This is a genomic window from Pseudomonas sp. GL-R-19, from assembly GCF_019956375.1.
Lineage (GTDB): Bacteria > Pseudomonadota > Gammaproteobacteria > Pseudomonadales > Pseudomonadaceae > Aquipseudomonas.
Window position 1 is genome coordinate 1 of the sequence record NZ_JAHBDJ010000077.1, and the last position, 54,302, is coordinate 54,302.

Sequence of the window (54,302 nt, forward strand, 5' to 3'; positions counted from 1 at the left end):
GGGTCCAGCATCTCCGCGACCATGCGGATCGTGATCTGGTCGACGGCCTTGCCTTCGAACTGCTTACGAAAGCGCCGGAAGTGCACTGCGTACAGGTTGAGCGTGCCCTTGGCCAGTTCCCGCGGCGGCAGGACGTCGCGCTCGTAGGTATCGAGGAACCCGGCAAACGATTCGGCAGAGTTGTTCAACACAGCACCGACCAGATCGGCACCGCGCATAAACTCCAGGTTCAACTGCTTTGCAGCATCGATGGCCTTGATGCGGTCTGTACCAAACTGGAACCACTTCCCGTCGGTTGGCCGGCGGTAGCGATAAGTCGAGCGCCGCGCATCGAAGTACAGGTTCTGCGGAAGGCTCTTGTTCGCCTTGTTGCGCGGCCGTGGGACCATCATGCAGCTCCTTTCAATACCATCACCACCAGGTCGTTGCCGTCCGAGCGGGTGAATGCGGTCCAGTCAACGTACCAGAGTTTTCCGATCTGCTCGCCGGGGACTATGCCGTTGCGGATATGGTTGCGAATCGCTTGGGGGCATTGCGGAGTTCCGTTCTCGCCCCAGCGCCGGCGTTGAAACTCGCTGATCTTGATCAGTTCTTTTTTCATTGGGTGCTCCATGCCGCGCGCGGCGGCAGGGTGGGTGTGTGGAATTCTGATGAAGGGCGTGAGACACGCTTTGAAGGTGAGCTACGGTTTATTGGTTCATCTCGCCAGTTGCGTACACGCTTTCTCCCCTGAGGTGACTGGCGGGGTGAACCCTTACCTACGCGGCCCCTTGTTGATGAGCCAGAGCATGTAGAGCGGGGCGAAGGTCATGGGGTCACCTGCTTGATGTTTGACTCGACCCAGTTGCGCATCCGCTGCCAGCGGTGCTCAGGTGATTCAGCAATCCAGTTACACCTACCATCGACTTGAGTTTCGTAGCAGCCAGTATGTTCGTCGTTCTCGAATACGATTTCGGCGGCCATTGCTTCAGCGATCCCGAATGCCTGCGAAACGCTTTCTCGGGAATGGGAGTCGATGCTACTCATGTCGATCCCGCGTTTGGCGCCAAGAACACCCAGGGTGCAAAACTGGCCATCGGATTCAAGGGTGTCTGTTACGAGCCGCTTATCAGGCATGGCATCCATCGCGTCTCGCAGCTCAAGTAGGAACGTCTGGCCGCGCTTTCCATTCAGCGCGGACTTCACGGCGCCCCTCCAGCAGATCAGATCCCATCCGCCACAATCATCGCTGTATCCGCTGCGGCTCATGGTGTCACCTCGCGGCGTGCCCACTGCACATACGGGCCGTCTTCTGTATCAAAGATCCCCATCAGGAACCACTCGGGCCCTGGTGACTCGGGATTCCAGGCGGTGCACGCGGCATCCTCTTCAGGAAGGTCGTAAGTCTCGTCTCCCGAGTGCCAGCCTTTCACCTCTAACCCTTGTTCTGCTACCCATGCCCTGTATGGTGCCGGATCTTCGCCGTCATCGAATTCAGGGATGCCCGGGTGCCACCACCAGCCGTCCTTGTCGCGCTTCACTTCGACGGGGCCAAAGGACTTCGGACTGTGGTTCGGGCAAGGCATCACGTAAAGCACGTCGGAGTACTCACCACCGCCGGAGATGAACTCCATCTGGCAGCCGCACTTCGACGGCTCGCCGTTCACGAACGTTATCTTTTCTTCAGGCATGACTTCGTCCTTGCCGCTATAGCGGCTGACTTTGAAAGGGGTTACTTGGCGTTGAGTCGCAAATCGTTGGAGCAGGAGTTCTGTGAACTGACTCGCACAACGACTCTCTTGTTCCCGCTATGCATACATCGCCCAGCGAAGCTTGCTGTAGGCGTGGGCGCGGTAATTCCTGCACAGGTCACGGGATTCGGTTGAGAGGGTTGGAGCGTGCGGAGGGGGGGGCGTCCCATTCAGCCTGGCGGAAATAGCATTTGTGGGCTATCTCTTATGCTGGATGCGAGATTGATAGCATTGCGCCTCTATACCCCCGATTGATGAATGATCGGCAGCTTAATCTCTTCGTATGGTGGGGTTTATGCATCAGAACATTATTTTGATTTTTTCGATTCTAGTTTTAAATGCTTGTTCGTCGGGTGTTCCTAAAACACTTTTGTTGCCAGCAGAAATATCTGCAATAAATGCTACGTCTCCTTCAGATGCGGAGAACAAAACTGCGGAGTTGGGTGTTTTAAAAGCAATAGAAGATGCCAATGCGTTTTGTAGTAAAGTAATAGGAGATAAAGAGGTTTTATCGGGGAAAAGATCTTCGAGGTCGCTATGGATATCGCTCGGGGGACTGGTGTCTGGATCTATTATCGCACCGGTATTGTTAAGCGCAAATGCAGCCGCAAACGCATCTTGGATAGCAGCTTTCAGCAGCGCTGGTGGTGCTGCTAACGTAGCTAATCAGACGATAGGTGATGCTGGCTTTAGCGGAGCCGAAGATGTAAAAATAATAAATGATATTAGCACTAAAGTTAAAACTAAAATGGATATAGCCTTGAATGAGACCAATACTAGCAAGGCTCGTTACGAAGCAGCAATCGAAGCAAAAAATGAGTGTATTTATTATCCGCGTTATGTGTATACCCTTACTAATCCCAAGTAATTGTATGTCTGAGTGGAGACACCTATTTCGGATTCACTCCGATCATGTTGGAGCTGCCCAAAGGTAAACTTGGTTGCAGGACCCTTCTTTGTCGTCGAGCTCTGTTTTATACCCCCAAGGCAATCGACTCGCGGCGCGCGCATTCGTGCCAGAGTCGCCGGCGGGGTTGATCTCGGCCGGGTTCGTGACAGCGTGCCCCCTTGCACGCAGGCTGGTGGTCGTTGCGGCGAAGGCTGGGAAGTTGAGGCTGGGCAGACCGGTCATCGGACCTCTGAGGCAGATGCGCTTCATGCGGCCTCCGCGGCGGGTTGGCGGAAGACGGGAAGGGCACCGGCCTGCTCACGTACAGCCTTCATGCCCGCTTCGTTATAACCCCAGATGTTGCTGTCGTTGAACCGCTCAGGCCCGAGATAGCCAGGGTGAAGCGGCTCGCCGGTGCAGATGTAATCCCGGAATTCGTTGACCAGATCCTTCAACGTGCCGCCGTGGCTGAAGCCGCGCCATTTCCCGCCCCACGCCGTGTCATGCGTGAAGATGCGCTTGCCGCTGTAGTCGTCGATGATCCAGACCTTGCCGCGTTGATCGACTTTCATGCTGGCGTAGCGGTTTGCAGCCTGGCTGTAGAAGAACCGGCGGCCGTGGTCGGCGATGATGTGGATTGACTGATTTACGTGTTCCGTGCGTTGTCGCTTCAAGGCGAGCTTGTTTTCATTGGGCATCGGGATACCTCGCCTGTATATTTCGTCGCTAAATTAGGGGGATGAGTTTGTGATTTCTATGTTTGAACCAGAAGGTAAAGCTGCTGCGACGGCTAACGAGGTTTGGAGGCGGATTAGTTGCGCTGCATTTTTAATGCTATTGGCCGTAGCCGTCCCCATCCTTTCCCACTTTGAAGTTTGGAAGCTTCCTATTGAGTCCGTAGCGGCATGGGTAATGCGTTCGGGCGCACTCGTCACGATGATTGCTTTATTGGCTGATCATCTTCTCGCAGAAGGCCTGCCTCGTCTCACCAATGAATTGAATACTCGCTTCTACAGCGCGATGAGTTTTATGAGAAAGCTCGCATTCTTGGAAATGATTATCGGCACTGCTATTTGGGGTTATGCGGATCGACTTTTTTACTGATTGCGCAGGTTGTTTGGTTGTCTAGCTGCCAAAATCCGCATCCCGATCCAGCGAACGACCGTGACCGCCTTGCTGTTACCGATCGCCTTGTAGCGCGGTCCGTCCGGACATTCGCTTGCAGTCTTGCCGCGCCATGGGATCTGCGTGTAATTGTCGGGAAAGCCTTGGCACCGCTCCCACTCAATCACGCTGGTTCGGCGCAGGCCTCCGGGCTCCAGTACATATGCCTCTCGATCATCGAGAGAGCCCCCGCCTTGTGCCGTGAGAGTAGGGTGAAGTGCATACTCCGCAGGCCGTCCCGGCGGGCTATCCCGGCGCACGCCTTCTCGCTCAAAAAGTACCTCGATGGGATCGAGTCGGTCTCGAGCACTTGCAACAACGAACACACGACGGCGTCGTTGGGCCACGCCGAAATATTGGGCGTCCAGGACCCGCCACGCGATTGTTCTTTTGGGTTGATACACACAACCAGCGTCCGGCCATTTTTTCCCTGAAGGCTGCAGTTCGCAGTCTTCCCCAGCAAGCGCGCCAAGAAAGCATCCGAAGGCGTTCCCTTTGTCGCTGAGAACGCCGGGGACGTTTTCCCAAGTGAGAACGCAGGCGGGCTTTCGTTGGCCGGCGCGAACATAGTCAACTGCATCTGCGAGCTCCACGTATTTGATGGTGAGGGCGCCGTGCGGGTCGAGAAGACCTTGGCGCATGCCGGCGAGGCTGAAGGCTTGGCACAGGGTTCCGCCGACGAGGACGTCAGGCGCGGCGATCTTGCCGGCCAGCACCTGCGCGCCGAGTTTGGTCATGTCGCCGAGGTTCGGCGTATTCGGGTGGTGGTGAGCGAGCACTGCGCTGGGAAAGGCTTCGATCTCGGCGAACCAGGTGGCGCGCATGCCAAGTGGATGCCAAGCCATGGTCGCAGCCTCGATGCCGCTGCAAACGCTTCCATAAGTGATGGGCATGAAAGGGGCCCTCCAAACGGCTGCTATAGTTAAATATGATGGAGAGGTCGATTGACTTCTTCGCTTTTGGAATAAGGGGAATCTCATGAAACATTGGGGAGATGCTGTACATGTAAGCCGTGGCTTTACTGTGTCGCCTTTGCTTGAGGACAAACCAGATGGCACTGTTATTGTGCTTTACTATGCCGTCACGGGCCCTGGCACTGATGATTGGAAGTTTCCGACTCCAGCTGCCGCTATCGCTTTTGCCGAAGAGCGTGCCAATGACCCTCATTTGAGGCGTTTCTAGGTATTTGACATGCGGTGAGAGTCAACTCACTTGAGACGATTATCAGCGCAATAGGTGAGGGCGGGTCAGGCGGCGACTGTCGATTCAGGTGAGTAGTCTATCCACGAAAGTTTAGTGGATGACTTCCTTCTCAAATCGTTCTGCGGCAGCTTGATCTTCGCCCTGATGATAACGTCGCGGCACCGCCCCAGCTTACGAATGCGCTCCGCGTACTCGGCGGCGTACTGGGGGGCATCAAACATGCTGCTGAGTTGGGCGACCCGCTTGCCGTCCATGATCTTGATCACGCGCTCTTCGACAGCCTGGAGCCACTAGCTCATTGAAAGCTCGATCCGTTTACCTTTCTCGATCTTGAAGTCCCGAACCTTGCGCTTCGCCTCTTCGCGGGCGAAGTGCTCATTCATTCCGAACACGGCAAATGTGCTCATGGCTTTACTCCAGGCAGTCGAGCGCTTTTTGCAGCAGCGCATTCAGTGAAAGTTCCCGGTCCTCCGGGTCCATTGCTCGCTTGAGCCAGGTGTAGGCTTCGTCAGCGCCATCTCGTAGGTTGTTCAGTTCGTCGTCGCTGTCCTCGATACGGCTTTCGAGCTGGCGAATATCCTCTCGCAGCTCTTCACGCTCGGCGCTGGGGTCGATGCTCTGTACTGTGAGCCGGCGGGTTAGCTCGGCGGCGATCGCCGCATCAAGTGCGGCGTAGTGCAGGCACTCTTCTTCGCTCAAAGCATTTGCGGGAATGCTCATTGGTTATCTCCAATCAGACGCCTCCCACTGTGTTCGGGGGCGAAATAGTGGCAATTTAACGGTGATTGGGGTATCTATCTCGACTCGATATGGAACCGGTTTAAGGTGGGATAAATGAAGCGGGATTTTTGGGTGGTCGTGATAGTAGGCGTGGTGTTCTTGTTTATTTTTGCGATCTATGCGATTTACTACTGCTTTTTATACTCAGGTTTTAATAATGCAATTGATGGTGCGCTGACTGGGGTTCGGTCTGGTACTTTTGGAGATGCGTTTGGTACGCTGAATGCTTTGTTTTCTGGTATGGCGTTTGCTGGTGTTGTGGTGTCTTTGTACCTTCAACGTAAAGATATAAAGGATAGCCAGCACGAAGTTGCCCGTCAGCAGGCGGAAACTGCTCGTCAGCAAGAAGAATCACAGTTTTATAATATGCTAGGCCTTCAGCAAAGCGTAGTCCGTGGTTTTGATTTGCATAAGATACATTTCGATGCAATTGGAGGATCCACCAGGCCGTCCTCGATACAAGGACGAGATTGCTTCAAAACGTGGTCAAATCAGTTGGAAAACGACTACCTAATAGCCAAAGATGCCAATAGCGTGGACCCAGTCTTAGTTGCTTATGAAAAAGTGTGGAGCAAGCATAGAGGTGATTTAAGTCTTTACTATAGGAGTTTGTATAACTTGTTTAAGTTTGTATCCGCCAGCAGTCATATGAATAAGCGTTGGCTGGGGAACGTGGTTCGTTCCCTGATATCTGATTATGAGTTGGTTATTCTTTTTTATAACTGCCTATCTGCAAAGGGTGCAAAATTTAAGTTGTTTGCAAACGAATTTGCCATATTTGATAATCTTGATCCGAAAATCCTGCTTGATCCGGCTCATGCATTGAAACTTGATAAAGCGGCTTACGGACAGAATCAAGAGATCTTAATATTGTTTCCCAAGACTCCTCCAAATGAATGATGGGGGGGGCGAAGCTTTCGTCACCAGGATCCCTCTTCAATTCCGCCAAACTCTCATCTCGGAATACGCACGACACCTTTTCGGTAATCTCGTAAGGTGTCGTGACATTGCGAAGCATCCAAGCCGCAGTCTCGAAGTCAGCGGCGATCAGGTTTCGCAGCAGTCGCTGGTGAATGTCCTGCTGATTGTCGATGCCGTGTTCTTTCATCACCCGCTTCAGGTCAGGCTTAAACACCCCGGCCACCTCAACCTTGAAGCAACCGATTCCTTTCGCTGCATCGTCCGCCGCTTTCTTCTCGCGTTTCTTGCGCTGTTTGATGGCTTCCGCCGTCGGCCCCTGCTGTTCCTCGGCCATGGTCTGCCTCTTCAATTCCGTGGGCCGGTAGATCCAGCCATGTCTGTCGTCGGCGCTGGCGCACCCGGTTGCTGATCAGTCTCATGCTGCCCTCTGCTGATTCCAGACACCCACGGCGTCGAACACCTGGGCGGCTTGCTCTTCAGTCAGCGATATTTCGGCGGGAATGGCGATTCAGCCCGAAGCGACCCGATGGTTCGGATTGCTCTCGGCGACCAGGTCCTTGTAGGTTTCTTCGATCACGTCTTCGAGGTGCGCTGCCAGATAGTTGCCTTGAGGCGCAACTTCTATCGATTTGGTGTAGCGGTGCCCGCGCTGATCGCGACATTGGACACTGAGATAGATCGTCCAACGGTGAGCAAAGTCGCAGACCGCGTCCGCGAGGCGCCGGCCTGGCGGGATGCTCTTGTACCTCTTCCAGTTGACCATGCCCTGACGCCCGCTGGGATCGATGTTTACCACCGCGACGTGGTTAGTACTGAGCAGAGCCCGGCAGGAACGCTCGATTCGGGCCCGCATGTTGTTGGGTTTGCGTCTGCTCATATTGAGTCCGCCATTTTGCGAAGCGCCTGGCGCTCTACCCAATTCAAGCCTTTGGGTTCCTGCTGCTCACGCTGTTGGCGTTGGCGGCAAGCATGAGTCGGCCACTGTCGAAGTGGTAAGTCGTGAGGCCGAGGCCATCACCAAGAACAGGGCCTTGGTTGATTCGTTCAATGAGAAGGGCTTGCATGGTATGGGTGACGCCGTGGACCGCAAACAAACCCTGAAGCGTTCGACAGCTGTGCTGCCGGCCGCCTGGTACAACGTCGACAACTGGGACAATGACGGCAAGCCGGAATCAACGCGGTATCGGTGGCGCTCGTCGATCCGCAAGGCGCTGGACGACCAGGTGAACGAGGCTCTCACTGCCGCTCAGGAGTTACTGGATTCCGAAGGCTTGATCGAAAGTTGTGCGGCGTAGCAAATAGCCATTGCAATGAGTGAGAGAATGAGAGGATGTTTATCCATCCTGTCGATCTTGCGCGTTAGGGATTGACACCAAAAGAGCCTCGTCACCGTGCGGGGTTTTTTTATGCCCGAAATTCACCGCAGGCAGGGCTGCCTCACGGAGACCTGGACGTCGATAGCCGGATAGTGCGACGTACGGAATCAACACCGGCAGCCCGCGCACCCCCGACCTCAGATGCTTTCGGGGTGGCGCGACTAGGGATCAGTGAGATCGATGCTATTGGGTGTCGACGTCGGCGGACAGCGCGGAAAGACGCATGCACCTATTCGATCAATGCGATGCTTTCTACCGGTTTGCCCGTTACCGGATCCTTCATTGAAGATCGACGGAAGCGACTGGTCGCGACAATCTGGTCAAGGACTGCATCCACTGCCTGCATCGTGCTTGGTTGGCGGGCGTATCGCGTGCGCAGGATGAAGTCCAGTGAGTAGCGCTTGACCTTCGCCAAGCCTTCGCGAGTTTTTCCGATTGGCATTTCAGTCACTCCAGTCTCTTGGAACGCGTCTACTAACCGCTCGATGTACAGGCCGCCATGGGCACCGCCATATGGAAGATCAATCCAGCCTGGCTCGGAAGGGCTCACGCGAATTGATGTTTTAAGCGCGCCGAGTGCGGCTTCCAACTGTTCCATCTTTGACGTATGTAGGAAGTCTACAAGGCGGTCGCCCTGAGCCTGGTGAACGCCAAGTGCACGGCACAGATCTGCTTTACGCATGCCTTGCTTCATCATCTCGTTCCAGAGAGCAATCTTCGCAACGGTAACCGCTGGCAAAGCAACAACGTGCTCTCCATCCTCCGGTGGAGTCGCTTCTGGAATGGCGCGACGCTCGTCGACATAGAGTGAAAGAGTAGATTCGATCGCGTCCAGGGCCTCGCTGATAGCGTGCTCTCGGTCATCGCCATAGCTGTTCAGTTGCGGCAGGTCTCGGCAGAAGACGGCAACACCAGGTCCATCATCTTCTTCAAAGCGGATTGCATAGTCGTACATGGTCACTCCTCGGAGGTGATGGTCCAGCATTCAGATGTGGTGAAGGGGATCTCAGAGCCCCAGTTGTTTAATGATCGCCTTGCGGGTCGGTTCTGGCATTTCCTTACTGCCATGATCCGCGAAGGTGGTCTTGTTGCCGTTTGGGGCGGTGATCTTGAAGTGGCTTCCTTTGCCTGCTTCGAAGGTCACCCCTTGGGCTTTCAGCCAACGTCTGAACTCGCTGAACTTCATCACCTCGCCTCGTTGTTTGGATGAGTCAATTTTACAACACTTATGTTTTAATACAACATTTTTGTGTTATTTGTTTTTGCCCTCTTGAGTCTTTTATCAGCTCGCCCGAAGAGGGCCTCATTCAGGCCTCAGCATTTGTTGGGGCTTTTTCATTTCGGGAGCGCAGCATGAAGAGTAAATATCGTCGGGCTGTCGAATCAGTGATAGCGCAAGAGGCGAAGCTGGCCGAAGTCACTCATCTACACGCCGGAGCCGCTGCTCGTGAGAAAGAGCTTGCGGAGGCTCTGCGGCTCAATCAGCAGACGCTTGCGCGATACGAGGCGTATGTGTCTGAGATTGAGTCGCAGATGACCATAAACGTTCAGGTGTAGTCAGAACCCGAGATATGACTCCAATAGACTCGGGTACTTGAGTGGTCCTTTAGTGGCCTTCTGTTTGTTGGTGACATCGATAACCACCATGATGTCTTTGGTTGAGTTGAAATCGCTGCCAACATACAAAGATGAGCAAAGGTTTTCCGCTGTCGTACCTAGCTCGAAGCAGTAAAAGGATGTTGTTTCATCCCAATTTTTGCGGCCGGTAAGCTCGTTAACTTTTTTCACGAACGAGTCATATCGAGCTTGGCGCGAGTCGTCAGACTTAAACTCAAAAGTCACTATAAAATTTGCCATGGTTCCATCCGTTGTTGCGGCTGTAGGGATCTCGACGATAGCACGGAGCCATATGCCTGCCACTGAGCGGGCTTTTTTATTCCTAACTCCCTGACGGGGAGGAACCGAGATGTCAAACATGCCAGAAAAAGACCCGTCGTTCTGGGTGTTGGTACTGACCGCCCTGAGAGAGAACGGCCTAGCCATGGGACTGACGTTTGCCCTTACCTGGCTCCGTATTCAGTACGACGGCAAAGAGACGAAACCTTTGCGTCAATTGATCGAGGCGGCGCTCGGTGCGCTGATCGTTATGGTGGTTGGCCTGACGGTGAAAGAGTTCGGCTTCAGCATTGCCTGGTCATTCGCAACGGCGGGCTTCATCGGCGTGCTCGGTGTTGAGCAGGCACGACAACCCGGCAAGCGCTGGGCTGAAAGAAAGGCAGACGAGATTTAGTACGCGACACGTTTCGCGAATCAGCAAATTGTGTCGCGACACCGGAGGCAGGAATGACCGACAAGTTGCTGGAATTCAAGGTATCGATTAGACACCGTGAGTTAGGCAGGATCTGAGAGACAGCTGGTGCTTTTCTAATTGGTTCATTGCCTCTTCTCTGCGGGCGCCGCTTAATGCGTTAGACCAAGCTTGGTCTACCGAAAGTTGTTTTTCGAGATCAGCAATAATTCCTTGAATAGATAGGCAAGGGTTAATGTCTTTAATCCGCTGACCTAGCTGAGCGCTGATCACCTTATATTCGTCAAGCACTTTGCGCGACTGGGCCAATTGCTGGTTCGCGTTAGCGAGGTTTGATTCTGAACTGCTGAGCTTCAGCTCAAGTTCGTAAGTTTTTGTTTGCAACTGATCGGCTTTGTCGGACAGGGTTTTCTTCTCGGCCTGGAGGTCAGTGATCAGCTTGGCTTGCATCTCGACAGTCGATTGAATTTTCCCGTAGCCAACAAGCTTTTCCAAGCCTGAGCCAGCGATATCGAAAAGTGGTACAGCGGCTACCAGGCCAGCACCAAACGTGATGAATAGCTTCAGGATCGGCCATTGTTTTGTCTGCGTTGCTGCAGGTTGATGGTTGTCCATTCGGATCTCCTTTGTTGATCCGTTCACGTGGTGTCTTATGGCCATTGTTTCAAGGTTGTTATCAAATTTTTGTGCCAACAGCTGCGCAGGAGTGCCGGTGGGGGCCTAGTGGATGGGGAGCATATTTGCATCATCAAGAATCGATCTTTTAGAGGCAAAATTCGATGCAAAAACCAAAGCCTCCGACTTCGTTTCTTGACCAGCCTGAAAATGGTATTCGCCTTATTCCGGCTCCCGAAGTATGGGAATGGCTCCAAGCCGAGGTCCTTGCCGACACTGGCAGCATTCACAACGAAGACCATGCCCACCTACTGGATGCAGACATCAAGGTCATGTGGGCGTCGTCGAGCTTCGAGAAGCAGGGCCGGACAGTTCTAGGCCAGGCCGAGCAGGTAGCGTTCCGTGCTGGCGGGTGGCAGAAAGCGCGGATGGAACAACAGATGCGCGATTGGTTCGGTGATGTGCCGGCCTTCATCATCACGTTGGCTGCCGATTACTGCGTCCAGTGTTCCGACGTGGACTTCTGTGCTCTGGTCGAGCATGAGCTCTACCATATCGCTCAGGCGACGGATAAGTACGGCCAGCCAGCCTTCACAGATGAAGTCGAAGGTTTCGACAAGCAGGGCAAGCTCTCAGCATCAACGCTTGACGAGCTGAAAGCAGAATTCGCAAACAACACGGCGTTTGCGCCGTTGATCGTGGGTAGCAAAGCATCTGGCGGCGGGGCCGGGGGTGCTGGTCATGGCGGTGGGGCCGCATTGAAACGTTCTGAAATGACGCCAGTGGCCAAGCGTGAATACCTCACAGCTCATGGCCAAGACGCGTACCTGAAATTGCCCAAATAATGGAGTAACCCATGGCGACTACCGTCAACTCGGACATGATCGTTTACAACGACCTTGCCCAAACCGCCTATCTGGAGCGTATCCAGGGTGTGATCGATGTCTTCAACGCATCCTCCAATGGCGCGCTGATCCTGGACAACGAACTGATCGAAGGCGAGCTGTACAACGAGGGCGGCCGGTCGTTCCTCATGACCGGCGCGAATGGCGGCAGCGTCACGCCACTGCGGCGACCTTCGGTCCTGGTCCTTTTCTGTTGCACCACCTGTACGGGCGCCCGAGCGAGATCATCGTTTTCGGCGGCCCCTGGCTGGACCGAACACACCTGATTCTCAGGCACGAAGATGCACAACCAATCACATGATGCGGCAGAGTCGCAGGAGACGGGCATGAGCAGCAATCACGAAGAAATTGCAAAAAAAGTGGAAGACCTGGAGCGCGAAATTCGTGAGTTGAAGACCCGACTCGATCAAGAGTCAGGTCAAAGGGCTTCAGCAGACGAAAGCCTTTCGTCTCGAATTCATATGCTTTCAGCCAATGCTTGTTAGCAGGCGTGCTCCTTCGCCGCTTCTTGTTTCGCTAATTGCTCAATTTCAGCAATGGTCAAACTGTGAATCGGAGAGATAGGAGTCACCCATATCTGAGTTTGAGTACCTGACGCATTGCTCTTAAGAGCGACGAGCAGACGTCCATCTTCCGAGATGCCTACGCTTGTGATGTTGAACGACATTTGACCTCCAGGTCATAAATCGCGCCGAAATTGGCGCAATCCCAGTCCTTGGGCTTGCAGGCAAAGGACTGGGGTAATCCTATTGCGGGCAGAAGGCTACTATTCGGAGACTTGGAGTAGCTACTGGGGATTCGTACAGGCGAAAAAAAGCCCGCACTCGGCGGGCCTCGTCGTCGATGAGAACGTGTTATGCGTGAGCTTCTTCACGTTCAGGTACAAGGCGAACCTCTACCCGCTGGCCCAGCGCCCGAGCTGCGCTGGAGAGAGTTGCCAGAGTCATGCCGGGATCATTTTGGTCGAGCGCACGGTCCACAGCAGTTCGGCTTGTGTGCATGCGCTCGGCCAAGGCCTTCTTTGTTACCTTCTGGGTCTTCATGGCTTCAGCGATCTGCCAAGAGATGACGCGCTTGAGGGCAGCAGCAGACACTTCCTCTGCGAGACCTTGTTCTGCAAGAAAGTCGTCGAAATCGGAGCCGATGTGCTGTTTCATTGCTTGTCCCTCTCTAGTGTTGCTTTGCGCTGTCTGGCGGTTTCCAGGTCGGACGCAGGTGTTTTCTGGCTCTTCTTGATGAAACCGTGAAGCAGAACCATGATGTTGCCGTCTACGGTGAAGAGCACTCGGGCTATGGTATCAACTAGGTTTACCCGGACTTCCCACAGGCCTTTTTCGAGCTTTCTAACAACAGGCATTCCGATTGGCCATCCGATCTGCACCGTTTTTATTTCAGTTCCAATCATTCGCTTGTGATCGCGATGGATTTCGGTCAGCCATTCGCGCACCGGTTCGTTACCCGCTTCCGTGCGAAAAAAACGGACGTTCAATGTTGGTTGCTTTTCACTCATGTGGTGAGTGTACCAAAATTGGTGCGCTATTCAACCTGTAGTTGAATACGGAGAAGAATGCGGTGATCAATGCGGTGAAGAGTTCGGCGGCGAATTCGTAGCTCAATGCGTGGGAAATCCCAGCGGGCCGGACTACTCTTGGGCTGCTGCAGACTGCGGATCAAGAATTCCGAGCAGCATCTGATCGTGCTCCTCGCGCGTTGCTCTGTAGAACATGCACCGATCCAGCAGGATCCTTTTCATGCTTCGGGCCGAGGCAAGGTGCCTGGGCTCGACTGAGACCGTGGCGGTCTTGCCACTCCGGATATCGGTCACTTCTAGGTGGTAGCGCCCAATCAGGCCGTCATCCCGCTTGGTGTGGCCGAGACATTTGAAGGTGAGGGTGGGCATTCCACATTCCTTGTTTGCATCTGAACTAGTGAAGAAAAAGTAAATTGGATCTCAGCCAAAAGCCCAGCCCACCCGCTGGGCTTTTTGGAGGTGGGGCAGTCTTGCGCCGGCACGTGGGTCAATTCGGTGTCGGCGTGAACACACAGTGGCGGCATGCTGAAATACCGCAAGACCACCATTCACCAAGCTTGTGAGCCAACCCACTCTCCAGCGGTGGGCGGCCTGCAGGAGAAAATGGAAGCGTAGCGTCTGCCCGAAGTGTGCTACTGATTTATGTTGGGTCCTTGTGTAGTGGCGCCTCAACCGTCGGTTCTCCACGGGGTGATCTTCCCGAGGGTGATGATGCTCGCTGAGGCTCTGCTTCGCCATGTCGGCTCCTGGGCACCGTCGCTGATGGTGCCCAGGTTCTTGGCTTACTCTGCCTGAAAGTTCCGGCGGGTACGGCTATCAGAAAAGGCTGATGTTATAGCTGAGGATCAGCCGGTTCTCATCAATATCGCTACGGTAGTTGGAGCGCGCAATAGCGTTGCGGATGCGGATACCCACTCCACGCAGCACTCCACTCTGGACAGCGTAGCCAATATCCAGATCGCGCTCCCAGTCCTGACCTTCAAACCCCCGCCCAGTGGTGACGTTGTCTCCAGTCACGTAGCGCAGAGTGGTGGTCAGACCGGGAATTCCGAGGGCGACGAAGTCGTAGTCGTGCCGGACTTGCCAGGAACGTTCATCCGGTGCGGCGAACTCGTAGGTAGGCAGGGTGTTGCCAAGCGGGTTGGTGTTGGCGCCAACCTGGATGAAACCATCATCACCGCCGATCTGCTGGTAGCCCAGGTAGAAGGTATGGCCGCCGCGCTTCGCCGACAACAGGTTGAACAGTGCATGGTTATCGAGCTTGCCGGCGATGCTCCGGCCGTCGTCGCGGGCATCGAAGTAGCCGACACTTATGCCTAGCGTCCAGTCACCTACTGGCTCGGCGTGCTTGAAGCTGTAGTAACGCTGCTGGTAGATATCTTCCAGTTGCGCCTGCCAGAGACCGACGCTGGTGCGATTGGAGTTGAAACTGTAGTCGGCACCCAGATAATTGAAGCGGTCGCTGGTGAAATTGGCGATACGCGCCGGGTTGATCGGGTCATTGATCAGTGCATACATCTCCTGGGTGTTACTCGAGTCGCGCAGGCTGGTGGAGTGCAGTTGGCCAGCGTTTACGGTTAGTCCGGAGAATTCGTTGGAAACCAGCGAAGCGCCCTGGTAGGTCGGCGGCAGCAGGCGCAGATCGCTGTAGACCAGTACCGGCAGGTTGGGCCGCAGCTCACCAACCTTCAGTTCAGTGCCGGAGACCTTGAGTTTCATCGCCGCACCCAGGCGGCCGTACTCATCGGCGGATCTGCCGTCGTCGTGTGTCGGCAGCAGTCCGGTCCTGGCCCGGCTCGGGCTGCTGTCGAGCTTGACACCGTAGAGGCCGAGCACGTCCACGCCGACACCGATACTGCCCTGTGTGTAGCCTGAGCGGGCATCAAGGATAAAGCCCTGAGCCCACTCCTCGGCCCTGGATTGCTTGTTGGGGCCGACGATGTCGGAGAAGTCGCGGCTAAAGTAGTAGTTGCGCAGTTGAAGGTTGGCCGTCGCGCCTTCGATGAAGCCGGCTTCTTCGGCCAGCAGTGGCGGGGCCAGGCCCAGCGTCAGGCAGCCGCCGAGGGTGCCGCTGATTGCATGGGCTTTGCGCAGTGCAGGAGTGTGCATGCTGTTGATCTCTGGAATGAGGACAAAGCGCCTCCCGTCAGACGAGGTCGAGGCCTGTCCGCAGGAGGGGTTTGAACATGAGGTGGCTGATGGCTCGCGGGCCTGGCTTGAGCTGCTCCGCGTTGGTGGGATCAGCCGCAAGGGGGGCTGTATGAGATCCCCTTGCGACTCACACCAGGACACGCAGTCGCCTGGCTGGCGTGTCTCAACGATTGACCAGCTTGGCCGGCAGGGCGATCACCAGGAAGCTGCTGAGAATCAGGCAGCCGGCGAAGAACCACAGTGCGCCGGCGCTGCTGCCGGTGACGTCGATGGCCACGCCCATCAGCGAGTTGCTGACCAGCCCGGCGATGTTCGCCACCGAGCAGGCGAGGGCGAAGCCGGTGGCCGCCGCGGTGCCTTTGAGAAAGGTTGCCGGCAGGCTGAAGAACACCGGCACCGCACCGATGATCGCCGCCGATGCAATAGCGAACAGCGCCACGGTCGCCACCACGTTGTCGACAAAGAAGGGCGCACTGGCCATGGCTGCCGCGCCCACCAGAAAGGGCACGATGATGTGCCAGCGGCGTTCGCGGTGTTTGTCGGAGCTGGCGCCGATCAACAGCATGCCCAGCAACGCGGCGATGCTCGGCAGCGCGGTGAGCACGCCGATGTGAAAGGTATCGACGACGCCTGCGTTGCGGATGAAGGTCGGCATCCAGAACCCCATGGCATAGGCGCTGAGCAGGATCGAGAAGTCGATGCCGCCGAGCATCCACACCTTCAGGTTGAAGAAACCGTCGCGAAAGCTGTGCTTGCTGCCGGTGGAGTCGGCGTCGTCGGCGCGCAGTTCCTGTTCCAGCAGGTTTCTCTCGTCATCATTGAGCCATTTGGCCTTGCGGTAGTTGTTCGGCAAGGCCCAGAAGGTCAGCACACCAAGCAACACGCTGGGTATCGCTTCGAGGAGGAACAACCACTGCCAGCCGCGCAGGCCGCCAGCGTTATCGAAATGCCCCATGATCCAGCCGGACAGCGGGCCGCCGAGCACGCTGGACAACGGCAGGCCGATCATGAACAAGGCGATGATGCGGCCGCGGCGATAGGTCGGGAACCAGGTGGTCAGGTAATACAGCACTCCCGGCAGAAAGCCCGCTTCGGCGGCGCCGAGCAGGAAGCGCAGGATGTAGAACTGTGTGGTGGAAGTGACGAGCATGGTGCAGGCCGAGAGCAGCCCCCAGGTGATCATGATGCGGGCGATCCAGATCTTCGCCCCGACTTTTTCCAGGACCAGATTGCTCGGAACCTCGAAAATGATATAGCCGACGAAAAACAGACCGGCGCCCAGGCCGAAAGCCGTTTCGCTGAAGTGCAGATGCTCGAGCATTTGCAGTTTGGCGAAGCCGACGTTGATCCGGTCCAGATAGGAGGCCAGATAGCAGAAGCAGAGGAAGGGAATAAGCTTCCAGGTGATCTTGCGGTAAAGCGCCTGGACTGGGTCTGCGACGGTGGTCGCAGTGGGTGTACCTACATTTGCAGAGGGCATGGGTGTCTCCTGGCGGTGACTTTGTGATTGTTGTTTAGCCGCGGATCAATGCTTTGGTAGCACCGGTCGGCGGCTTCCAAAGGCAGTGTCAGAAGACTGGGCAGGGTTTGATGTCGACCCTTGCTCAGTATTTGGCGACCAGTGCTCTACGGCCTGGTTCTACGGCAGATATCCATTTCTGCCGGTTATTCGGTAAAGCCGTGAATCTGTGGGGGTTGCAGGCTTGCCCGGGAGGGCACTGTATTAGCCCGGGAAAACCAATGGCCCTCTCATTTTCTGAACTGCGTCATGGCCTCCTGTTTACTCACCACATCGCCATACTTGCTATCAATGTCGAACAGGTTGGCTTCGTGTGGTGCGGGGTGTCGATCGCCGACGCATTCGCGAACAACGATGGTCCGGAATCCATGCTGCACGGCATCTACCGCCGTCGCGCGAATACAGCCACTGGTTGAGCAACCCGCCAGTACTACGGTGTCGATACCTTTGGCGCGCAGCATCGACGCCAGGCTGGTGCCAAAAAACGAGCTGGCGTATTGCTTGCTGATGACCACTTCATCGGGGTTGGGCAGCACTGGCTCGCAGAAAGCAGCCAGTGGGTTGCCCTCGACCATATCTTTCATGACGGGTGCTTTTTTGACCCACATGCCGCCGTCGGCAAAATGCCCTGGGTGGTAGCGAATGTTTGTATGCACGACCAGGATTTCATGTTGCCGGGCGCAGGCTAGCAGTTCGACGCTCTCGGCTACAGCGCTGACCACGCCTGGCGCGTACAGCGGTGCGCCTTCTTGGGTATAGCCCTGCATGAAATCGATCATCAACAGCGCAGGCTTATTGCCAAAGCCGATGCGCTGGCCCCACACGCCCTGATAATTGGCGTCGGCACTTTGTTCTTGGCTCATGACACGCTCCTATTTATAAGCGCCAGACAGCAGCGCGCCCGCACCCGGAACGATGGGCTCCAGGTCCAGTGCCTTGAGCATGGCGTAGGTGGTGGCGATGGCGGCGGTGAGTACCGGTTTGCCGGTTTCGGCCTCGACTTGTGAGACCACTCCCAGCGATTGCATCTGCACGCAGGCCGACAGGACGATCACATCCACGCCTTCAAGGTTCATGTCGCGCACAATGGCGGGCAGGTTGGCCGGGTCGTGGCGGGCGACGGCCAGGTTGTCGGGAATTTCCAGGGCGCGCCAGTCCACCACCTCGAAACCTTCTTCGCGAATGTAATCCACCACCAGCTCGGTCAGCGGCTTCATGTACGGCGCGACAATGGCAATGCGTTTGGCGCCCATTACTTTCAAGCCATCGATCAAGGCGCCGGCGCTGGTGATGACCGGTGCGTTACCGTCGTTGTCGGCGGTGGCCTGGCGCAGGCGTTTCTCGGACTGGCGATGGTAGCCCAGGCCCATGGCCATGATTGCGACCAGGCAGGCATAACCCAGTACATCGACCTTGGCGTCCGACAGCTCAATGGCACAGCGGTCGGACTCGCCGTCCATGGCCGCCAGTTCCTCCTTGCGCACTTGCTTCATGCGCATGCGGCTGGAGTGAAAGGTGAAGCGTTCGGGGCGGATCAATTGGCGTGCTGCCAGCATCGCCGGGATCTCGGTTTCCATGGTGGTGTTGGAGCTCGGCACAATCTGGCCGATACGATAAGGCTTGATCACAAGCTATCTCCTTTGCAACGTGCGTTGAATTCAGGTCAGGGGCTGGCCGAGGAAATCGCCGAAAGCCGCGAAAAAACCTTCGAGGTCATCCCACGGAATCATGTGCCCGGCGTTTTCAACGTGAGCAATCTGGATCGCGGGTTGCAGGTCGCGAATTTCCGCTTCGTCCCCGGCCTGGATTACGCCGCCGCGACCGGCAACGATCAGCAGGGCAGGGACAGGCAGGTGCGGCAGATCTTGATGAAAGTCCACGTCATGAAAATCGTTGAAGGCGCGGACGATGGCCGGTTCGTAGCAGGTGTGCAGCCACTCGGCGCGTACTTGGAGCTGCTCCTCGGTCCAGGTCGGGCAGAAGGCGCGCATGGCATCGGCGTCCATCCCGCTTAGTGATTGGCGGATAGAGTCCACGTACCACGACAGCTTGCTCGGGTACTCGCGCCGGCCGGGGCCGGAGACGGGAGGATCGATCAGTACCAGGCTTTGCAGACCTTCTGGATTGCGTACGGCGCTGCGCACGGCAAACCGCGCGCCCATGGAGTGGCCGACCAGGTGATAGGCATTGATGCCCATGGCTTTGGCGAATGCGCCGATGTCATCGGCGCAGGCGTCGGTGCCGTAGTCCAGTTCCGGTCCGGTGGAGGACAGGCCGCGGCCACGAACGTCGAGTACGTAGGTATCGAAATACTGGCCCAGGCGCTCGGCGACAAACCCCCAGGTGATAGCCGGGCTGGTGATGCCGGGAATCAGCAACACTATCGGTTTGCCGGTGCTGCCCTGACCGCCATAACGCAGGTAGTGCTGTCGGATACCATTGGCTTGAACGTTGCCGCCCTGAATGAAGGTGCTCATGCGGCCACTTCCGATTTCAGTGGGTGGCCGTAGAGGTCATAACCATAGACCCAGGCCGGATCTTCCTGTGCGCGCAGCCAGGTGTTGGCATTGGACACCGCCTGTACTCGCGAGGCACGGTCCTTGCGGTTGGCTTCGTATAGCTTGAACGCGGTGCGGTAATCGGTGAGCCCGGTTTCCTGCAGGCAGCGGGTCAACATGGCGGCATCTTCGATGGCCATGCCCGCGCCTTGCGCCATGTGCGGTTTCATCGGGTGGCAGGCATCACCCAGCAACACCATCCGTCCACGGCTCCAGAGCGGTAGCGGGTTGCGATTGAGCAGCGGCCATTTGGTCACGCTTTCACTGGATTCGATCAACGCTTGAACGGTGGGGTGATAGCCCTGGAATGCGTCGTACATTTCGTCGCGGCTGCTATCGACAAAGCTGCCCTGGAAGTCCCAGGCCGGGTGCGGTACGCCGGTGACGTAGTAGTACTCATCGCGCTTGCTGGTGGTGTGGTAGACCATCATGTGACGATCTTCGCTCCACCACTTCACGCAGTTTTCAAAGTCCATGTTGTACTTGGCCAGCACCTCGCCGCGAATCAAGGCGCGGTGGGCAACCCAGCCGCTGTACAGCGGTCTTTCCGCTCCGAGCAACTCTTCGCGAATTTTGGAGTTGATGCCATCGGCGCCGATGACGATGTCGACCTCGGTGGTGGTGCCGTCGCTGAAGTGCAGGCGCACCAGATCATCGGTTTCCTCGATCCCGGTCAGGCGCTTGTTGAAGTGCACAGTGCCCGGCGCAATGGTTGACATTTGCAGTGCATGCAGGTCCCCGCGGTGCACGGTGATATAAGCCGCGCCGTATTCCTTGCGAGCGAATTCACCCAAGGGGATGCGGGACAGATAGTCACCGCTGGCGCCGTCGCGGCTGAACCAGAAATCAGGGTGCGAGCCCATGTCGCTCAACTTCTGCTCAATGCCCATGCGGCGGAAGATTTTCATGATGTTGGGGCCCATGTGGATGCCCGCACCAATACGGGAAAACTCTGGCGCCTGTTCATAAACGTCGACTTCGAACCCGGCTTTCTGTAACAGCGTTGCAGCAGCAGCGCCACCTAGACCGGCGCCGACGATTGCGATTTTTTGTTTGTTTCGCATGGGGCTTTTCCTTCGATTTGAATATTTGGCTGGTGAGATCGGGTTGTCGTCTCGCCGCGAATTGGAGTGTATACGCTATTGTTTTTCGAATGGAAGAGGCCGCTTTAAAAATAAAAATCAACGATAAACGGTACGCGTAACGCTTCGTAACCTATAAATAGCGGGTGCGTGTCGCTTTGTAACGTTTCGCTCCTTCTCTTGAGCCGTCCGTTAATTTGTTGTGCTATCGTCATTAAATAGCGTATACACTTTAAATTCGTGCAGCTGCCAAGCCCGCTGCCTTGCTTTGGTGCGCAGGGCGCGAGGCTCGAACGAACTCAACAGGTTAAGAGGAAGACAAGAAATGCCGGTAAGCGATTGCGAACTGACCCAGATGTTTGAACACGTGTTGAAACTGTCGAAAGTGGACTCCACTCAAAGTGTCGCGGTGCTGAAAAGCCACTACTCCGACTCGCGTACCGTGCGGGCGGCCATGGACGCCGCCCAGCGTCTTGGGGCCAAGGTCTATGCGGTCGAGTTGCCGTCATTCAATCACCCGATGGCCATGGGCAACGACATGACCGCTTACTGCGGCGACACCGCGCTGACCGGCAATATCGCCGCGCAACGGGCGCTGGAAGCGGCGGACCTCGTGGTCGACACCATGATGTTGCTGCACTCGCCGGAGCAGGAGCAGATCCTCAAGACCGGGACGCGCATACTGCTGGCGGTCGAACCACCGGAAGTGCTGGCGCGGATGCTGCCTACGCTGGCGGACAAAGAGCGGGTGATGGCGGCCGAGAAGCTGCTGAAGCAGGCGCGCTCGATCCACGTGAAGTCCAGGGCCGGCAGTGATTTCAAGGCGTTGCTCGGGCAATACCCTGCGGTCACCGAGTACGGTTTTGCGGATGAACCGGGGCGTTGGGATCACTGGCCCAGCGGTTTTCTATTCTCCTGGCCAAACGAGGAAACCGCCGAGGGCGTACTGGTGATCGACGTCGGCGATATCCTGTTGCCGTTCAAGAATTACTCGCGAGAGAAGATCACCCTGGAAATCGAAAAGGGCTTCATTACCTCGATCCATGGTGGCTTCGAGGCCGAATACCTGCGTGACTACATGAAGTACTTCAACGACCCCGAGGTGTACGGCATCTCCCATATCGGCTGGGGTTTGCAGCCGCGTGCGCAGTGGACCGCCATGGGCTTGCATGACAAAAACGACGGCATGTGCATGGATGCCCGGGCGTTCTACGGCAACTTCCTGTTCTCCACCGGGCCCAATACCGAGGTGGGCGGTACCCGAAAAACCCCGTGTCACCTGGACATCCCGCTACGCCATTGCGATATCTACCTCGATGATCAGGCGGTGGTCCTGGGCGGTGATGTGGTAGCGCCGCAGGCCTCTATCGCGCGGTGATATAAAAGAGGGGGGCACGGGACAGTGACCCACCACGATTGAGTTACCTTGATCCCCCTCGCAGGTTAATGTAAACGCCACTTACTTTTTTTTGATAGAGCCCGCCGTGCCGGATACGACAGACAACACCCCACAGACAACCGCGCCCTATGCCTTTTCCGAGCAGGTCGGTCATTTGCTGCGCAAGGCTTACCAGCGCAACATGGCGATCTTCCAGCAGAACGTCGACGATTCGCAGCTGACCGCTGTGCAGTTCATCACGCTGTGCGCCGTGCGTGATGCCGGACCTAGCTCATTGACCGAGCTGGTTAAGGCCACTGCGGTGGACCAGGCAACCATTCGAGGCATCGTCGAGCGGCTCAAGGCGCGCGACCTGATCACCCTGGAGCCAGACCCTCAAGATCGGCGCAAAGTCATCGTTGGCCTGTCCGACAGTGGCCATCAATTAGTGCGTGACACCGTGCCTCATGCTGCCCGCGTCAGCGAACTGACCATGGGTAATCTCAATCCGGCCGAGCGCGTTGCGATGCTGTATCTGCTGCGCAAGATGATCGATGACGCCGACGATTGACGAGTAAGAAACCGCCCCTGGCATTCTTCTTGCGTCTGATTCATGAAGTGGATACTTCATGAAAAAAATGTAGTCAGGGGTAACGTGAGGAGTCGGGTAGCCATCCCCCTCATCAAGCTCTAGAACCCGCGTGGCACTGCGCAGCCTGCGCATGCGGTACCGGTCACGCCATTTTCATGTAGTGATTACTTAATAAAAAGCCGCGTTTCATCAAGAGAGCGAGCGGTAACACACTGGAGAGTGCGACATGAGTGAGCAAGCACTGGTGCCGGAAAAGACCGTGACGCTTCACGTCAATGGCCAGACCACTACGGTCTGTGCCATGGCCGACACGCCGCTGTTACTGGTACTGCGTAACGATTTACAGCTCAACGGCCCGAAATATGGTTGTGGCCTGGGCGAGTGCGGCGCCTGCACGGTGATCATCGATGGTGTTGCGGCGCGGGCTTGTGTGTTTCCGTTGTCCAGCGCCGAGGGCCGGGAAATCACCACCCTCGAAGGCATTGGTACCCGTGAGCATCCGCACCCGGTGCAGCAGGCCTTCATTGAGGAGCAGGCGGCGCAGTGCGGCTACTGCATGAACGGCATGATCATGACCGCCAAGGCCTTGCTCGATCGCAACCCGCACCCCAGCGAGGCACAGATTCGCAACGAACTGTCGGCCAATCTCTGCCGCTGCGGCACCCATATCGAAATTCTTCGTGCGGTACTGCGTGCCGCCCGTCAAAAGCCTTGAACGGATTGATGACAATGACTCATGCAACGCTCACCCGTGATCAGCTGTTGGCCAAGTCTGGCGTTTTGTTGGTCGTCGATCAGATACAGCCACCGTCCGGCCCCGTCGCCAAAGGTGGTGTACCCGTCATCAAACCCAAGGAGCTAGCGTTGTTCCTTGCGGTCAATGACGATGGCAAGGTCTATGCGTTCAACGGCCACGTGGACTTGGGCACCGGGATCCGTACTGCGCTGGCTCAAATTGTCGCCGAAGAACTGGATCTGTCGCTGGACCAAGTCAGTATGGTCCTTGGTCATACCGACAGTGCGCCGAACCAGGGCGCAACCATCGCCAGTGCGACGATCCAGATTTCGGCCATCCCCTTGCGTAACGCCGCGGCTGAAGCCCGACGATTTTTGCTGGATCGAGCGGCCCGGCGTTTTGCCGTTGCGGCTGACACCTTACGGATAAACAGCGGGGTAATCAGCAGCGAAGACGGTCGCCAGCTCACGTTTGCCGAACTGGTGGAGGACGAGCGTGACCAGTTGACGATTTCCGGTGATGCGCCGCTCAAGCGTCTGGAAGATTATCGGCTGGTGGGCAAGGGCGCAGCGCGGGTGGACATTCCGGGCAAAGCCACCGGTGAGCTGACCTACGTGCATGACATGCGGCTGCCGGACATGCTGCATGGCCGGGTGATTCGCCCGCCTTATGCCGGGCTCGACAGCGGTGATTTCGTCGGCAACAGCCTGCTGGAGGTGGACGAGTCCTCCATCGCGCACATTCCCGGCATCGTGCGGGTGGTGGTGATTCGCGATTTTGTCGGCGTGGTCGCCCTGCGTGAAGAGCAGGCCGCGAAGGCCGCCCAGGCGCTGAAAGTCACCTGGAAAGCCTGGAACCACAAACTGCCGAACATGGATGACGTTGCTCAGGCCATTCGCGACAACCCCCGGGTACAGCGCGTAGTGCTGGACAAGGGCAATGTAGACCAGGCGCTGGAGCAGGCCAGCGAACGCATGACTCGCACCTATCTGTGGCCGTATCAGATGCACGGCTCCATTGGCCCTTCATGCGCACTGGCGGATTATCACGAGGATGGCATTCGCGTCTGGTCGGGCACACAAAATCCGCACTTGCTGCGCGCTGACCTTGCATGGTTGCTGGAGTACCCGGAAGAGCGGATCGAGATCATCCGCATGGAAGCGGCAGGTTGTTACGGGCGTAATTGCGCCGACGACGTCTGCGCCGATGCGGTGTTGCTGTCCCGGGCCGTCGGCCTGCCGGTACGGGTGCAACTGACCCGCGAGCAGGAGCATGTCTGGGAGCCCAAGGGCACGGCGCAACTGATGGAAGTCGATGGCGGCATCAATGCCGATGGCGGGGTGGCCGGTTACGATTTCCAGACCAGCTACCCGTCCAATGGTGCACCGACCCTGGCACTGCTGCTGACGGGGCGTGTCGAACCGGTGGCGGCGATGTTCGAAATGGGCGACCGCACCTCGATCCCACCCTACGACTTTGAACACATGCGCGTGAGCGTAAACGACATGGCGCCCATTGTTCGGGCTTCGTGGATGCGGGGCGTGTCGGCGCTACCCAATACCTTCGCCCATGAGTCGTATATCGATGAATTGGCCTTTGCCGCGGGTGTCGACCCCATCGAGTACCGTTTGCGTTATCTGAATGATGAGCGCGCCTCGGATCTGGTCAAAGCCACTGCTGCCCGCGCCGAATGGACACCGCGTACGCAGCCGATGCAAATCCCGGAACAAGACAACATCCTTCGTGGCCGGGGTTTTGCCTATGCCCGTTACATTCACAGCAAATTTCCAGGCTTCGGCGCGGCGTGGGCGGCGTGGGTCGCGGACGTGGCGGTGGACAAGCGCAGCGGCGAAGTGTCAGTCACTCGCGTAGTGATCGGTCATGACGCAGGGATGATGATCAATCCGGCCGGTGTTCAGCATCAGATTCACGGCAATGTGATTCAGTCCACCAGTCGCGTGCTCAAGGAGCGCGTGACCTTTGAAGAGTCCGCCGTTGCCAGCAAGGAATGGGGCAGTTACCCGATCCTGACATTCCCCCAGGTGCCGCAAATCGATGTGCTGATGATGCCGCGCCAGAACGAAGCACCCATGGGGGCGGGTGAGTCGGCGGCAGTGCCGAGCGCGGCAGCGATAGCCAATGCGATCTACGACGCCACCGGGATTCGCTTTCGTGAACTACCGATCACCGCTGAGCGTGTGCTGGCCGCGCTCAAAGGCTCGGCGGACGAAGCGAATGCCAATCCCCCTGATTCGCCAAAGGCCAAGCGCTCGAAATGGTTGTTTGGCTCATTGTTCGCAGCGTTCGGCGCGATACTTGGCGTGGCTGCCACGGCTTTGCCCTGGCGTGCGGAAATCGCACCGATCACGCCACCCAGCGCGGGCACCTGGTCTGCGGCGACGCTGGAGCGAGGGCGTTTGCTGGCGGCAGTCGGCGATTGTGCGGTGTGCCACACAGCGCCAGGCGGCGCGACCAATGCGGGCGGGTTGGCAATGCAGACGCCTTTCGGAACGCTGTACAGCAGCAACATCACACCTGACCCGAAAACCGGGATTGGCAGTTGGTCCTATTCCGCGTTCGAACGGGCCATGCGCGATGGCATCAGTCGCGATGGCAAGAATCTGTATCCGGCATTTCCTTACACTGCCTTCAGGAATATCAACGACGCCGATATGCAGGCGCTGTACGCGTACTTGATGTCACAGGCCCCGGTGAGCCAGCCAGCCAAGGTCAACGACATGCAGTTCCCATTCAATATGCGGCCGCTGATGGCGGGTTGGAACGCGTTGTTCCTGCGCAAGGGTGAAATCCAGGTGCAGTCGCAACGCAGCGAGCAGTGGAATCGCGGCGCCTACCTGGTCAATGGGTTGGGTCACTGCGCGGCCTGTCATTCACCGCGCAACCTGATGGGCGCGGAGAAGGGCGGTAAGAATTTCCTGGCGGGCGGCATGGTCGATGGCTGGGAAGCCCCTGCGCTCAATGGCTTATCCAAATCGCCTACGCCGTGGACTGAAGATCAATTGTTCACCTACCTGAGCAGTGGTTATTCCGATGCCCACGGTGTCGCGGCGGGCCCCATGGGGCGAGTGGTTAGCGAATTGGCGAAGCTGCCCAAAGCAGACATACGGGCGATGGCGGTGTACCTCGCGTCGCTCGATGGCACGGCGCAAGCACAGACTCGCTCAAGCACACAAACCGTAGCGCAACCCAGTGTCACCGCAGTGTCGTTGAGCAATGGTCGGCGGGTGTTTGAAGGTTCCTGCCAAGGCTGTCACGCCGATGGTCTTGGGCCGAAACTGTTTGGTGTCAGTCCCTCGTTGGCGACTAATACCAACCTTCACAGTACGCTGCCAGACAACCTGCTGAAGGTCATTTTGCAAGGCATCTCCAACCCGGCAACGCCGGACCTTGGTTATATGCCAGGCTTCAAGGACAGCCTGTCCAACAGGCAGATCGCCGAACTGACGGCATACCTGCGCAATCGCTTCGCCTCAGCGGAACCTGCGTGGCAAGGGCTGGAGCAGAAGGTCGCGCACTTGCGGGCCAATCCCGGAACTCATTGATCAGAGAGTCACTGAGACGCAGGCAGTGTCAGCACGCCGCGCACCACCAGATCGCTGATGAACGCCAGCCAGTCCTGCTGCTGGACTTGATCCGCCAGGTCTTGACCCAAAAATGAGGTGAGGGTGTGCCGGTTGGAGTTATAGAAGTAGCAGAGTGAGGCGATCATCAAGTAGACGTGATTGATGTCGATGTCCTGGCGAAACACCCCCTGCCGCTGACCCGCTTCGATGATCGGTGTGATCACGCCCAGCGTGGTGCCGGACAAGCGACGAAGCTCACTGGACTGCCTGGCGTGCGTGCCCTCGTGCAGGTTTTCGATATTGAGGATAGCGACGAATTCCGGATGCTTAACGTAGTAATGCCAGACGAATGCTACCCGATCACGCAGGGCCTGCACGGGGTTCGAAAGGTCCGGGCGTAGCATGCTTTCGGCTTGGTTGAATGCTTCATAAGTGTGCTCAAGCACCCGTACAAAGAGGTTTTCCTTGCTGCCGAAATAGTAATAGATCATCCGGTCATTGGACTCGGCTTCACTGGAAATCTGTTCGATCCGCCCGCCCGCATAACCATCACGGGTGAAGACCTTGACCGCGGCCTTGAGAATACGAGCCTTGGTCTGGTCGGCCTGCTGGGCTCTGATACCTGTTTTTTTGTTCACGCTGTTGCCCTTGACGATTATGCGTAGCGATATTTATGGCTGGGAAATGACCTGACATTCCGTGGTAGTGCGCCACCGATCTCTGAACTGGGCACTCCGGCCAAAGGGGTTCTTTGGGCGCCCCGGGGTTTCTCGTACACCGTATGCATCAGATCGATGTCGCATTGTTCTTCGACGAATGCAAGGGAATGAATAGTACTCCCGTTCACTGCGTTCGTCGGGTTGTTGGCAACGCTGTTTTCCCCGCAAACGAGGGGCCGATCACTTGAAGACGATGCGCAGAAATCAACTGAATTTGACCCGGGAGAGTGGCCATGTCTGATTTGTACGCCTTGCTCGATGCATTGGGTCAAGCCAACAGCACAAAGATCGATGCTGTACTCGCCACGGTCGTCAAGGTCGAGGGCTCGGCCTATCGGCGTCCGGGTGCGAGGATGCTGATTCCGCTTTTTGGCCAGACAGTCGGAACTATAAGCGGTGGTTGTCTGGAACAGGAATTGGCCAGGAAGGCCTGGTGGTTAACCGAGTCCGGCGGGGCAGTGGTTCGTCGTTACAGTACTGCAGCCCAGGAAGATGGGGGCGCCGATGATGAAGACGCGGCGTTGACGTTTGGACTGGGCTGCAACGGTACCGTGCATGTACTCCTGGAACGCCATGATGCCGGCAAGCCGAGTCTGTTGCTCGATGTGCTGCAACGGGTGAAGGCCACCGGCCAACCGGCAGCACTGGCAACGGTCATTTCGGCGGGTCGGACAGCCCGTGTGCGAGTCGGTGCTCGAATGGGACTGAACGCCTTTATGAACGAGTGTGAGGGCATCCACTGCCAAGCGCTTCAACACACCCTGCAGGGTGATTTGCGCAGTACCCTTGCGCGCAAGAAATCTCAGTTGATGATTTACGGAAGCGAAGCCGATGAAGTCGAGGTCTTTCTTGAATACATCGCGCCACAGCGCCGACTGATGATCTTTGGCGCGGGTCATGACGCCCAGCCTTTGGTGCGGTTCGCCAGGGTTTTGAACTGGCATGTAACGGTGGTGGACGGGCGTGCGCACTTTGCTCGCCCGGAACGATTCCCTGGAGCAAGCCAGGTCATTGTTGCGCCTATCGACGAGCCTTTTGACTTATCCAGTGCTGTCGACGGTGCCGCAGTGGTGATCATGACCCACAGCTTCCGACAGGATCGGCATTGGTTGGAAAACGTTTTGCAATGTTCACCTGCCTATGTCGGGCAGTTGGGTCCTCGAGAGCGAACAGAACGACTGCTTGATGAGATGGGCGCATCGGCCCGTTTGCGAGAAGTTGTGCCCGGGTTTCATTATCCGATTGGGTTGGATTTGGGGGGCGATACCCCGGCGAGCGTGGCCCTGGCCATTGTTGGCGAGATCACGGCCTACTTCAATGAGCGCAGTGGCGGCATGTTGAAATACCGCAAGACCACCATTCACCAAGCTTGTGAGCCAACCCACTCTCCAGCGGTGGGTAGCCTGCAGGCGAAAATGGAAGCGTAGCGGCTACAGGGACTTGTGCAGTTTTGCGGTTCAGGCTTTCTAAACTGGCAGATCACCTGCTGTGTCCTCTGTACGAGCGGTTGATACGATCCTGATATCGATGGGTTTTGAATTCGAGTTTTTATCCTCGATGGCGCGAGCCTGGATTGCGCCGCAGCGGTTGTTGCGCGCCGGTTCTTCTGGCGCATGAGGCTTAGATGCGGAAACTGCCAACCAATTGCTTCAGGCGCGCGACCTGCTGCTCAAGGTCTGAGCAGGCCCACAAGGTCGATTGAAAAATTTCCATGCCTTGCAGATTCAGTGTGTTGATCTCGCTGATGTCCATGTTGATCGAGTCAACCACGGCGGTTTGCTCCTCGGTGGCGGTGGCCATCGACTGGTTCATGCCGTCGATTTCGCCGATGCGTAGGGTCACGCTGCTCAGGCGCTCGCCGGCAATGGACGGTCAGCGTTTGTACCTTCGTCGTTTTTAGTTGTTCAGCCTCTACGTTAGCCGCGGCATACGCCTGTGCCTTGGCGGTTTTCTTGTGTTCGTTGGGATTGATCTGCTCATCGATGAGGGCTCGAGCCTGGTTGCGGGCCTTGCGGATGTCCGTCAGGGATTTGCGCGGCCAGGTTCCGCAGGCGTACTCTTTGTTCTGCTCGCTCCACCGATACCGATAGAAAAAACTGACCGACACGCCGTCCTTACGCACCGAAATTCGACCGGCCAGATTGCCATCCTCCCTGAGGATTCGGCCGGCATCTTCAGCGGTCAGCGACTCGAGTTCTTTGATGGTAATTTTGGCCATGAAATGGACTCCCCCCTACTTTTCCCCCCACAAAAACGCCGGCTCTTGATGGACGTTACTGGACTCTCGCAGAGCAGAACACCGCTGGAACTCAAGTAAATACTCGCTTTGAAAAATCCAGAGTAAAATTTTGGAAGCTTTCAAGAAGTACGAAAAAGGAGATGGGGTGCTAGGGGTCGAGTGTTCGAATCACTCCGTCCCGACCATATTTATCAATGAGTTAGCCCAATCTGAAAAGGTTGGGCTTTTTCATATCTGCGATTTAGGCTTTCTGGTAGTTAAATGGTAGTGAGTTGAGACTTGCTGGCGCCTTGCGCTGCTATGTCGGGTTGGCAGTTACTGGATAGTAATCAGTGCGAATGCAAGCGGACCCCATCCTATCGGTTCAAAACAGACCTCTCTGGATTACTGCTCTGGATTACTGCGGCTTTTGCGAGTGGCCTACGTCTTCCGGGGTGGGGTGGGGGATTGAAAAAGTCGAACAGACGATGGAATCAGATATGTAAGTTCACTGCCGTATAGGCAGCTCAGAAAGTGGGTCAGGGTAATTAGTTGAGCGGTCATATGGAAGGATCTGAGAGGACGCCATCTCCCCGGAAATAGATCATTCCAAAATTGTGAGCAGCATGAGGATCGCCAGCGTTCGCTGCAATTCCCCCTATCTGGCGTTCGCCGCCCTGATCGCGGCTGGGCTTTCGGTAATCGACGAGAAGCTGGTCTTGCCGGATCCATTTGTCGGCGATGCCTATCGGGATAGCGAACTTCCGGAAATTCCGAAGACGCTGCGGGAGGCGATCGAAATCGGCTCGGATTCGATCTGGCTGCGCGAGGCCCTGGGCAATGAGGTTGTTGATCATTACCTCCACACCGCACGATGGGAGCAGTCCCAGTACGACCGGCGTGTCATGGACTGGGAGTTGGCCCGGGGGATTCGAGGGGGGGAATCGCTGCCTGGCTGTCTGCACTTCTGGTTGGCTTATCCAGTAACCACAAACAGTCACGGCGCTATAGCGACGGATGCAGCCCTCCATCCATGTCGATGACCGCTCCGGTCACGTAACTGGCTCGCGGGCTGGCCAGGAACAGCGCAACATCGGCGATTTCCTCGGGGTTTGCCAGCCGCCCGATGGGCAGTGCGGCTTCCTTGGCTTTCAACACGGCCTCGACGGTCGAATTGCCCAGCCCGGCCTCGAAGGCCAGGGTTTTTTCCGTGCGCTCGGTAAGGGTCAGGCCGGGGTTGATTGCGTTGATTCGTATGGCACTCGACGCATAGGCGTTGGCCAGGCCGGCGTTGAGAAACAGTAACGCGGCGTTGGCCAGGCCACCGGCCAGATGGTTGGCCATCACATGGCGGCCGCCAATGCCGATGATGTTCACAATAGCCTTGTCCTCCCGTGAACCGCTGCCACGCTGGCGGCGAAAACACTGTAATGCCTCGTTCTGCATGTTCAGATAGGGCGTGAACTTGGCGTGCAGGGCCGCGTGGAAGTGGGCCGGCTCCAGCGCATCGAGTGCATGCTTCTTCGCTGCGCCTGCACAGTTGATCAGGATGTCGAGCGGCCCCAGTTCTTCCTCAAGGATCGCCATGGTCGACGCGCAACCATCGGCCGAGGCCAGATCCTGGGCATGGGTGATCACCTGTAATCCGCGCCTGGCGAACTCGCCCCGGGCTGCCTCCAGATGGGCACGGTCGCGGGAAATGATCGCGACCTGTGCGCCCTCTGCCGCAAATGCCAGGGTACAGGCCAGTCCAATGCCTTTGCTGCCGCCGGTGACGATCACGCGTTTACCGTTCAGGTGCAGATCCATGCTCACTCCGTTTGGTTGTTTCCGGGGTTCAGTTCATTTAGGTAGACATCGACTTCACTGGCCAGCCAACTGGAAAATTCCCGCTGCTTGGCTTCCGAGCGCTCACGGTTGGGCAGCACTTGCCAGTAGGGGTAAGGGTAGGGGGCTGTGAACTCGGAAAGCTGCACGAGCTCTCCGCGTTGGATAGCGTCGTGCACAAGGCTGCGACGCTCCAGCGCAATGCCCTGGCCAAGGCGCACGGCCTGCAGCACCAGGTTGGAGTCATTGCTGCAAAGGCCGATGCGCGGAGCATCAAGATCCAGGCCTGCCGCCTGGCACCACGGCTGCCACGACTCCATGTTGAAGATGATGTTGCTGCTGATGATCTCTTCGGGGGTCTGCGGCAGCGCCCCATCATTGAAATGCGGGGCGGCAACCACGACCGTTTCATCGTGAAACAGCAGGCGGTGCTCCAGCCCGTCCCAATCGCCCTTGCCCATGCGGATACCGACATCGACAGACTCGCGAGTCAGGTTCGATACAGCCAGACTGGCCTGTAGACGAATGCTGATATGCGGTTGCAACTGCTGGAACCTTGGCAGACGAGGCAGCAGCCAACTGAAGCCGAACGATGGCAGAACGGCAACCACCAGCTCAGTGGATTTGGGCTGAGTCTTGATCAGTCGCGTGGCTTCGGCGATGTCGCTCAACGCTTCGCGGATCTGCAAGGCGTAAAGACGTCCGTCTTCGCTGACCCGCAAGCCGCGCCCCTCACGGACAAACAGGGTGACACCTATCATCTCTTCCAGCACTTTGATCTGCTGGCTGATGGCCGAATGGGTGACATGCAGTTCTTTGGCGGCGGCGGTGACACTGCCCAGCCTTGCAACCGATTCGAAACTGCGCAGACAGGTGATCGGGGGAACACTCGACATGTAATTTATTCTTACTGGTTATGGTAAAAAATACCGATATTCTAGCCGGTTGGTTCCATATAGTGTAAGTAATAGTGAGGTCTCTGGCCCGAGGGAGGACGAGTGCAATGGACGACGCATGGGGTGCACGGCAAACAGCAACGGGCAGGTCGGGTTTCGATGACCAGCAATGGCTGCAGGTTTCACTGGCCAAGGCGCAACTACTCTCGGTACGTTTCGCTCAGGACATTTATACACGGGCGGTCAGTGGCACACATTGGATCAGCACCGATGGCATCGATTTCTCGATCGGCCCCGGTGAGCGAGTGAAACTGTCGGCGGGGCTTGCCCTGATCGACGGCGAGGGAACGTTGCAGCTATCGCCTGTCGATGCGCCCGTAGAGCGGCACGCGAACTTGCGGTCGTGGCGGCTGGTCAATCTTTTCAAGCGCCGGGCATTGGCGCTGCAGATCAATATCAACTAGGGAGAGTGACGGATGAAACTCATTGGAATGCTGGATTCACCTTATGTTCGCAGAGTGGCTATTTCGCTGGATCTGTTGGGGGTGAAGTTCGAACATGACCCGCTGTCGGTGTTTAGCACCTTCGAGGCGTTTTCCAGGATCAACCCCGTCGTCAAGGCGCCGAGTCTGGTGCTCGATGACGATTCCGTGTTGATGGATTCGACGCTGATCATCGACTATTTCGAAACCTTGAGCACACCGGAAACCAAACTGTTGCCGCAGCAGCCCAAGGCATTGGCCGCGGCCTTGCGCACCCTAGGCCTGGCGCTGGCAGCGTGCGAGAAAACCGTACAGATTGTCTATGAGCACAATCTTCGTCCGGCCGAGAAGCTGCACCAGCCCTGGGTCGAACGCGTCACCCGCCAGTTGCTGGCAGCCTGCGCCGAGCTGGACAAACAACTGGCGGCGCAACCGTCACAAGGCGTGCGGCCCGATCAGGCCGCCATCACCAGCGCAGTTGCATGGTCGTTCATGCAGTTGATGCTGCCGGACGTGGTCAAGGCCGACGACTTCCCGACTCTAAAGGCCCATGCGGCGCATCTGGAACAGAGCGATCTGTTCAAACGCTACCCCATTGCCTGACCCCGAGCGCGGATCGGGCCTGATCCGACCGCGCCGACTTCCAGCCTGCCATTGCTGGCGTGTTTGAGCCGCTGCCATGTACACACTTTATTTCTCGCCTACGGCCAATGGTCACAAGATCGTGATCATGCTGGAGGCGCTCGGCGTTGCCTATCAGATCCAATGGGTAGACCTGGCGAAGGGTGAGCAACACCTGCCGGACTTCGCCCGATTGACTCCCCATGGAAAAATTCCGGTACTGGTCGACCATGAGCAGGGGCTGACCCTGCCCGAGTCCGGGGCCATCCTTCAATACCTGGCCGAGAAACACGCGCGTTTTCTGTCGCCGGCGGGGCCCGAACGCTATGAAGTGCTTCACTGGCTGGCATGGCAGATCAGCAGCCTGGGTCCCATGGCGGGACAGAACTATCACTTCCTGCATCAGAATGCCGAAGGCAACCAGTACGCCCGAACCCGCTATCTGGAGCAGACCGTACACCTGTTCAATACAGTGGAGAAAGCGCTGGCCGATCGTGACTTCATCTGCGCCGCCTATTCGATTGCCGACATGGCCATCTACCCTTGGTTGCGCATCCATGCCCAATTGAAAGTGGATATCCAGGGCCTACCCAATATCGTCGGGTATCTGCAGCGGATCGCCGGCCGGTCGGAAGTCGTGGCCGCCTATGCCAAAGGGGCAGCGGCCAAACCGCTGTCCCCGGCACATAATCAGGCGGGCGCGACGGCAGGCTGAGTCGTGGCGTAGCAGCCGCCGTGGAAAATCAGCGGCTCACCCTGGGCATGGTTGAAATCGAGCACTTCGCCCAGGAATATCCAATGGTCTCCACCGTCAAGCTGACGGTACTTGAAGCATTCGAACTGTGCGATGGCGCCGTGAATCAGGGGCATATCGTGCTTGCCCAGCGCGTAGCCGACGTTGTGGAATTTGTCGGGCAGCGGTTTGGCAAAACGGTCGCTGACCTCCCGCTGCCCGTGCGAAAGCACGTTGATGGCGAAACGGTCGGCGGCCTGGAACGCTGGAGTGCTCCAGGACTCCTTGCGCAAGCTCCACAGTACGAGGGCCGGTTCCAGCGAAACGGAGTTGAAACTGTTGACCGTCAGGCCGGTTGGCTGCCCAAGGGGATCGAGAGTGGTCACGATGCAGATGCCGGTGGCGAACTGGCCATAGGCATTGCGCAGGGCACGCTTGTCCGTAGCAATGGTGTTCATCGATGTTCCCTTCTCAAACGAATGATGAATGGCCTGTAATGGACGCCAGGCATTGACCCAGGATCGACAGTCCTTCGAACAGCGATGGACTGTCGATAGTCAATGGCATCAAGAAGCGGATGACGTTGTTTCGGGGGCCGCAAGCGAGCAGCAGCAAGCCCCGTTGCTGCGCCTGCCGTACAAGTTGGCGCGTCATCTCCGTCGCGGGCACGGATTGCTGGCGATCTTCGAAGAGCTCCATCGCCACCATCGCGCCTAGGCCACGGATCCGGCAACTGATGCCCAGGCCTGCGGTCGTTTCGATAAGTGCTTGGGTCAGCGTGTCGCCCAGGTTGAGCGCCTTGCTCAGCAATCGTTCCTCATCGATCACGTCCAGCACCGCCAGGGCCGCGGCACAGGCCAGCGGGTGGCCGGAATACGTGCCACCCAGCCCGCCGGGGCCGATGCTGTCCATCAGATCCGCGCGCCCGACCACTCCCGACAGCGGAAAGCCGCCGGCCACCGATTTGCCGAACACAATCAGATCGGCATGGGCGCCCATTTGCTCCATCGCGAAAAACGTGCCCGTGCGTCCTGCGCCGCATTGCACTTCATCGGCGACCAGTACGATGCCGTGTTTGTCGCAAAGGGCCCGCAGCGCCGCCATGAACGGCGGTGGTGCAACATGGAAACCGCCTTCGCCCTGAACCGGCTCGATGACGATTGCCGCGATATCGGTCGGAGCCGCGTCGCAGTAGAAAATTCGCTCCAGGCTGGCCAGGGCCTGCGCCGTGTCGACCCCATTGGAAGCGTCAGGGAATAGCGCACGATACACGTGACCGGGCATCAGCCCCATCGCGGTGCTGTACGGCGAAACCTTGGCGGTCATGGCCATCGTCAGGAACGTCCGACCATGGAAGGCCCCTGTGAACGCGATGACCCCGGTACGTCCGGTGGCCGCGCGCGCCACTTTGATGGCGCTTTCCACCGCCTCGGAGCCGGTGGTCAACAGCAGGCAGCGTTTGTCGAACGGGCCCGGCATGTTCCGGTTGATGCGTTCGCACACAGAGATGTAGCTCTCGTAGGGCGTTACTGCGAAACAGGTGTGCGAGAAATGTTCGAGCTGGGTGCGCACGGCCTCGACCACTCGAGGGTGCAAATGCCCGGTGTTGAGGGCGGCAATGCCGCCGGCAAAGTCAATGTAGTTTTTGCCGTTGGCATCGATGAGGCGTGAGTTGTAGGCGCTTTGTACGTAGACGGGGTGAAGCTGATTGATTCCCCGTGCCACGGCCAACTGCCGACGGGCGTCCAATGTAGGGAATTCACTCTGCATGGGTTGTCCTCCAGGCGATAGGCTTGTAGAGCCCGGCACAAGCGCATTACGCGTGCCGGGCTGCGTCAGTGTCGGATCAGCGCTGACGCCATTCGGCCAGCGCCAGATCGGCAGCCTTGTTCAAGGCTTCACGGTCGCCGTATCGGTAGCTGTCGAGGAAGTCGAATTTCACCGGCATCGCGCCACGGTCGAACAGCGGTTTGATACCGCCGGGCGCGTTGTGTGCCCACAACAGCAGCGAATCGGCGAACGGCTGGCTGGCACGGGACAGGAAACGGTTGGAGAAGTCGGCAAAATCGATAGGCAAATGCTCGCGATTTTCGTCGAACAGCTTCTGCAGGATTTCAATGGTGTGCGCTTCGCTTTGATTGCCGGCTGCGTAGCTTTCCATGGCCTCGCAGGCGTGTTCGAACAGCGCCTCGTAGGCCGGGCTTTCTATGGACAGGTGACCGGCATAGGTGGAGTTTTCGAAGGCCTGTCGCAATTTGTCATCGTCGCCGTCGGCCAGGTAGTCTGAGTAGATCTTGCGCAAGCGCAATACGCCGATGTAGCTGCCGCTGATCCAGACCCGGAACCAGGCATTCCACAACGGGAAGCTGTCGAAGGCGGTAAAGGAATTTGCGACCAGCCGGTCATTGATCCTGACCACTTCCAGGCTGTAGTCCTGGTAGGCGAGGAAGTCGCGCTTGTTCCAGGTGTTGGTTTGGACGGCCTCGATGAGCGCCGGCGCCATCCGGGCAATCGACTCGAAGGTGTTGACCAGACCGCGGGAAAACAGTGGATCGACAAACCCCACCGCGTGTCCCAGCAAGCAGTAGCGATCGCCCACGCTTTCGCGGCTGGTGTAGTTGAGGCGTGGCGCCACGGTCCATTCCCGGACACGGGCAGCCCCTTCAAAATGCCGCGCTACGGTCGGGTGTTCATCGAGGAAGCGCTGGAATTCTTCTTCCGGATCGACTGCCGGGCCATGTTTGTCGATATCCACTTGCAGACCGATGCTGCACAGGGTGTTGGTCGAATGCGGATGGTTGTCGAACGGGATGATCCACAACCAGCCGCCTTCGAACATATGGTGCAGGGTGCTTTGTGCCAGCGCCGTCGGCGAACCGGTCACGTCGGTGCCGGCCACAACTTCTTCATACAGTTTTACGCCGGTCATGTGTGTGAATAGCGAACGAGTGCGTGCCTGCATTTCCCGCGCCCCTTTGCGCAGACCGAACTTGTCGGCGATCGGCGAGCGATAGCCGGCGGCGTCGACCACGTAACTGGCCTGGATCCGCTCGTTGCCCAGATTCAGTAGCATGCCATCGGGTGTTTCTTCGATGTCCTGGATGCGCACCTGTTGCCGGATGGTCGCCCCCAGGCGCGCCGCCAGGGCCAGGTAGTAGGCATCGACATCCTGGCGGAACAAGTGGGCTTCCGGTGCGATCACTGGTGTGGACACGACATCAAGCGGATCGTGTTCGCGGTTCTTGCCGTTCCAGGCGAAGCTGAAGGCCAGTTTGATGCCGGCGCTCGATGAGCCAACGTGTTTGATCAATGAATTCAGCTCGCCAGGGTAGGCCAGCTCCGGAATGCCGTAGCGCTTGGCCAGGATTTTCAGCAGCACGGCGCTTTCCGGCACCATCGATTCGCCAACGGCGAAACGGGGGTGGGTACCCGCATCGATGATGACGGTCTTGACGCCTTGATTGGCCAGAATCGCACCAAGCATGGTGCCCGCGATACCGCTACCGATGATTGCAACATCAAAAGTCTGGTTTTGCATTTTCGATTTCTCAACGTGGAGGGCGAATAGGGACAGTCACAAACAAACAAGCCGGGTTTCGACATCGATCGCACGATCGACCCCGAAATCAGCGCGACACAAAAAGAGGTAATCGGCCTGACCGCTTTGCAGCCAGTGGTGTGCCAGGCTCTCAGCGATGGGCCTGGCAGTGGCGCCAGGCATCGTGAGTACCAGCGTCGGCCCTTGGAAACCGTACCGGGTACAGCAAACGGAGAGCGGGGCGCCGGCATTGGCGTTGATGAAGTCGATCGGCGACACACGGCTGCGCGCTTGGACGTCGCCTACGATCTTTGCTGTCAGATGACTCGGAAACGCGCTGCCATACTGGATCATCCCGACATTGCCCCGATGGGCGTGCAGCACGTCCTGGTGGCGTCGCTGCAAGGCGTCGACGCTTTCCAGCACGCTGAAGACCAGGGGGTCGGCACTCTTGAGGCCCCGACGCAAGGATTCGTCGAGATCCGAATAGGTCAGCGAACTGGCATTGCTGTTGTCGATTGTTTTCATCTCAGCTCCTCAGGCGGCCTTATTGGTCAAAGCGCTGGAAAACCAGAGCGGTGTTGAAACCGCCGAACCCAATGGTCAGGCTCAGGCCCACTTTGCTGCGGGTACAGGCCGGCTCCCGGATCGGCAGATCGAACTCCAGATTCGGCAGCGGCTGCTGCAGGCCGAAGACTGGCGGAACACGCTGGGTCTGCAAGGCTTTGATCAGGGCGATGGCTTCAATGGCACCGGTGGCCCCCAGGGTGTGCCCGAAGGCGCCCTTGGTCGCGAAGACCAGGGGGTGGTAGTCGCCGAAGTACTCGTTGTAAGCGGCACTTTCGACGCGGTCGTTCGTATAGGTGCCCGAACCATGGGCATTGATGAGACCGATCTGGTTGCGGCTCAGGTCGGCCTCGGCCAGCGCGCGATCCAGCGCCAGACGAATGCCGGCCCCCGTTTCGTCCGGCGCGGTCAGGCCGGCGGCATCGTTGGAGGCGCCGCATCCGACCAGATAGGCATAGGGCTTGTGTCTCTCCAGGCCTTCGCGCTGCAGCACGACAAACCCCGCGCCCTCGCCGAGAAGGGTGCCGTCGTGGCTTTGGTCGAAGGACTTCAAGGTGGTAGATGACAGCGTGCCCAGTGCGGTGTGTGCCAGCCGCTTGGCATCCCCCAGCACATCGGCGCCCCCGCAAACGCACAGGTCGGCCTGCCCGGAGCGGATCAGGTGCGCGCCAATCAGAATGGCATCCGAGCCCGATGAACACGCCGTCGACAACGCCAGCGGAGTCATGCCGACCCGAGCGCCGACTTCATCGGTCCATTGGTTCAAAGGATCCTGGTGATGCGCCTCGCTGTCGAGGCGGTAGCCCAGGCTCGTACCTATGATCAGGAATGCGTGTGGGTTCGGTGTTTGCGCATCGACCTTCGCATCGGCCAGTGCGGATTTGACGCATTGCGCGGTGAGTTTGATCAGCCGCGCCTTGCGGTCGGGGCTGTCGACGTCCTCTAAGTAGGCAGCGCGGTCGTTTTTGAGCCGCAACTCACTGGGCAATTGCCGTATGCCTGACTCTCCATCGAGTAGACGGGAAACCACAGCATTCACGTCATAGCCTAATGCAGTGTTCCATCCCAGGCCTGTCACAACGACGACATTTGATCGGATATCCATGATCGCCACCTCAAACATTTGCATAGGAATAAAGCGTTGCCAGCGTCGATACCGGACAACTAACTGAAATCGAAGACCCGTTGAAACTCGTCGAGCGGTTTACCGCTCACCGGTGATGGATGAAAGTTGTCTTCGATCACGAGCCCCTTGAGCTCGATATGGCGAACAAAAGGTTCTTTCTGCAGCCAGCGTTCGCTATAAATGAACGGCGTAGCGATATCGGCGGCATTGAAACCGTCCAGTTCGGCTGGATGGACAACTTTGCGGTTGGGCTTGTCCAGTACCTGGGCGTAGGCAGACACATCGAAGTAACGGATGCGCTGTTCCCTCACGACGGCATTGATGCAATGCCAGCGCTGGGGCAGGTACAGATAGTTCACGAAGATGTTGCGCACGGCATAAACGCGTTCGCCGGTCATGACATGCAGCAATGTCCCGGCGACATCCGCCATTTGCGAACAGAAGCAGGGCAGGCGACTGCCGGGGTCAAGCATCGCCTGCAAGTAGTCATCAACGCTCAACGCCGCAATGATGTTGTCCCGATAATGCTCATAGCGCGTTATATGAAGCGACCATTCATCCTTGGGGTACTTCAGGCGAACGATCTCGGGGGAATACGTCTTGAACACATCCGGCTCTTGCAGAACGTGACACAGGGTCAAGGGAACGCTGGCCATGATGTCTTCAATCGAGCCAAGTCCGTGCTGCGCGATGATCTGTTGAGCCAATGAACGGGTATGACTGTTCATGAAGGTTCCTTACTTGTGGTTCGTCATGCTCAAGGCATCGCGATGCAGCAGCGCTATCGCCAGCGGCCGCTCGTAATGTTTGAGTTGTTTCAAAAGGCGGGTCTTGAAGTAGTCACCCTCGTTTTCCTGAACTACGTCACGATCAACGGTCAGTTCCAACTGAAATCCCGCCGGAACGGACGAGTCGCTCACCACTTCGGTTCTGCACGCCAGGACACCGGGCACGCGCTTGCACATCTGTTTGATCGCACCCAGGTTCACTTTCTCGTCACGGATGACGATGAAGTCGGAGTGACGACCTTTGAAGTACAGATAACCGTCGTGATCCTGGCTGAAGATGTCGCCTGTTTTCAGCCAGCGCTTGCCGTTCAACTCGATGATCGGAGTGTGGCTGTCCTGGCCTATCTTTCTGGTCAGCAACGTGTCCGAACTCACCAGCAACTCGCCTTCGGCGCTGTCCGGGCTCGGCCGCAGAATCATGACCTGAGTGCCCTCCAAGGGCAGCCCGACTGAACTCAGTTGCTGGGGTGATGCCCGATGCGCCGCGCAGGTCGACACCCGCGGACCGGCCTCGCTGATGCCGTAAGTCAGGTACAGCTCCAGCCCTGGATTGGCGGTCAGGCATTGGTTCACTTCCGTCGCGGCTGCCAGATCGCCCCCCACAGTCAGCAGGCGCAGGCACCCCGGAAGCGACTGTGAATGGGCATTGATCTGTCGCAGCAGCACCGGCGTCACGGAGCTGGCCGTGATGCGATGCTCGTGGATGTCCTCCAGGTAGGTGGGCACAAGAAACGGAGGGCCGCTGATGACAAGGTGGGCGCCGAGCTCCAGTGCCGCAATCGTCTGGGCGACCAGTGCCGTGGAGTAGTACATCGGCAGGTTGACCAGAATGCGGTCGGTTCGGCCGAGGCCGATGCTGCGGGCATGGCGCAGCGCGTTGTTTTGCAAGGCGCTGAACCAGTGGACGCACCCGCTGCTGAAGGCCCGTGACGTACCTGAAGTGGCGATGACGACCTGGCCCGGTTGTGTGATTGGCAACGGTGCATTCTGCACCCGGCCCACCTGCCAGCGCCCCAGGTCTTGCACGTTCTGCACCCCGTAACTTTCCCAGGTCGCGTCGTGAGTGGCCGAACGGATCAGCGCGCCGGCACCGAAATCCCGTACCATCTGCATGACCCGATCCCCGGGGGTCGTGGGTGCGATCAAGGCCGGAACGTGGTTGCTGTTCAAGACGGCGGCGAACATGGCCAGTAGATCGGGGCTGTTGGGGACGGCGATCAACACCACTTGTCCCGCCGGCAGCGATTGATCCAGCCAGTAGGCGATGTATTGCCGGTAAAGCCGGGCTACATCGGTTCGCTCGCCCACGCTGGCGGTGGTGGAAATGTTTTCCAGTTGGCCGGGAGAAATGAAGTCTTCCCTTTGCCCGATATTGGTGAGGCTTTTCATCGTTGCAACGCCCCGGACTTTTCAATGATCAGGCTGGACAGCGTGTGCACGCTGAAGAAGTGCTCGGGAACAAACTCTTCTTCATCGATCTGGATCTTGAACTCCTCTTCGCACTGGAACTTGAGTTCGATAAAGCCAATGGAGTCGACACCCACTTCCGATGCCAGCCCCGCCGTCTCGTTGATTCCCGCAATCGGAATGTCCAGGTCAAGACGCTCGGAGATGATTTCCTTGATCTTATTGGCTACAAGAATTGCATTCAGCTGAGTCATGTTTAGCTCCACAAGGGTCATTGCATCAATTGAAGTTTTTTTCCGCGATGGCGGGCCGGGCAAATACCTGGGTGTTGCGTTGCGTCAGTCGACGAACCAGAGGCGTGGTCGTTGCCGTGACGATCAGCGCCACGGTCACCAGCAAGCTGTAAACGGTCGGGGAAATGAGGTGCAGCTCCAGTCCGATGGACAGCACAACCAGCTCCATCAGGCCGCGGGTGTTCATCAATGCACCGGTCAATGTCGAATCCCGGGTAGAGAAGCCGCTGCGGCGAGCGCCGATGTAAGCACCGAGAAACTTGCTGACAAAGGCCGCGACCAAAAAAATCAGCAACCATTGGAGCTCCACGGCATTGCTGACAGTGGTCAGGGAGGTCTTTAGTCCGGCGCTGGCAAAGAAGATCGGCAGCAGAAATAACCTCAGGAAGCCGCCGATCTGCCGGTTCCAGTAACTGGCAAAACCAGGCGCGCGGCTGATCATGGCGCCCGCCAGCAGGGCACCGATTCCGGCATGAAGTTGCAGATGCAGGGTCACCCAGGCGCTTGCCAGCAGGTAACACAGCACCCAGGGTAGGTGTCGCGGGTACTCGGAAGCGTCGATCCTAGCCAGACTGCGCTCGATCCACTGCAATGATAGGACGATGTAACTCGCCACCCCCAACAGCAGGCAGAACCCGAACAGCGCGACCAGTTTCAAGTCGTAGCGGAACGCGGCGAACACGATGACCGCGCCCAAGGCGAGCCAGCCTGCAATGTCAGTCAATACTGCGGCGCGAAGCGTGACAGCCACGGCAGGCAGATCGTTGATTCCCAGGTCTTCAACGATGCGGATCATGACGGGGAGCGCGGAGACGGCCAGCGCAATGCCGCAAAAGACAATAAAGGAGAACTTGTCGAAACCGGATGCCAGTACCGGGTGCGCGTACCAGGCCACAACGACGCCCGTTATGAAGGGTAGTACGAGGCCAGCAACGGCAACTCTGAGAGCAGATTTGTTTTCCTGATGAGAGCGAAGACTGTCGGTCGGAGAAATATGCATGCCGACTTCAAACATCAACAAGACCAGTGCAAGTTCAGCCAGCGTACTGATCCAGCCAATATTTTCGGCGGCAAACAGGGAAGACTGTACGCCCAGTGTTTGAAGTAACGGTTGCAGAAAAGTGGGGCCAAGCAGGATGCCTGCGGTGATTTCTCCCACCACCCTGCATTGACCTATGCGTTGCGCCAAACCACCTAACAGCTGGCCGACAAGAAGAATCGCTAATAATTGCAGGGTGAACATAACAGTCATCTCCAGCAGTGCGAGTGCGCGGGCACCACCAGACGCATAACTTGCCGTCCGGTAAGTTAATGAATTAGTGGCAGGGATTTAGCTGGTTACTGGCGCGGATTCTTATTTAACTGTCTGTATGTCGAACGCGGCGTTCTTACTATTCTTCCAGGTTATTACCAGACCCAGGGTCGTTACGATGAATGCACTTATACAAATGCCTTGCCAACCTGATTGCTGGTAGATGTAACCGGCAGACAGTGAACCCAGGGCACCGCAGCCGTAATAACAGAGCATGTACACCGCAAACAGACTACTGCGCAGGCCGGGGTCAAGCCGAAGCGCGCGGGTCTGGTTCGCCACTTGGGCTGAAAAGCAGCCCAGATCGAACAGAATGACTCCAATCGCCAGCCCGACAATGGAATGGGGGAACAAGTACAGGATGACCACTCCTGCAAGCACCAGCAGCAGGCCCAAGGCGATGACGGCGCGACTGCCGATCCGGTCTGCCAGGGCTCCTGCGTAGCGGGACATCAGTAATCCGGCAATCCCAGCTAGGCCGAACAGTCCGGTGGTCGTAGGGTCAAGGCTGATGGGGGCGGCCTGCAAATGCAGCATCAAGGCCACCCACAGCATGCTGAAGACAAAGAACCATGCCCCGCCCACCATGACCGACTCCCTCAGGACGGGGTATCGCCCAAGAAGCCCCGGCAATTTCCCGAGCACCTGGCGGTAGGACGTTTTGTGCAGGGCCGGGGAAGAAGGCATTACCAGCCACCCCACGACCGCCAATGCCAGCATCAACGCCGAGATGCACATCAGCATGTGCTGCCAGCCCCAGGCCTGGGCGATCGCTCCGCCCACGAACCTGGCAAGCAGGATGCCTGCGCTGATCCCCATGGTGATAGTGCCAACCGTGCTGCCCCGTTCGCTCAACTGGAATCCCAGTGCATTGAGCTGAATCGCATTGGTCGCCATCACGCCGATCACGATGCAGGTGACGAAGAACAGAGCGGGGGACGTACACAGTGTGGCCAGCCAGATCGCCGCGCCAAGTACCAGGAACTGCCAGATGATCTGGGTGCGCTTGTTGAACACATCCCCCAGCGGAACGATCAGCAAGATGCCGAGCATGTAGCCGATCTGGGTGCTGGCTGCGATGAGACCGGCGCTGGACAGGTCAATGCGCAGGGTATTGGCGACGGCGGGCAATACCGGTTGCAGCAAATAATTGCTGGCCATGGCCGTTCCTGCGGCAATACTGGCGAAGACGGTAAAAAAGGGCGATAGGCGGATACTCATGCCGACTCCGGGATATCGACTGTCTTTTGACGGCGTGCCACCACTTCCATGGCGACGATCATCTTCCGCTCGGGGAAGGGCAGCACGTGAAGGAGGGTGAAGGCCGGGCGGATTTCGTTGAAGTACTCTCCGTGTACAGTTGCCGCCTCTTGCCATTGATCGATTTCGGTCAGATACATGCGGCTCTGTATGACATCATCAAGTTTGAAGTTGGCCTGTTCGAGAACTCGTGAGATGTTTTCAAGTACGATGCGAGTTTGTTCGGCAACACTTGTCGCCGTTATTTCTCCATTGGAATTCAGAGCACCTGTCTTGGATATGTACAGTGTGTCATCAACTTCGACTGCACGGGAAAAGCCGAACACCGCTTCCCATTTTGAGTTGGAAGAATGCAATTGCCGAACACTCATTTCAAGCACTTCCTTGGCTTTAGGGCTGACCAAATATAGGCGAGTCCCGGAATGAATGTCTAGTGAAAAAAAGCCCAATAAATGAATATTTTCTACATTGTCTCTCAAAATATTAAGACTTTATAGGGATATATGTAACTATATCTAAATAGTTGCAATGGTCGTGATTCATTCGCTCGCGCACCAGAAAGAGGCATTCATTGTGGAATCAGGTGCGCACCAAACAAGTGCCGAAGGCGGAAGCTGAAGAGATGCCTTAAACAACAAGTAGAACAAGTGGAGCCGCCTGTGTAGCAGCGAGTATTCCAGCAGCTATCGTTGCCGGCCTACTGGTTATTGTGCGCCTCGCTCAGCTTTCATGGGCCTTGTTAGCCAGCATCTTGGGTGGTGCTGCTGTTACTGCTGCGTTTTCATATCTTTCGGCTGACGGTAAAGAAGCGGATGCGTGCGACGCTGCTTGCCATTCGGGACGAGTTAAAGCGCCGACGTCATGAGCCTGTTCGAGTCGTGGGTCAGTGGCTTACCCGTGTGGTCAATGGATATTTCAACTACCACGCAGTGCCGGGAAACCTGATACGTCTTGGCGGTTTTCGGTTAGTGGTATGCCGTCTATGGCGGCAAGCCCTCAAGCGGCGGAGCCAGCGTAGCCGACTCCAATGGTCGCGCTATGGACGCCTTGCAGACCTCAATATACCGAGACCCAGAAATGCACATCCTTACCCTGAGGAACGCTTCGTCTCACGTACCTGAGGTAGGAGCCGTATGCGATAGTTCCGCACGCACGGATCTGTGGGGGGTGGCAGGTAACTGCCATTCCTACCGCGATCGCTTTGGCTGCATGAGGGATCAGATTAATAGGCTAGAAATGGTGTCCACTTGGTGGACACCATCGCCCTAAGCGTTGGATCAGAACGCTGGGGCGGCTGGATGGTTACTTCTAGCTCAATCAAGAGGGATTTAAGTCGTGCAGATGTTGGCTGAACTCTTTAAGTTTTCTTTTCATCATGGATGCTTGCCTGCTTTACAAAGCACATTCCGGCTCTCACTAGAAGAACTATCATCCCGTCATCAGCTCAAGAGGGGCCCCTGGCCGGCCATTCCCGGCACTCCCCTGGGGATCACGACAAGGATGGTTGCGCATGGATGACATCGTTCAGCCCCACACGCCCCAAGAAGAAGTCCAGCCTAAAGAAGTAAAAATCCTTGCCACCTTGGTGGCGAAGCTGAACCTTGCAGATTTCCAGAACGCCATCCCTGTGATTCGCCAGCTTCGCATCTTGAACGAGACGAGTGATCGTTTCGTCAATGCCACTCTTACCCTTAGCTCGGTGCCCGAGGTATTCAAGCCCAAGATCTGGCGAATTGACGAGATCGCAACAGATAGCTTCCGGGTCATACCTGGGCTTGAGGGAGCACAAACTGAAAAGCGCAAGGTGTTGGATAGAACACCACCGAGATAACTCACTAAACGTTTAATCCAATGAAAAGAGTGTGCGGGCACATCTATGAATAAACGTGAGAAGTGCGAAGGAGTCTACAAAATAAACTTACCATTATTTAATAATTAAATTGTCGATTGTCAGACAATTATTCCGGTCCGCCTATTTTTTAGATAACAGTGCCTACAGCACACCTATTGTTTTCGGGCATTTGCTTGAATAACAAAATTTTACATTAAAAAAATAGTAGACGTTTGATTTCGAATTGTGTCAGTTTTCTTTCGCCTTCAATGGGCGAGTGATAGGGCGATCTCGCCAGAGATTGTCGCTATCTGACAAAAACTGTTCCATAGCTAAACAAGGAAGTGTGTTTATGTCGAAAGTGAAAGTCCACGCTATTGATTCCGCCGAACAGGCATTCCAGCCATTGCAAGCATTGGCTGTAGCCAGTTCTGCTTTCAACCAGATCAATAGCTTCAGCCATCAATATGATCGGGGTGGCAACCTCACGGTCAATGGCAAACCCTCGTTCTCCGTCGACCAGGCCGCCACCCAATTGCTGCGCGACGGTGCTGCCTACCAGGACAAGGACGGCAGCGGCAAAATCGAACTCACCTATACGTTCCTGACCTCGGCCTCGTCGAGCACCATGTACAAGCACGGGATTACCGGGTTCAGTCAGTTCAGCACGCTACAAAAAGCCCAGGCTGTGCTCGCCATGCAATCCTGGGCCGACGTGGCCAATGTCACCTTCACTGACAAGACTGCCGGCGGCGACGGTCACATGACCTTCGGTAACTACAGCGGCGGCCAGGATGGCGCAGCGGCGTTTGCTTACCTGCCTGGCACGGGCGCCGGTTATGACGGAGCTTCCTGGTACCTGATCAACAGCAGCTACACGCCCAACAAGACCCCGGACCTGAATAACTATGGCCGGCAAACCCTGACCCACGAAATCGGTCACTCCCTGGGCCTGGCCCACCCTGGCGACTACAACGCCGGCGAAGGCGCGCCGACCTACAACGACGCGTCCTACGGGCAAGACACCCGCGGCTACAGCGTCATGAGCTACTGGAGTGAAAGCAATACCAGCCAGAACTTCAGCAAGGGTGGCGTCGAAGCCTATTCGTCCGGCCCGCTGATGGACGATATCGCAGCCATTCAGAAGCTCTACGGCGCCAACACCACGATCCGTACCGGCGACACCACCTACGGCTTCAACTCCAACGCCGGACGCGATTTCCTCAACGCGTCTTCATCGTCGGATAAAGTGGTGTTCTCGGTGTGGGACGCGGGCGGCAAGGACACTCTGGATTTCTCCGGTTTCACCCAGAACCAGAAGATCAACCTCAATGAAGCCTCGTTCTCCGACGTTGATGGCATGGTGGGTAACGTATCCATTGCCAAGGGTGTCACTGTCGAGAACGCTATCGGCGGTTCGGGCAGCGATCTGCTGATCGGCAACAACGTGTCCAACGAGCTGAAGGGCGGTGCCGGCAACGACATCCTTTACGGCGCTGGTGGTGCGGATAAGTTGTGGGGCGGCGTCGGCTCGGACACTTTCGTGTTCGCGGCCAGCAGCGACTCGAAACCCGGTGCGGTCGACCAGATCCTCGATTTTGTCAGCGGCCTGGACAAGATCGACCTGACCGGCATCACCAACGGCGCAGGCCTGCATTTTGTCAGTGCATTCACCGGTGCGGCAGGCGATGCGGTGTTGAGCAATTCGGCCGACAACAGCCTGTTGTCGGTGGACTTCTCCGGGCATGGCGTGGCTGACTTCCTGGTCAGCACCGTGGGCCAGGCGGCGCACTCGGACATCTTGGCGTGATGTGATGTGATGTGACGTGAGAAAGGAGGTCGGTGCGTCATGCGCCGCCCTCTGTCCTCGCGGCGAAAAAGGCTACGGTGCGGAGTAAAACGTCCCATGACGCAAAGCGTCTTTACCTGCAAAAACAGCGTGTGGCTATCGGCGGCGCTGATGATGTTTTTTGGAGATGTAACCATGGCAAACAGCCTGAAATTAGCGGACCCGTCGGAACTCGCCGGAAAATGGCAAGTCCGGGAAGGCTCGTCCGAATTGGTGCAGGACCGACAGCCGAATGGTTGCCTGATTGAATTGAAACTGGACCAGACGCTGGGCGGTCAACTCGATTGCATGGTGCGCTGGCTGGGACAGGCTCCCACCGGCTGGTTCCCCGAACCGGACGGGATTGCGTTGACCAACCATGAAGGTTCGAAAACAGCATTTTTCAGTCGACAGAAGAGTGAGTTTTATAAGCTGACATTGCCTGTTGGATTCAATGTGTCGCTGCAGCGAGCGCCAGAGTAAAAGCACCAGGTCAAGTTGATGGCCTAATGCCTCTATCTAAAAGTGGGTCTGTTCGTTTAACGAATGGCGTAATGGGTTGTGCCTGTGAGTAATCAACTCAAGGAAGATTAATGAAGATGGCGAAGACCACTCCTGCTGCACCTTTAGTTCGAGCGCTGGGTGATTACAAGGGTATTTTGATTAGCGTCGCCAGTTTCACCGCACTGATCAATATTTTGATGTTAGTGCCCTCTATTTACATGCTCCAGGTCTATGATCGGGTCTTGTCTTCGCAAAATGAAACGACATTGGCCATGTTGTCGCTGATGGTTGTCGGGTTCTTTGCCTTTATCGGTTTGCTGGAAGTTATTCGCAGCTTTATCGTCATCCGTATTGGCAGTCAGTTGGAGCGGCGCTTCAACCTGCGGGTCTATCAGGCGGCTTTCGAACGTAATCTGTTCAAGGGCGAGGGTAACGCCGGGCAGGCATTGGGCGATCTGACGCACATTCGTCAGTTTGTCACCGGCCCGGCGTTGTTTGCCTTCTTCGATGCGCCTTGGTTTCCGGTTTATCTGTTCGTGATCTATCTGTTCAACGTCTGGCTCGGGGTCTTTGCCACGGCGGGTGCGGTGCTGCTGATCGGGCTGGCCTGGCTCAATGAGGCGATGACCAAAAAGCCCTTGGGCGAAGCGGCGGGTTTTTCCCAGAAGTCCAGCCAACTGGCCACCAGTCACCTGCATAACGCCGAAACCATCCAGGCCATGGGCATGCTGGGGGCTTTGCGCATCCGCTGGTTCCAGGTGCATTCAGGTTTCCTCGGCCTGCAGAATCAGGCCAGTGACACGGGTGCCGTTATCAGCTCCTTGAGCAAAACCCTGCGCCTGTGCCTGCAATCCCTGGTACTGGGCCTTGGCGCCTTGCTGGTGATCAAGGGCGACATGACTGCCGGGATGATGATCGCAGGTTCGATCCTGATGGGCCGCGTCCTGAGCCCCATCGATCAGTTGATCGCCGTGTGGAAACAGTGGAGCGGCGCCAAACTCGCGTACCGCCGTCTCGACGCCTTGTTGCAAGCGTTTCCATCGAGTGACGACGCCATGGCGCTGCCGGCGCCGAAGGGCCAGATCAGTTTCGAGCAAGTCAGCGCAAGTCCTCCGGGGCAACGTGCGGCAACCCTGCACATGGTCAATTTCAGCCTCGCTGCGGGGGAGGTGCTGGGCGTGCTCGGCGCTTCGGGTTCCGGCAAGTCGACATTGGCCCGGGTGCTGGTCGGTGTCTGGCCGACCCTCGGCGGTACGGTGCGGCTCGACGGTGCGGATATCCATCGCTGGAACCGCGACGACCTCGGTCCCTACATTGGGTACCTGCCACAGGACATCGAATTGTTCAGCGGTAGCATCGCGCAAAACATCGCGCGGTTCCGCGAAGCCGATGCACATAAAGTCGTTGAAGCCGCGCAGCAGGCCGGCGTGCATGAACTGATCCTGCGTTTGCCCCAGGGCTACGACACCGTACTCGGCGAGGACGGCAGTGGTTTGTCCGGTGGGCAGAAACAACGCGTGGCGCTGGCCCGTGCGCTGTATGGCCAACCGAGCCTGGTGGTGCTGGATGAACCGAACTCCAACCTCGACACCGTGGGCGAAGCGGCCCTGGCCGGTGCGATCGCACAAATGAAGGCCCAGGGCACCAGCGTGATTCTGGTCACCCATCGCTCATCCGCGCTGGCCCAGGCCGACAAGCTGCTGGTGCTCAATGACGGTCGCTTGCAGGCATTCGGCCCGAGCCAAGAGGTACTCAAGGCACTTTCCGGCGCCCAGGAACAGCAACGTGAAAAAGCTGCACAGACACCGGGCGGGCTCAGCATGAGCCGGCAGTATCAGCCCACGACAAGGAACTCGGGTGTATGAGCCACGCACACATGAGCAGTCAAAATGAAGCCACGATGGAACACGATTACCTCGCGGAATGTCCTGAGCGCGACGCACGTTACTTTGCCCGGCTGGGCTGGATTCTGGCGATCGTCGGCGCTGGCAGTTTCTTCGCCTGGGCCAGTCTGGCGCCGCTCGATCAGGGCATTGCGGTGCAAGGCACGGTGGTGGTGTCGGGCAAGCGCAAGGCAGTGCAATCGATGAGCAGCGGCGTCGTTAGTCAGATTCTGGTGCGCGAAGGTCAGGTGGTGAAACAGGGTCAGCCGCTATTCCAGCTCGACCGGACCCAGGTCGCCGCCGACGTGCAATCCCTGCAAGCGCAGTACCGTATGGCCTGGGCCAGCCTTGCGCGTTGGCAGAGCGAACGGGACAACCTGAAACAAGTGAGTTTCCCCACCGAGTTGAGCAACGATCCCGACCCGCGCCTGGCGTTGGTGCTGGAAGGCCAGCGCCAGTTGTTCAGCAGCCGCCGCGATGCTTTCTCCCGCGAACAAGCGGCCCTGCGTGCCAGTATCGAAGGCGCCGGCGCGCAATTGGCCGGCATGCGCCGCGCCCGTACTGACCTGAGCGCCCAGGCCAACTCGCTGCAACAACAGCTGAGCAATCTCCAGCCCCTGGCGGACAACGGCTACATCCCGCGCAACCGACTAATGGAGTACCAGCGGCAGTTGTCGCAAGTTCAACAACAATTGGCAGAAAACACCGGCGAAAGCGGGCGCGTGGAGCAGGGCATCCTCGAATCGCACCTGAAGTTGCAACAACACATCGAGGAGTATCAGAAGGAAGTCCGTACCCAACTGGCCGATGCACAGCTCAAAAGCGTGACCCTGGAGGAACAACTGACCTCCGCCGGATTCGACCTGCAACACAGCGAGATCCTCGCCACGGCCGATGGCATCGCGGTCAACCTTGGGGTTCACACGGTCGGCGCGGTGGTGCGACAGGGCGAAAATCTGCTGGAGATCGTGCCCCAGGGCACTCGCCTGGAAGTGGAAGGGCACCTGCCGATCAACCTGGTCGACAAGGTCGGCACGCACTTGCCGGTGGACATTCTGTTCACCGCGTTCAACCAGAGCCGCACCCCGCGAGTACCGGGCGAAGTCAGCCTGATCTCCGCCGACCAGATGCTCGACGAGAAAACCGGCGCACCGTATTACGTGCTGCGCAGCAGCGTCAGCGATCAGGCCATGGAAAAGCTCAACGGTCTGGTGATCAAACCCGGTATGCCGGCGGAAATGTTTGTGCGCACCGGTGAACGTTCACTCCTCAACTATTTGTTCAAACCGCTGCTCGACCGGGCAGGCTCCGCGTTGACCGAGGAATAAGGATGTTCGGTTGTATGAATAAGCTTTCCATGCTTGGGGCGGCACTCCTGCTGCTGGCGGGCAACCCGGCAGTAGCGGCCATGGGGCCGTTCGAGATTTACGAACAGGCGTTGCGCAACGACCCGGTATTCCTCGGCGCGATCAAGGAACGCGACGCCGGCCTGGAAAACCGCGCCATCGGCCGCGCCGGGCTGTTGCCGAGGCTGGGTTACAACTACAACAAGGGCCGCAACTCTTCCAAGGCCACCTACTTGAACGAGCACCGGCAAAACCAGACCGATGACCGCAACTACAGCAGTTACGGCTCAAGCCTGACCTTGCAACAACCGTTGCTCGACTACGAGGCCTACGCCGCTTATCGCAAGGGCGTGGCGCAGGCGTTGTTCGCCGATGAAAACTTTCGCGGCAAAAGCCAGGAGTTGCTGGTACGGGTGCTGGAAAACTACACCAAGGCCTTGTTCGCCCAGGACCAGATCGACATTGCCCAGGCCAAGAAAAAAGCCTTCGAGCAACAGTTCCAGCAGAACGAGCAGATGTTTCGCCAGGGCGAAGGCACGCGTACCGACATACTCGAAGCCGAGTCGCGCTATGAACTGGCAACTGCCGAGGAAATCGAGGCGCGCAACGAACAGGATGCGTCCTTGCGGGAGCTGGGTGCGCTCGTCGGCGTGCCCACTATCGACATCGCTGATCTGGCACCGCTGGAGCAGAACTTTCAGACCTTCACCCTGCAACCGGCCAATTACGACACCTGGCACGAGATGGCGGTGGCCAACAACCCGAACCTGGCCTCCCAGCGTCAGTCGCTGGAGGTAGCGCGCTACGAAGTCGAACGCAACCGCGCCGGGCACCTGCCCAAGGTCAGCGCCTACGCCACGGTGCGCCAGAACGAATCCGAAAGCGGCAACACCTACAACCAGCGTTACGACACCAACACCATCGGCATCGAAGTCAATGTGCCGTTGTATGCCGGCGGCGGGGTCTCGGCTTCGACCCGGCAGGCCAGCCGTGCGATGGAACAGGCCGAGTACGAATTGGACGGCAAGACCCGGGAAACCCTGATCGAGCTACGTCGGCAGTTCAGCGCCTGCCTGTCGGGGGTGAGCAAGCTGCGGGCCTATCAAAAAGCCCTGACTTCCGCTGAAGCGCTAGTGGTGTCGACCAAGCAAAGCATCCTGGGCGGTGAGCGGGTCAATCTCGATGCGCTGAACGCCGAACAACAACTGTTCACCACCCGCCGGGACCTCGCCCAGACCCGCTACGACTATCTGATGGCCTGGACCAGGTTGCATTACTACGCGGGTACCTTGAGCGAGCAGGATCTGGCTCGGGTGGACGAGGCGTTTGGCCAGGGGCCGAGGACTCGGTAACACCGCAGAACCTACACAAAAACAAAAAAGTGAGTGTTCAACATGGACGTATGCATCAAACCGGCCCCCTCGGCGATCCCGTCAGTTGGCGCAGCGCCGAGTTTCAACGCGACTGGGGCCTGACCCTGGCCTGGCAGTTCTGACTTGAAGGAAGAGAGAGCACAACATGGGACTGTTTGATTACAAAAATGCCGGCAGCGAGGCCGGCAAGGTGTTGTACAGCGATGCCATCGCCCTGACGTTGTATGCCTACGCACCTACCGGCCAGTCATTACCGGCCAATGGCTGGGCGCCGATCGGCGCCAATGCCCTGGGTTATCTAGGCAAGGTCGGGGCGCAGGGCACCTATTTCGGCGAGAAGGACGGTTTCACCAGCGCCGAAGCCGAAGTGCTCGGCAAGTACGACGCCGCCGGAAAACTGATCGGCATCGGCATTGCTTTTCGTGGCACCGGCGGGCTTGGCTACAACGACACGTTCGGCGACATGAAAAACAATCTGTTGGCGGCGGTAGGGCCGGTGGATTACGCGACCCACTACGCAAAAAACGCTTTCGATACGCTGCTCGAAAAAGTGGCTGCGTTCGCCATCACCCACGGCCTGAATGCCGGGGACGTGTTGGTCAGCGGTCACAGCCTCGGTGGCCAGGGGGTCAACAGCGTCGCCGAGCTGAGCGGGAAAAATTGGGGCGGCTTCTACAAGGACGCCAATTACATAGCGTTCGCTTCGCCAACCCAGAGCTCCACCGGCA

General features: G+C 57.5%; 61 protein-coding genes and 6 pseudogenes (1 of these 67 running past the window's edge). 27 read left to right on the forward strand and 40 right to left on the reverse strand.

Annotation, left to right across the window (positions count from 1 at the left end):
* From KGA83_RS26790 to KGA83_RS26805, 4 genes are all read right to left on the reverse strand, one after another.
* On the reverse strand, positions 1-389 hold a 389-nt coding region (locus tag KGA83_RS26790; RefSeq protein WP_223531242.1), incomplete at its 3' end, for a phage integrase Arm DNA-binding domain-containing protein.
* A complete protein-coding gene (locus KGA83_RS26795; protein ID WP_223531243.1) occupies positions 389-601 on the reverse strand; it encodes a hypothetical protein in 213 nt (70 codons plus the stop codon). The genes KGA83_RS26790 and KGA83_RS26795, both read right to left, overlap by 1 nt.
* 206 nt (positions 602-807) lie before the next feature.
* Entirely contained in the window at positions 808-1,248 is a 441-nt protein-coding gene (locus tag KGA83_RS26800) for a hypothetical protein (protein ID WP_223531244.1), read from the reverse strand.
* Positions 1,245-1,670: a hypothetical protein gene (locus KGA83_RS26805; protein ID WP_223531245.1), complete on the reverse strand. Its 426-nt coding sequence runs from the start codon at positions 1,668-1,670 to the stop codon at positions 1,245-1,247. Before KGA83_RS26805 ends, KGA83_RS26800 begins: the two co-directional genes overlap by 4 nt.
* 355 nt (positions 1,671-2,025) lie before the next feature.
* Here KGA83_RS26805 and KGA83_RS26810 point away from each other — a divergent pair, with 355 nt between their 5' ends.
* Entirely contained in the window at positions 2,026-2,598 is a 573-nt protein-coding gene (locus KGA83_RS26810) for a hypothetical protein (RefSeq protein ID WP_223531246.1), read from the forward strand.
* 42 nt (positions 2,599-2,640) lie between these two features.
* On the opposite strand, the gene KGA83_RS26815 is transcribed toward KGA83_RS26810, so the two are convergent.
* Positions 2,641-2,889: a DUF4406 domain-containing protein gene (locus KGA83_RS26815; RefSeq protein WP_223531247.1), complete on the reverse strand. Its 249-nt coding sequence runs from the start codon at positions 2,887-2,889 to the stop codon at positions 2,641-2,643.
* A complete protein-coding gene (locus tag KGA83_RS26820; RefSeq protein ID WP_223531248.1) occupies positions 2,886-3,317 on the reverse strand; it encodes a hypothetical protein in 432 nt (143 codons plus the stop codon). Before KGA83_RS26820 ends, KGA83_RS26815 begins: the two co-directional genes overlap by 4 nt.
* Positions 3,318-3,375: 58 nt before the next feature.
* Between KGA83_RS26820 and KGA83_RS26825 the strand changes: the two genes are divergently transcribed.
* On the forward strand, positions 3,376-3,723 hold the full coding sequence (locus KGA83_RS26825) for a hypothetical protein (protein WP_223531249.1): 348 nt from the start codon (positions 3,376-3,378) through the stop codon (positions 3,721-3,723).
* On the opposite strand, the gene KGA83_RS26830 is transcribed toward KGA83_RS26825, so the two are convergent.
* From KGA83_RS26830 to KGA83_RS26840, 3 genes are all read right to left on the reverse strand, one after another.
* Positions 3,717-4,676 carry a DNA cytosine methyltransferase gene (locus KGA83_RS26830; RefSeq protein WP_223531250.1) on the reverse strand — a complete coding sequence of 320 codons (960 nt, stop codon included), beginning with the start codon at positions 4,674-4,676 and terminating at the stop codon, positions 3,717-3,719. The genes KGA83_RS26825 and KGA83_RS26830 overlap by 7 nt on opposite strands.
* Before the next feature lie 354 nt (positions 4,677-5,030).
* The gene (locus KGA83_RS26835) at positions 5,031-5,252 is read right to left on the reverse strand and encodes a hypothetical protein (RefSeq protein WP_223531251.1); all 222 of its coding nucleotides are present in this window, start codon (positions 5,250-5,252) and stop codon (positions 5,031-5,033) included.
* A 145-nt stretch (positions 5,253-5,397) separates the two neighbouring features.
* Positions 5,398-5,706 (reverse strand): hypothetical protein, encoded by a 309-nt coding sequence (locus KGA83_RS26840; protein ID WP_223531252.1) that lies wholly within the window; start codon positions 5,704-5,706, stop codon positions 5,398-5,400.
* A gap of 114 nt (positions 5,707-5,820) precedes the next feature.
* Between KGA83_RS26840 and KGA83_RS26845 the strand changes: the two genes are divergently transcribed.
* Complete coding sequence (locus tag KGA83_RS26845) at positions 5,821-6,666, forward strand: putative phage abortive infection protein (RefSeq protein ID WP_223531253.1); 846 nt, start codon at positions 5,821-5,823, stop codon at positions 6,664-6,666.
* 169 nt (positions 6,667-6,835) lie between these two features.
* Complete coding sequence (locus KGA83_RS30205; RefSeq protein ID WP_411741924.1) at positions 6,836-7,096, forward strand: hypothetical protein; 261 nt, start codon at positions 6,836-6,838, stop codon at positions 7,094-7,096.
* Between the two features lie 6 nt (positions 7,097-7,102).
* On the opposite strand, the pseudogene KGA83_RS26855 reads toward KGA83_RS30205, so the two are convergent.
* Positions 7,103-7,564: pseudogene (locus KGA83_RS26855) on the reverse strand (hypothetical protein).
* A 154-nt stretch (positions 7,565-7,718) separates the two neighbouring features.
* Between KGA83_RS26855 and KGA83_RS26860 the strand changes: the two are divergent.
* Positions 7,719-7,982, forward strand: a complete 264-nt coding sequence (locus tag KGA83_RS26860; RefSeq protein WP_223531254.1) for a hypothetical protein — start codon at positions 7,719-7,721, stop codon at positions 7,980-7,982.
* A gap of 310 nt (positions 7,983-8,292) precedes the next feature.
* Here the strand turns inward: KGA83_RS26860 and KGA83_RS29985 are convergent, their stop codons facing one another.
* Both KGA83_RS29985 and KGA83_RS26870 read right to left on the reverse strand, forming a co-directional pair.
* Entirely contained in the window at positions 8,293-9,018 is a 726-nt protein-coding gene (locus tag KGA83_RS29985; protein ID WP_317850602.1) for a type II toxin-antitoxin system HicB family antitoxin, read from the reverse strand.
* A gap of 51 nt (positions 9,019-9,069) precedes the next feature.
* Entirely contained in the window at positions 9,070-9,249 is a 180-nt protein-coding gene (locus KGA83_RS26870) for a type II toxin-antitoxin system HicA family toxin (protein ID WP_090463463.1), read from the reverse strand.
* Between the two features lie 167 nt (positions 9,250-9,416).
* Here KGA83_RS26870 and KGA83_RS26875 point away from each other — a divergent pair, with 167 nt between their 5' ends.
* Positions 9,417-9,620 (forward strand): hypothetical protein, encoded by a 204-nt coding sequence (locus KGA83_RS26875; RefSeq protein ID WP_223531255.1) that lies wholly within the window; start codon positions 9,417-9,419, stop codon positions 9,618-9,620.
* Here the strand turns inward: KGA83_RS26875 and KGA83_RS26880 are convergent, their stop codons facing one another.
* On the reverse strand, positions 9,621-10,040 hold the full coding sequence (locus tag KGA83_RS26880) for a hypothetical protein (RefSeq protein ID WP_223531256.1): 420 nt from the start codon (positions 10,038-10,040) through the stop codon (positions 9,621-9,623).
* Here KGA83_RS26880 and KGA83_RS26885 point away from each other — a divergent pair.
* A complete protein-coding gene (locus tag KGA83_RS26885) occupies positions 10,039-10,353 on the forward strand; it encodes a phage holin family protein (protein ID WP_223531257.1) in 315 nt (104 codons plus the stop codon). The two genes, KGA83_RS26880 and KGA83_RS26885, sit on opposite strands and share 2 nt — an antisense overlap.
* An 87-nt stretch (positions 10,354-10,440) precedes the next feature.
* On the opposite strand, the gene KGA83_RS26890 is transcribed toward KGA83_RS26885, so the two are convergent.
* A complete protein-coding gene (locus tag KGA83_RS26890; RefSeq protein ID WP_223531258.1) occupies positions 10,441-10,986 on the reverse strand; it encodes a hypothetical protein in 546 nt (181 codons plus the stop codon).
* 164 nt (positions 10,987-11,150) lie between these two features.
* On the opposite strand from KGA83_RS26890, the gene KGA83_RS26895 reads away from it, so the two are divergent.
* From KGA83_RS26895 to KGA83_RS26910, 4 genes and pseudogenes are all read left to right on the forward strand, one after another.
* A complete protein-coding gene (locus tag KGA83_RS26895; protein WP_223531259.1) occupies positions 11,151-11,831 on the forward strand; it encodes a putative metallopeptidase in 681 nt (226 codons plus the stop codon).
* 11 nt (positions 11,832-11,842) lie between these two features.
* Positions 11,843-11,989, forward strand: a pseudogene (locus tag KGA83_RS26900) (major capsid protein); the annotation flags it as partial.
* A 65-nt stretch (positions 11,990-12,054) separates the two neighbouring features.
* Positions 12,055-12,192: pseudogene (locus tag KGA83_RS26905) on the forward strand (phage tail protein); the annotation flags it as partial.
* Between the two features lie 25 nt (positions 12,193-12,217).
* A complete protein-coding gene (locus tag KGA83_RS26910; RefSeq protein WP_223531260.1) occupies positions 12,218-12,376 on the forward strand; it encodes a hypothetical protein in 159 nt (52 codons plus the stop codon).
* Here KGA83_RS26910 and KGA83_RS26915 read toward each other — a convergent pair.
* The 10 genes from KGA83_RS26915 to KGA83_RS26960 all read right to left on the reverse strand — a co-directional run bounded on the left by KGA83_RS26915 (position 12,373) and on the right by KGA83_RS26960 (position 20,714).
* Positions 12,373-12,558, reverse strand: coding sequence for a hypothetical protein (locus tag KGA83_RS26915; protein ID WP_223531261.1), 186 nt, complete (start codon positions 12,556-12,558; stop codon positions 12,373-12,375). The two genes, KGA83_RS26910 and KGA83_RS26915, sit on opposite strands and share 4 nt — an antisense overlap.
* A 187-nt stretch (positions 12,559-12,745) precedes the next feature.
* Positions 12,746-13,048: a helix-turn-helix domain-containing protein gene (locus KGA83_RS26920; RefSeq protein WP_223531262.1), complete on the reverse strand. Its 303-nt coding sequence runs from the start codon at positions 13,046-13,048 to the stop codon at positions 12,746-12,748.
* Positions 13,045-13,401, reverse strand: a complete 357-nt coding sequence (locus KGA83_RS26925) for a type II toxin-antitoxin system RelE/ParE family toxin (protein ID WP_223531263.1) — start codon at positions 13,399-13,401, stop codon at positions 13,045-13,047. The genes KGA83_RS26920 and KGA83_RS26925 overlap by 4 nt, the downstream gene beginning before the upstream one ends.
* 132 nt (positions 13,402-13,533) lie before the next feature.
* Entirely contained in the window at positions 13,534-13,791 is a 258-nt protein-coding gene (locus tag KGA83_RS26930; RefSeq protein WP_223531264.1) for a hypothetical protein, read from the reverse strand.
* A 447-nt stretch (positions 13,792-14,238) separates the two neighbouring features.
* Positions 14,239-15,531, reverse strand: coding sequence for an OprD family porin (locus KGA83_RS26935; protein WP_223531265.1), 1,293 nt, complete (start codon positions 15,529-15,531; stop codon positions 14,239-14,241).
* Positions 15,532-15,736: 205 nt separating this feature from the next.
* Positions 15,737-17,053, reverse strand: a complete 1,317-nt coding sequence (locus KGA83_RS26940; RefSeq protein WP_223531266.1) for an MFS transporter — start codon at positions 17,051-17,053, stop codon at positions 15,737-15,739.
* A gap of 269 nt (positions 17,054-17,322) precedes the next feature.
* The gene (locus KGA83_RS26945; RefSeq protein ID WP_223531267.1) at positions 17,323-17,955 is read right to left on the reverse strand and encodes an N-carbamoylsarcosine amidohydrolase; all 633 of its coding nucleotides are present in this window, start codon (positions 17,953-17,955) and stop codon (positions 17,323-17,325) included.
* A 9-nt stretch (positions 17,956-17,964) separates the two neighbouring features.
* On the reverse strand, positions 17,965-18,720 hold the full coding sequence (locus KGA83_RS26950) for an Asp/Glu racemase (protein WP_411741925.1): 756 nt from the start codon (positions 18,718-18,720) through the stop codon (positions 17,965-17,967).
* Positions 18,721-18,750: 30 nt separating this feature from the next.
* Entirely contained in the window at positions 18,751-19,569 is an 819-nt protein-coding gene (locus KGA83_RS26955; RefSeq protein ID WP_223531268.1) for an alpha/beta fold hydrolase, read from the reverse strand.
* The gene (locus KGA83_RS26960; RefSeq protein WP_223531269.1) at positions 19,566-20,714 is read right to left on the reverse strand and encodes an FAD-dependent monooxygenase; all 1,149 of its coding nucleotides are present in this window, start codon (positions 20,712-20,714) and stop codon (positions 19,566-19,568) included. Before KGA83_RS26960 ends, KGA83_RS26955 begins: the two co-directional genes overlap by 4 nt.
* A gap of 343 nt (positions 20,715-21,057) precedes the next feature.
* Here KGA83_RS26960 and KGA83_RS26965 point away from each other — a divergent pair, with 343 nt between their 5' ends.
* The 4 genes from KGA83_RS26965 to KGA83_RS26980 all read left to right on the forward strand — a co-directional run bounded on the left by KGA83_RS26965 (position 21,058) and on the right by KGA83_RS26980 (position 27,001).
* Positions 21,058-22,110 (forward strand): 2,5-dihydroxypyridine 5,6-dioxygenase, encoded by a 1,053-nt coding sequence (locus KGA83_RS26965; protein ID WP_046043574.1) that lies wholly within the window; start codon positions 21,058-21,060, stop codon positions 22,108-22,110.
* A 106-nt stretch (positions 22,111-22,216) separates the two neighbouring features.
* Positions 22,217-22,681: a MarR family winged helix-turn-helix transcriptional regulator gene (locus tag KGA83_RS26970; RefSeq protein WP_223531270.1), complete on the forward strand. Its 465-nt coding sequence runs from the start codon at positions 22,217-22,219 to the stop codon at positions 22,679-22,681.
* A 247-nt stretch (positions 22,682-22,928) separates the two neighbouring features.
* Complete coding sequence (locus tag KGA83_RS26975) at positions 22,929-23,417, forward strand: (2Fe-2S)-binding protein (protein WP_223531271.1); 489 nt, start codon at positions 22,929-22,931, stop codon at positions 23,415-23,417.
* Positions 23,418-23,431: 14 nt separating this feature from the next.
* Entirely contained in the window at positions 23,432-27,001 is a 3,570-nt protein-coding gene (locus KGA83_RS26980) for a molybdopterin cofactor-binding domain-containing protein (RefSeq protein ID WP_223531272.1), read from the forward strand.
* An 8-nt stretch (positions 27,002-27,009) separates the two neighbouring features.
* Here KGA83_RS26980 and KGA83_RS26985 read toward each other — a convergent pair whose 3' ends face one another.
* On the reverse strand, positions 27,010-27,660 hold the full coding sequence (locus KGA83_RS26985) for a TetR/AcrR family transcriptional regulator (RefSeq protein WP_108217707.1): 651 nt from the start codon (positions 27,658-27,660) through the stop codon (positions 27,010-27,012).
* 314 nt (positions 27,661-27,974) lie between these two features.
* On the opposite strand from KGA83_RS26985, the gene KGA83_RS26990 reads away from it, so the two are divergent.
* Positions 27,975-29,168: an XdhC family protein gene (locus KGA83_RS26990; RefSeq protein ID WP_108217706.1), complete on the forward strand. Its 1,194-nt coding sequence runs from the start codon at positions 27,975-27,977 to the stop codon at positions 29,166-29,168.
* A 193-nt stretch (positions 29,169-29,361) separates the two neighbouring features.
* Here the strand turns inward: KGA83_RS26990 and KGA83_RS26995 are convergent.
* Positions 29,362-29,604 (reverse strand): annotated as a pseudogene (locus KGA83_RS26995) (chemotaxis protein); the annotation flags it as partial.
* Between the two features lie 4 nt (positions 29,605-29,608).
* Positions 29,609-29,959, reverse strand: a pseudogene (locus KGA83_RS27000) (Arm DNA-binding domain-containing protein); the annotation flags it as partial.
* Positions 29,960-30,576: 617 nt separating this feature from the next.
* Between KGA83_RS27000 and KGA83_RS27005 the strand changes: the two are divergent.
* Positions 30,577-30,888: pseudogene (locus KGA83_RS27005) on the forward strand (hypothetical protein); the annotation flags it as partial.
* A 76-nt stretch (positions 30,889-30,964) separates the two neighbouring features.
* Here KGA83_RS27005 and KGA83_RS27010 read toward each other — a convergent pair.
* Entirely contained in the window at positions 30,965-31,768 is an 804-nt protein-coding gene (locus tag KGA83_RS27010) for an SDR family NAD(P)-dependent oxidoreductase (RefSeq protein ID WP_223531273.1), read from the reverse strand.
* 2 nt (positions 31,769-31,770) lie between these two features.
* Entirely contained in the window at positions 31,771-32,682 is a 912-nt protein-coding gene (locus KGA83_RS27015; protein ID WP_108217703.1) for a LysR substrate-binding domain-containing protein, read from the reverse strand.
* 107 nt (positions 32,683-32,789) lie between these two features.
* Here KGA83_RS27015 and KGA83_RS27020 point away from each other — a divergent pair, with 107 nt between their 5' ends.
* From KGA83_RS27020 to KGA83_RS27030, 3 genes are all read left to right on the forward strand, one after another.
* Positions 32,790-33,146, forward strand: a complete 357-nt coding sequence (locus tag KGA83_RS27020) for a hypothetical protein (protein ID WP_108217702.1) — start codon at positions 32,790-32,792, stop codon at positions 33,144-33,146.
* 12 nt (positions 33,147-33,158) lie between these two features.
* The gene (locus KGA83_RS27025; protein WP_108217701.1) at positions 33,159-33,767 is read left to right on the forward strand and encodes a glutathione S-transferase; all 609 of its coding nucleotides are present in this window, start codon (positions 33,159-33,161) and stop codon (positions 33,765-33,767) included.
* Positions 33,768-33,843: 76 nt separating this feature from the next.
* Positions 33,844-34,500 carry a glutathione S-transferase family protein gene (locus tag KGA83_RS27030; RefSeq protein WP_108217700.1) on the forward strand — a complete coding sequence of 219 codons (657 nt, stop codon included), beginning with the start codon at positions 33,844-33,846 and terminating at the stop codon, positions 34,498-34,500.
* Here the strand turns inward: KGA83_RS27030 and KGA83_RS27035 are convergent.
* The 11 genes from KGA83_RS27035 to KGA83_RS27085 all read right to left on the reverse strand — a co-directional run bounded on the left by KGA83_RS27035 (position 34,476) and on the right by KGA83_RS27085 (position 45,180).
* Positions 34,476-34,976 (reverse strand): flavin reductase family protein, encoded by a 501-nt coding sequence (locus KGA83_RS27035; RefSeq protein ID WP_108217699.1) that lies wholly within the window; start codon positions 34,974-34,976, stop codon positions 34,476-34,478. The two genes, KGA83_RS27030 and KGA83_RS27035, sit on opposite strands and share 25 nt — an antisense overlap.
* 13 nt (positions 34,977-34,989) lie before the next feature.
* Positions 34,990-36,288 (reverse strand): aminotransferase class III-fold pyridoxal phosphate-dependent enzyme, encoded by a 1,299-nt coding sequence (locus KGA83_RS27040; protein WP_108217698.1) that lies wholly within the window; start codon positions 36,286-36,288, stop codon positions 34,990-34,992.
* A gap of 76 nt (positions 36,289-36,364) precedes the next feature.
* Entirely contained in the window at positions 36,365-38,056 is a 1,692-nt protein-coding gene (locus KGA83_RS27045; protein WP_108217697.1) for an NAD(P)/FAD-dependent oxidoreductase, read from the reverse strand.
* Between the two features lie 36 nt (positions 38,057-38,092).
* The gene (locus tag KGA83_RS27050; RefSeq protein WP_108217696.1) at positions 38,093-38,584 is read right to left on the reverse strand and encodes a hypothetical protein; all 492 of its coding nucleotides are present in this window, start codon (positions 38,582-38,584) and stop codon (positions 38,093-38,095) included.
* A 19-nt stretch (positions 38,585-38,603) separates the two neighbouring features.
* Positions 38,604-39,728 (reverse strand): beta-ketoacyl-[acyl-carrier-protein] synthase family protein, encoded by a 1,125-nt coding sequence (locus KGA83_RS27055; RefSeq protein ID WP_223531274.1) that lies wholly within the window; start codon positions 39,726-39,728, stop codon positions 38,604-38,606.
* 59 nt (positions 39,729-39,787) lie between these two features.
* Positions 39,788-40,477, reverse strand: coding sequence for a hypothetical protein (locus KGA83_RS27060; RefSeq protein WP_108217695.1), 690 nt, complete (start codon positions 40,475-40,477; stop codon positions 39,788-39,790).
* Between the two features lie 9 nt (positions 40,478-40,486).
* Positions 40,487-41,926 carry a class I adenylate-forming enzyme family protein gene (locus KGA83_RS27065; RefSeq protein WP_108217694.1) on the reverse strand — a complete coding sequence of 480 codons (1,440 nt, stop codon included), beginning with the start codon at positions 41,924-41,926 and terminating at the stop codon, positions 40,487-40,489.
* Positions 41,923-42,198, reverse strand: a complete 276-nt coding sequence (locus KGA83_RS27070; RefSeq protein ID WP_108217693.1) for an acyl carrier protein — start codon at positions 42,196-42,198, stop codon at positions 41,923-41,925. Before KGA83_RS27070 ends, KGA83_RS27065 begins: the two co-directional genes overlap by 4 nt.
* Before the next feature lie 25 nt (positions 42,199-42,223).
* On the reverse strand, positions 42,224-43,480 hold the full coding sequence (locus KGA83_RS27075) for a cation:proton antiporter (RefSeq protein ID WP_158273950.1): 1,257 nt from the start codon (positions 43,478-43,480) through the stop codon (positions 42,224-42,226).
* A gap of 111 nt (positions 43,481-43,591) precedes the next feature.
* Positions 43,592-44,770: an MFS transporter gene (locus tag KGA83_RS27080; RefSeq protein ID WP_223531275.1), complete on the reverse strand. Its 1,179-nt coding sequence runs from the start codon at positions 44,768-44,770 to the stop codon at positions 43,592-43,594.
* Positions 44,767-45,180, reverse strand: coding sequence for a RidA family protein (locus tag KGA83_RS27085; protein ID WP_108217690.1), 414 nt, complete (start codon positions 45,178-45,180; stop codon positions 44,767-44,769). The genes KGA83_RS27080 and KGA83_RS27085 overlap by 4 nt, the downstream gene beginning before the upstream one ends.
* A 1,139-nt stretch (positions 45,181-46,319) precedes the next feature.
* On the opposite strand from KGA83_RS27085, the gene KGA83_RS27090 reads away from it, so the two are divergent.
* From KGA83_RS27090 to KGA83_RS27120, 7 genes are all read left to right on the forward strand, one after another.
* Entirely contained in the window at positions 46,320-46,640 is a 321-nt protein-coding gene (locus KGA83_RS27090; RefSeq protein ID WP_108217689.1) for a hypothetical protein, read from the forward strand.
* 352 nt (positions 46,641-46,992) lie between these two features.
* Complete coding sequence (locus KGA83_RS27095; protein ID WP_223531276.1) at positions 46,993-48,450, forward strand: serralysin family metalloprotease; 1,458 nt, start codon at positions 46,993-46,995, stop codon at positions 48,448-48,450.
* A 96-nt stretch (positions 48,451-48,546) separates the two neighbouring features.
* Positions 48,547-48,951, forward strand: a complete 405-nt coding sequence (locus KGA83_RS27100) for an AprI/Inh family metalloprotease inhibitor (protein ID WP_223531277.1) — start codon at positions 48,547-48,549, stop codon at positions 48,949-48,951.
* 110 nt (positions 48,952-49,061) lie between these two features.
* On the forward strand, positions 49,062-50,837 hold the full coding sequence (locus KGA83_RS27105) for a type I secretion system permease/ATPase (RefSeq protein ID WP_223531278.1): 1,776 nt from the start codon (positions 49,062-49,064) through the stop codon (positions 50,835-50,837).
* An 11-nt stretch (positions 50,838-50,848) separates the two neighbouring features.
* The gene (locus KGA83_RS27110; protein ID WP_223531279.1) at positions 50,849-52,183 is read left to right on the forward strand and encodes an HlyD family type I secretion periplasmic adaptor subunit; all 1,335 of its coding nucleotides are present in this window, start codon (positions 50,849-50,851) and stop codon (positions 52,181-52,183) included.
* Between the two features lie 2 nt (positions 52,184-52,185).
* Positions 52,186-53,553: a TolC family outer membrane protein gene (locus tag KGA83_RS27115; protein WP_108217684.1), complete on the forward strand. Its 1,368-nt coding sequence runs from the start codon at positions 52,186-52,188 to the stop codon at positions 53,551-53,553.
* Between the two features lie 166 nt (positions 53,554-53,719).
* Positions 53,720-54,302, forward strand: the start of a protein-coding gene (locus KGA83_RS27120) for a polyurethanase (RefSeq protein ID WP_223531280.1). The gene runs 1,115 nt beyond the window's last position; only the first 583 of its 1,698 coding nucleotides appear in the window; the start codon lies at positions 53,720-53,722; the stop codon falls past the right edge of the window.

What these genes read in the sequence shown, in the direction of transcription:
- KGA83_RS26795 (WP_223531243.1), bottom strand. Translation starts at nt 601, where the DNA reads ATGAAAAAAGAACTGATCAAGATCAGCGAGTTTCAACGCCGGCGCTGG.
- KGA83_RS26800 (WP_223531244.1), bottom strand. Translation starts at nt 1,248, where the DNA reads ATGAGCCGCAGCGGATACAGCGATGATTGTGGCGGATGGGATCTGATC.
- KGA83_RS26805 (WP_223531245.1), bottom strand. Translation starts at nt 1,670, where the DNA reads ATGCCTGAAGAAAAGATAACGTTCGTGAACGGCGAGCCGTCGAAGTGC.
- KGA83_RS26810 (WP_223531246.1), top strand. Translation starts at nt 2,026, where the DNA reads ATGCATCAGAACATTATTTTGATTTTTTCGATTCTAGTTTTAAATGCT.
- KGA83_RS26815 (WP_223531247.1), bottom strand. Translation starts at nt 2,889, where the DNA reads ATGAAGCGCATCTGCCTCAGAGGTCCGATGACCGGTCTGCCCAGCCTC.
- KGA83_RS26820 (WP_223531248.1), bottom strand. Translation starts at nt 3,317, where the DNA reads ATGCCCAATGAAAACAAGCTCGCCTTGAAGCGACAACGCACGGAACAC.
- KGA83_RS26825 (WP_223531249.1), top strand. Translation starts at nt 3,376, where the DNA reads ATGTTTGAACCAGAAGGTAAAGCTGCTGCGACGGCTAACGAGGTTTGG.
- KGA83_RS26830 (WP_223531250.1), bottom strand. Translation starts at nt 4,676, where the DNA reads ATGCCCATCACTTATGGAAGCGTTTGCAGCGGCATCGAGGCTGCGACC.
- KGA83_RS26840 (WP_223531252.1), bottom strand. Translation starts at nt 5,706, where the DNA reads ATGAGCATTCCCGCAAATGCTTTGAGCGAAGAAGAGTGCCTGCACTAC.
- KGA83_RS26845 (WP_223531253.1), top strand. Translation starts at nt 5,821, where the DNA reads ATGAAGCGGGATTTTTGGGTGGTCGTGATAGTAGGCGTGGTGTTCTTG.
- KGA83_RS29985 (WP_317850602.1), bottom strand. Translation starts at nt 9,018, where the DNA reads ATGTACGACTATGCAATCCGCTTTGAAGAAGATGATGGACCTGGTGTT.
- KGA83_RS26870 (WP_090463463.1), bottom strand. Translation starts at nt 9,249, where the DNA reads ATGAAGTTCAGCGAGTTCAGACGTTGGCTGAAAGCCCAAGGGGTGACC.
- KGA83_RS26875 (WP_223531255.1), top strand. Translation starts at nt 9,417, where the DNA reads ATGAAGAGTAAATATCGTCGGGCTGTCGAATCAGTGATAGCGCAAGAG.
- KGA83_RS26885 (WP_223531257.1), top strand. Translation starts at nt 10,039, where the DNA reads ATGCCAGAAAAAGACCCGTCGTTCTGGGTGTTGGTACTGACCGCCCTG.
- KGA83_RS26880 (WP_223531256.1), bottom strand. Translation starts at nt 10,040, where the DNA reads ATGTTTGACATCTCGGTTCCTCCCCGTCAGGGAGTTAGGAATAAAAAA.
- KGA83_RS26890 (WP_223531258.1), bottom strand. Translation starts at nt 10,986, where the DNA reads ATGGACAACCATCAACCTGCAGCAACGCAGACAAAACAATGGCCGATC.
- KGA83_RS26895 (WP_223531259.1), top strand. Translation starts at nt 11,151, where the DNA reads ATGCAAAAACCAAAGCCTCCGACTTCGTTTCTTGACCAGCCTGAAAAT.
- KGA83_RS26910 (WP_223531260.1), top strand. Translation starts at nt 12,218, where the DNA reads ATGAGCAGCAATCACGAAGAAATTGCAAAAAAAGTGGAAGACCTGGAG.
- KGA83_RS26915 (WP_223531261.1), bottom strand. Translation starts at nt 12,558, where the DNA reads ATGTCGTTCAACATCACAAGCGTAGGCATCTCGGAAGATGGACGTCTG.
- KGA83_RS26920 (WP_223531262.1), bottom strand. Translation starts at nt 13,048, where the DNA reads ATGAAACAGCACATCGGCTCCGATTTCGACGACTTTCTTGCAGAACAA.
- KGA83_RS26925 (WP_223531263.1), bottom strand. Translation starts at nt 13,401, where the DNA reads ATGAGTGAAAAGCAACCAACATTGAACGTCCGTTTTTTTCGCACGGAA.
- KGA83_RS26930 (WP_223531264.1), bottom strand. Translation starts at nt 13,791, where the DNA reads ATGCCCACCCTCACCTTCAAATGTCTCGGCCACACCAAGCGGGATGAC.
- KGA83_RS26935 (WP_223531265.1), bottom strand. Translation starts at nt 15,531, where the DNA reads ATGCACACTCCTGCACTGCGCAAAGCCCATGCAATCAGCGGCACCCTC.
- KGA83_RS26940 (WP_223531266.1), bottom strand. Translation starts at nt 17,053, where the DNA reads ATGCCCTCTGCAAATGTAGGTACACCCACTGCGACCACCGTCGCAGAC.
- KGA83_RS26945 (WP_223531267.1), bottom strand. Translation starts at nt 17,955, where the DNA reads ATGAGCCAAGAACAAAGTGCCGACGCCAATTATCAGGGCGTGTGGGGC.
- KGA83_RS26955 (WP_223531268.1), bottom strand. Translation starts at nt 19,569, where the DNA reads ATGAGCACCTTCATTCAGGGCGGCAACGTTCAAGCCAATGGTATCCGA.
- KGA83_RS26960 (WP_223531269.1), bottom strand. Translation starts at nt 20,714, where the DNA reads ATGCGAAACAAACAAAAAATCGCAATCGTCGGCGCCGGTCTAGGTGGC.
- KGA83_RS26965 (WP_046043574.1), top strand. Translation starts at nt 21,058, where the DNA reads ATGCCGGTAAGCGATTGCGAACTGACCCAGATGTTTGAACACGTGTTG.
- KGA83_RS26975 (WP_223531271.1), top strand. Translation starts at nt 22,929, where the DNA reads ATGAGTGAGCAAGCACTGGTGCCGGAAAAGACCGTGACGCTTCACGTC.
- KGA83_RS26980 (WP_223531272.1), top strand. Translation starts at nt 23,432, where the DNA reads ATGACTCATGCAACGCTCACCCGTGATCAGCTGTTGGCCAAGTCTGGC.
- KGA83_RS26990 (WP_108217706.1), top strand. Translation starts at nt 27,975, where the DNA reads ATGTCTGATTTGTACGCCTTGCTCGATGCATTGGGTCAAGCCAACAGC.
- KGA83_RS27010 (WP_223531273.1), bottom strand. Translation starts at nt 31,768, where the DNA reads ATGGATCTGCACCTGAACGGTAAACGCGTGATCGTCACCGGCGGCAGC.
- KGA83_RS27015 (WP_108217703.1), bottom strand. Translation starts at nt 32,682, where the DNA reads ATGTCGAGTGTTCCCCCGATCACCTGTCTGCGCAGTTTCGAATCGGTT.
- KGA83_RS27020 (WP_108217702.1), top strand. Translation starts at nt 32,790, where the DNA reads ATGGACGACGCATGGGGTGCACGGCAAACAGCAACGGGCAGGTCGGGT.
- KGA83_RS27025 (WP_108217701.1), top strand. Translation starts at nt 33,159, where the DNA reads ATGAAACTCATTGGAATGCTGGATTCACCTTATGTTCGCAGAGTGGCT.
- KGA83_RS27030 (WP_108217700.1), top strand. Translation starts at nt 33,844, where the DNA reads ATGTACACACTTTATTTCTCGCCTACGGCCAATGGTCACAAGATCGTG.
- KGA83_RS27035 (WP_108217699.1), bottom strand. Translation starts at nt 34,976, where the DNA reads ATGAACACCATTGCTACGGACAAGCGTGCCCTGCGCAATGCCTATGGC.
- KGA83_RS27040 (WP_108217698.1), bottom strand. Translation starts at nt 36,288, where the DNA reads ATGCAGAGTGAATTCCCTACATTGGACGCCCGTCGGCAGTTGGCCGTG.
- KGA83_RS27045 (WP_108217697.1), bottom strand. Translation starts at nt 38,056, where the DNA reads ATGCAAAACCAGACTTTTGATGTTGCAATCATCGGTAGCGGTATCGCG.
- KGA83_RS27050 (WP_108217696.1), bottom strand. Translation starts at nt 38,584, where the DNA reads ATGAAAACAATCGACAACAGCAATGCCAGTTCGCTGACCTATTCGGAT.
- KGA83_RS27055 (WP_223531274.1), bottom strand. Translation starts at nt 39,728, where the DNA reads ATGGATATCCGATCAAATGTCGTCGTTGTGACAGGCCTGGGATGGAAC.
- KGA83_RS27060 (WP_108217695.1), bottom strand. Translation starts at nt 40,477, where the DNA reads ATGAACAGTCATACCCGTTCATTGGCTCAACAGATCATCGCGCAGCAC.
- KGA83_RS27065 (WP_108217694.1), bottom strand. Translation starts at nt 41,926, where the DNA reads ATGAAAAGCCTCACCAATATCGGGCAAAGGGAAGACTTCATTTCTCCC.
- KGA83_RS27070 (WP_108217693.1), bottom strand. Translation starts at nt 42,198, where the DNA reads ATGACTCAGCTGAATGCAATTCTTGTAGCCAATAAGATCAAGGAAATC.
- KGA83_RS27075 (WP_158273950.1), bottom strand. Translation starts at nt 43,480, where the DNA reads ATGTTCACCCTGCAATTATTAGCGATTCTTCTTGTCGGCCAGCTGTTA.
- KGA83_RS27080 (WP_223531275.1), bottom strand. Translation starts at nt 44,770, where the DNA reads ATGAGTATCCGCCTATCGCCCTTTTTTACCGTCTTCGCCAGTATTGCC.
- KGA83_RS27085 (WP_108217690.1), bottom strand. Translation starts at nt 45,180, where the DNA reads ATGAGTGTTCGGCAATTGCATTCTTCCAACTCAAAATGGGAAGCGGTG.
- KGA83_RS27090 (WP_108217689.1), top strand. Translation starts at nt 46,320, where the DNA reads ATGGATGACATCGTTCAGCCCCACACGCCCCAAGAAGAAGTCCAGCCT.
- KGA83_RS27095 (WP_223531276.1), top strand. Translation starts at nt 46,993, where the DNA reads ATGTCGAAAGTGAAAGTCCACGCTATTGATTCCGCCGAACAGGCATTC.
- KGA83_RS27100 (WP_223531277.1), top strand. Translation starts at nt 48,547, where the DNA reads ATGACGCAAAGCGTCTTTACCTGCAAAAACAGCGTGTGGCTATCGGCG.
- KGA83_RS27105 (WP_223531278.1), top strand. Translation starts at nt 49,062, where the DNA reads ATGAAGATGGCGAAGACCACTCCTGCTGCACCTTTAGTTCGAGCGCTG.
- KGA83_RS27110 (WP_223531279.1), top strand. Translation starts at nt 50,849, where the DNA reads ATGAGCAGTCAAAATGAAGCCACGATGGAACACGATTACCTCGCGGAA.
- KGA83_RS27115 (WP_108217684.1), top strand. Translation starts at nt 52,186, where the DNA reads ATGTTCGGTTGTATGAATAAGCTTTCCATGCTTGGGGCGGCACTCCTG.